The sequence below is a fragment of the Amycolatopsis sp. NPDC034160 genome (genome assembly GCF_055575355.1).
This window is the reverse complement of the sequence record NZ_JBVISU010000001.1, coordinates 834602-892272: the sequence shown is the minus strand read 5'-3', so window position 1 is coordinate 892272 and position 57671 is coordinate 834602. Positions and strand designations below refer to the sequence as shown.

At 68.7% G+C, this 57671-nt stretch carries 54 protein-coding genes and 1 pseudogene (1 of these 55 cut by a window edge); 24 read left to right on the top strand and 31 right to left on the bottom strand.

Translation table 11 applies throughout. From position 1 onward, the window contains the following. From ACZ54P_RS04395 to topA, 3 genes are all read right to left on the bottom strand, one after another. Positions 1-359: the beginning of an ESX secretion-associated protein EspG gene (locus ACZ54P_RS04395; protein WP_465460106.1), read on the bottom strand. Its footprint begins 415 nt before the window's first position; only the first 359 of its 774 coding nucleotides appear in the window; it begins with the start codon at positions 357-359; its stop codon lies beyond the left edge, outside the window. Continuing rightward, positions 352-1158, bottom strand: coding sequence for an ESX secretion-associated protein EspG (locus ACZ54P_RS04390; protein WP_465460105.1), 807 nt, complete (start codon positions 1156-1158; stop codon positions 352-354). The genes ACZ54P_RS04395 and ACZ54P_RS04390 overlap by 8 nt, the downstream gene beginning before the upstream one ends. A 201-nt stretch (positions 1159-1359) precedes the next feature. Continuing rightward, positions 1360-4272 carry a type I DNA topoisomerase gene (gene topA / locus ACZ54P_RS04385; protein WP_465460104.1) on the bottom strand — a complete coding sequence of 971 codons (2913 nt, stop codon included), beginning with the start codon at positions 4270-4272 and terminating at the stop codon, positions 1360-1362. Between the two features lie 269 nt (positions 4273-4541). Between topA and ACZ54P_RS04380 the strand changes: the two genes are divergently transcribed. Beyond that, positions 4542-5354: a S1 family peptidase gene (locus ACZ54P_RS04380; protein ID WP_465460103.1), complete on the top strand. Its 813-nt coding sequence runs from the start codon at positions 4542-4544 to the stop codon at positions 5352-5354. Between the two features lie 82 nt (positions 5355-5436). Here the strand turns inward: ACZ54P_RS04380 and ACZ54P_RS04375 are convergent, their stop codons facing one another. The 4 genes from ACZ54P_RS04375 to ACZ54P_RS04360 all read right to left on the bottom strand — a co-directional run bounded on the left by ACZ54P_RS04375 (position 5437) and on the right by ACZ54P_RS04360 (position 9682). After that, positions 5437-6048, bottom strand: coding sequence for a hypothetical protein (locus ACZ54P_RS04375; protein ID WP_465460102.1), 612 nt, complete (start codon positions 6046-6048; stop codon positions 5437-5439). Positions 6049-6082: 34 nt separating this feature from the next. Next, the gene (locus ACZ54P_RS04370; protein ID WP_465460101.1) at positions 6083-6667 is read right to left on the bottom strand and encodes a hypothetical protein; all 585 of its coding nucleotides are present in this window, start codon (positions 6665-6667) and stop codon (positions 6083-6085) included. A gap of 91 nt (positions 6668-6758) precedes the next feature. Then, the gene (locus ACZ54P_RS04365) at positions 6759-7307 is read right to left on the bottom strand and encodes a lipoprotein (protein ID WP_465460100.1); all 549 of its coding nucleotides are present in this window, start codon (positions 7305-7307) and stop codon (positions 6759-6761) included. A 113-nt stretch (positions 7308-7420) separates the two neighbouring features. Then, entirely contained in the window at positions 7421-9682 is a 2262-nt protein-coding gene (locus ACZ54P_RS04360; protein WP_465460099.1) for a sodium-translocating pyrophosphatase, read from the bottom strand. A gap of 318 nt (positions 9683-10000) precedes the next feature. Here ACZ54P_RS04360 and ACZ54P_RS04355 point away from each other — a divergent pair, with 318 nt between their 5' ends. After that, entirely contained in the window at positions 10001-12472 is a 2472-nt protein-coding gene (locus tag ACZ54P_RS04355) for a DEAD/DEAH box helicase (protein ID WP_465460098.1), read from the top strand. Between the two features lie 22 nt (positions 12473-12494). Here the strand turns inward: ACZ54P_RS04355 and ACZ54P_RS04350 are convergent, their stop codons facing one another. The 8 genes from ACZ54P_RS04350 to ssd form a co-directional block, all read right to left on the bottom strand. Further along, on the bottom strand, positions 12495-13121 hold the full coding sequence (locus tag ACZ54P_RS04350) for a bifunctional DNA primase/polymerase (RefSeq protein ID WP_465460097.1): 627 nt from the start codon (positions 13119-13121) through the stop codon (positions 12495-12497). 409 nt (positions 13122-13530) lie between these two features. Continuing rightward, entirely contained in the window at positions 13531-13887 is a 357-nt protein-coding gene (locus ACZ54P_RS04345; protein WP_465460096.1) for an Rv3654c family TadE-like protein, read from the bottom strand. Then, entirely contained in the window at positions 13884-14240 is a 357-nt protein-coding gene (locus ACZ54P_RS04340; RefSeq protein ID WP_465460095.1) for a TadE family type IV pilus minor pilin, read from the bottom strand. Before ACZ54P_RS04340 ends, ACZ54P_RS04345 begins: the two co-directional genes overlap by 4 nt. Further along, positions 14240-14413 carry a DUF4244 domain-containing protein gene (locus tag ACZ54P_RS04335; RefSeq protein ID WP_465460094.1) on the bottom strand — a complete coding sequence of 58 codons (174 nt, stop codon included), beginning with the start codon at positions 14411-14413 and terminating at the stop codon, positions 14240-14242. The genes ACZ54P_RS04340 and ACZ54P_RS04335 overlap by 1 nt, the downstream gene beginning before the upstream one ends. 17 nt (positions 14414-14430) lie before the next feature. Continuing rightward, positions 14431-15009: a type II secretion system F family protein gene (locus tag ACZ54P_RS04330; RefSeq protein WP_465460093.1), complete on the bottom strand. Its 579-nt coding sequence runs from the start codon at positions 15007-15009 to the stop codon at positions 14431-14433. After that, positions 15003-15743, bottom strand: coding sequence for a type II secretion system F family protein (locus tag ACZ54P_RS04325; RefSeq protein ID WP_465460092.1), 741 nt, complete (start codon positions 15741-15743; stop codon positions 15003-15005). The genes ACZ54P_RS04330 and ACZ54P_RS04325 overlap by 7 nt, the downstream gene beginning before the upstream one ends. Further along, entirely contained in the window at positions 15740-16882 is a 1143-nt protein-coding gene (locus ACZ54P_RS04320) for a TadA family conjugal transfer-associated ATPase (protein WP_465460091.1), read from the bottom strand. Before ACZ54P_RS04320 ends, ACZ54P_RS04325 begins: the two co-directional genes overlap by 4 nt. Then, positions 16879-17952 (bottom strand): septum site-determining protein Ssd, encoded by a 1074-nt coding sequence (ssd, locus tag ACZ54P_RS04315; protein ID WP_465460090.1) that lies wholly within the window; start codon positions 17950-17952, stop codon positions 16879-16881. The genes ACZ54P_RS04320 and ssd overlap by 4 nt, the downstream gene beginning before the upstream one ends. A 598-nt stretch (positions 17953-18550) precedes the next feature. On the opposite strand from ssd, the gene ACZ54P_RS04310 reads away from it, so the two are divergent. The 7 genes and pseudogenes from ACZ54P_RS04310 (at position 18551) to nicT (ending at position 28127) form a co-directional block, all read left to right on the top strand. Continuing rightward, a complete protein-coding gene (locus ACZ54P_RS04310; protein ID WP_465460089.1) occupies positions 18551-19348 on the top strand; it encodes an HAD family hydrolase in 798 nt (265 codons plus the stop codon). Between the two features lie 577 nt (positions 19349-19925). After that, complete coding sequence (locus ACZ54P_RS04305; protein WP_465460088.1) at positions 19926-21731, top strand: glycoside hydrolase family 3 protein; 1806 nt, start codon at positions 19926-19928, stop codon at positions 21729-21731. Next, the gene (locus ACZ54P_RS04300) at positions 21728-23008 is read left to right on the top strand and encodes an exo-beta-N-acetylmuramidase NamZ family protein (RefSeq protein WP_465460087.1); all 1281 of its coding nucleotides are present in this window, start codon (positions 21728-21730) and stop codon (positions 23006-23008) included. Before ACZ54P_RS04305 ends, ACZ54P_RS04300 begins: the two co-directional genes overlap by 4 nt. An 11-nt stretch (positions 23009-23019) precedes the next feature. Further along, positions 23020-24795: a serine hydrolase domain-containing protein gene (locus tag ACZ54P_RS04295; RefSeq protein WP_465460086.1), complete on the top strand. Its 1776-nt coding sequence runs from the start codon at positions 23020-23022 to the stop codon at positions 24793-24795. 209 nt (positions 24796-25004) lie between these two features. After that, on the top strand, positions 25005-26003 hold the full coding sequence (locus tag ACZ54P_RS04290; RefSeq protein WP_465460085.1) for a MurR/RpiR family transcriptional regulator: 999 nt from the start codon (positions 25005-25007) through the stop codon (positions 26001-26003). 17 nt (positions 26004-26020) lie between these two features. Then, entirely contained in the window at positions 26021-26950 is a 930-nt protein-coding gene (locus tag ACZ54P_RS04285; RefSeq protein WP_465460084.1) for an N-acetylmuramic acid 6-phosphate etherase, read from the top strand. Positions 26951-27099: 149 nt separating this feature from the next. Next, positions 27100-28127, top strand: a pseudogene (nicT, locus tag ACZ54P_RS04280) (Nickel transporter NicT). 96 nt (positions 28128-28223) lie between these two features. Here the strand turns inward: nicT and ACZ54P_RS04275 are convergent. Then, the gene (locus ACZ54P_RS04275) at positions 28224-29393 is read right to left on the bottom strand and encodes an MFS transporter (RefSeq protein WP_465460083.1); all 1170 of its coding nucleotides are present in this window, start codon (positions 29391-29393) and stop codon (positions 28224-28226) included. Positions 29394-29444: 51 nt separating this feature from the next. Between ACZ54P_RS04275 and ACZ54P_RS04270 the strand changes: the two genes are divergently transcribed. After that, positions 29445-29750 carry an ArsR/SmtB family transcription factor gene (locus ACZ54P_RS04270; RefSeq protein WP_465460082.1) on the top strand — a complete coding sequence of 102 codons (306 nt, stop codon included), beginning with the start codon at positions 29445-29447 and terminating at the stop codon, positions 29748-29750. Here the strand turns inward: ACZ54P_RS04270 and ACZ54P_RS04265 are convergent. Next, on the bottom strand, positions 29727-30581 hold the full coding sequence (locus ACZ54P_RS04265; protein WP_465460081.1) for an extracellular catalytic domain type 1 short-chain-length polyhydroxyalkanoate depolymerase: 855 nt from the start codon (positions 30579-30581) through the stop codon (positions 29727-29729). The genes ACZ54P_RS04270 and ACZ54P_RS04265 overlap by 24 nt on opposite strands. Before the next feature lie 119 nt (positions 30582-30700). Here ACZ54P_RS04265 and ACZ54P_RS04260 point away from each other — a divergent pair, with 119 nt between their 5' ends. Next, on the top strand, positions 30701-31972 hold the full coding sequence (locus ACZ54P_RS04260; protein WP_465460080.1) for a 3-hydroxybutyrate oligomer hydrolase family protein: 1272 nt from the start codon (positions 30701-30703) through the stop codon (positions 31970-31972). 22 nt (positions 31973-31994) lie between these two features. On the opposite strand, the gene ACZ54P_RS04255 is transcribed toward ACZ54P_RS04260, so the two are convergent. The 5 genes from ACZ54P_RS04255 to ACZ54P_RS04235 form a co-directional block, all read right to left on the bottom strand. Further along, positions 31995-33830 (bottom strand): helix-turn-helix domain-containing protein, encoded by a 1836-nt coding sequence (locus tag ACZ54P_RS04255; RefSeq protein ID WP_465460079.1) that lies wholly within the window; start codon positions 33828-33830, stop codon positions 31995-31997. Next, on the bottom strand, positions 33827-35143 hold the full coding sequence (locus tag ACZ54P_RS04250) for an MFS transporter (RefSeq protein WP_465460078.1): 1317 nt from the start codon (positions 35141-35143) through the stop codon (positions 33827-33829). The genes ACZ54P_RS04255 and ACZ54P_RS04250 overlap by 4 nt, the downstream gene beginning before the upstream one ends. Positions 35144-35166: 23 nt before the next feature. Continuing rightward, positions 35167-35925, bottom strand: coding sequence for a 3-hydroxybutyrate dehydrogenase (locus tag ACZ54P_RS04245; protein WP_465460077.1), 759 nt, complete (start codon positions 35923-35925; stop codon positions 35167-35169). Positions 35926-36080: 155 nt separating this feature from the next. Continuing rightward, complete coding sequence (locus ACZ54P_RS04240; RefSeq protein WP_465460076.1) at positions 36081-36812, bottom strand: Fic family protein; 732 nt, start codon at positions 36810-36812, stop codon at positions 36081-36083. After that, positions 36809-37306, bottom strand: a complete 498-nt coding sequence (locus tag ACZ54P_RS04235; protein WP_465460075.1) for a phosphoribosyltransferase — start codon at positions 37304-37306, stop codon at positions 36809-36811. Before ACZ54P_RS04235 ends, ACZ54P_RS04240 begins: the two co-directional genes overlap by 4 nt. A gap of 115 nt (positions 37307-37421) precedes the next feature. On the opposite strand from ACZ54P_RS04235, the gene ACZ54P_RS04230 reads away from it, so the two are divergent. The 3 genes from ACZ54P_RS04230 (at position 37422) to ACZ54P_RS04220 (ending at position 40744) form a co-directional block, all read left to right on the top strand. Next, positions 37422-38000 carry a GNAT family N-acetyltransferase gene (locus ACZ54P_RS04230; protein WP_465460074.1) on the top strand — a complete coding sequence of 193 codons (579 nt, stop codon included), beginning with the start codon at positions 37422-37424 and terminating at the stop codon, positions 37998-38000. A 100-nt stretch (positions 38001-38100) separates the two neighbouring features. Beyond that, complete coding sequence (gene acs / locus ACZ54P_RS04225) at positions 38101-40071, top strand: acetate--CoA ligase (protein ID WP_465460073.1); 1971 nt, start codon at positions 38101-38103, stop codon at positions 40069-40071. Positions 40072-40237: 166 nt separating this feature from the next. Then, a complete protein-coding gene (locus ACZ54P_RS04220) occupies positions 40238-40744 on the top strand; it encodes a DUF6319 family protein (protein WP_465460072.1) in 507 nt (168 codons plus the stop codon). 54 nt (positions 40745-40798) lie between these two features. On the opposite strand, the gene ACZ54P_RS04215 is transcribed toward ACZ54P_RS04220, so the two are convergent. Continuing rightward, entirely contained in the window at positions 40799-41134 is a 336-nt protein-coding gene (locus tag ACZ54P_RS04215; RefSeq protein WP_465460071.1) for a cupin domain-containing protein, read from the bottom strand. Then, positions 41131-42435, bottom strand: coding sequence for an MFS transporter (locus ACZ54P_RS04210; RefSeq protein ID WP_465460070.1), 1305 nt, complete (start codon positions 42433-42435; stop codon positions 41131-41133). Before ACZ54P_RS04210 ends, ACZ54P_RS04215 begins: the two co-directional genes overlap by 4 nt. Positions 42436-42543: 108 nt before the next feature. On the opposite strand from ACZ54P_RS04210, the gene ACZ54P_RS04205 reads away from it, so the two are divergent. Next, on the top strand, positions 42544-43224 hold the full coding sequence (locus ACZ54P_RS04205; protein ID WP_465460069.1) for a DUF2848 domain-containing protein: 681 nt from the start codon (positions 42544-42546) through the stop codon (positions 43222-43224). On the opposite strand, the gene ACZ54P_RS04200 is transcribed toward ACZ54P_RS04205, so the two are convergent. Next, a complete protein-coding gene (locus ACZ54P_RS04200) occupies positions 43188-43970 on the bottom strand; it encodes a tRNA(His) guanylyltransferase Thg1 family protein (RefSeq protein ID WP_465460068.1) in 783 nt (260 codons plus the stop codon). The two genes, ACZ54P_RS04205 and ACZ54P_RS04200, sit on opposite strands and share 37 nt — an antisense overlap. Next, positions 43967-44419: an AAA family ATPase gene (locus ACZ54P_RS04195; RefSeq protein ID WP_465460067.1), complete on the bottom strand. Its 453-nt coding sequence runs from the start codon at positions 44417-44419 to the stop codon at positions 43967-43969. Before ACZ54P_RS04195 ends, ACZ54P_RS04200 begins: the two co-directional genes overlap by 4 nt. A 111-nt stretch (positions 44420-44530) precedes the next feature. Between ACZ54P_RS04195 and ACZ54P_RS04190 the strand changes: the two genes are divergently transcribed. Then, positions 44531-45250, top strand: a complete 720-nt coding sequence (locus tag ACZ54P_RS04190; RefSeq protein WP_465460066.1) for a VIT1/CCC1 transporter family protein — start codon at positions 44531-44533, stop codon at positions 45248-45250. 184 nt (positions 45251-45434) lie between these two features. On the opposite strand, the gene ACZ54P_RS04185 is transcribed toward ACZ54P_RS04190, so the two are convergent. Next, positions 45435-46895, bottom strand: coding sequence for a peptide MFS transporter (locus ACZ54P_RS04185; protein WP_465460065.1), 1461 nt, complete (start codon positions 46893-46895; stop codon positions 45435-45437). Positions 46896-47101: 206 nt separating this feature from the next. Here ACZ54P_RS04185 and nhaA point away from each other — a divergent pair, with 206 nt between their 5' ends. Genes nhaA through ACZ54P_RS04165 form a run of 4 tightly spaced genes read left to right on the top strand, consistent with a single transcriptional unit; the run spans position 47102 to position 50202 of the window. Further along, positions 47102-48304, top strand: coding sequence for a Na+/H+ antiporter NhaA (gene nhaA / locus ACZ54P_RS04180; RefSeq protein ID WP_465460064.1), 1203 nt, complete (start codon positions 47102-47104; stop codon positions 48302-48304). A gap of 51 nt (positions 48305-48355) precedes the next feature. Continuing rightward, positions 48356-48850 (top strand): phage holin family protein, encoded by a 495-nt coding sequence (locus ACZ54P_RS04175; protein WP_465460063.1) that lies wholly within the window; start codon positions 48356-48358, stop codon positions 48848-48850. A gap of 15 nt (positions 48851-48865) precedes the next feature. Beyond that, complete coding sequence (locus tag ACZ54P_RS04170) at positions 48866-49789, top strand: alpha/beta fold hydrolase (protein ID WP_465460062.1); 924 nt, start codon at positions 48866-48868, stop codon at positions 49787-49789. After that, a complete protein-coding gene (locus ACZ54P_RS04165; RefSeq protein ID WP_465460061.1) occupies positions 49786-50202 on the top strand; it encodes a DnaJ family domain-containing protein in 417 nt (138 codons plus the stop codon). Before ACZ54P_RS04170 ends, ACZ54P_RS04165 begins: the two co-directional genes overlap by 4 nt. 30 nt (positions 50203-50232) lie before the next feature. Here ACZ54P_RS04165 and ACZ54P_RS04160 read toward each other — a convergent pair whose 3' ends face one another. The 4 genes from ACZ54P_RS04160 to nth are packed head-to-tail and all read right to left on the bottom strand — an operon-like array spanning position 50233 to position 53404. Further along, positions 50233-51417 (bottom strand): MarP family serine protease, encoded by a 1185-nt coding sequence (locus tag ACZ54P_RS04160; RefSeq protein WP_465460060.1) that lies wholly within the window; start codon positions 51415-51417, stop codon positions 50233-50235. 6 nt (positions 51418-51423) lie between these two features. Beyond that, complete coding sequence (locus ACZ54P_RS04155) at positions 51424-52131, bottom strand: NUDIX hydrolase (protein ID WP_465460059.1); 708 nt, start codon at positions 52129-52131, stop codon at positions 51424-51426. Further along, on the bottom strand, positions 52128-52724 hold the full coding sequence (locus ACZ54P_RS04150; protein WP_465460058.1) for a TlpA family protein disulfide reductase: 597 nt from the start codon (positions 52722-52724) through the stop codon (positions 52128-52130). The genes ACZ54P_RS04155 and ACZ54P_RS04150 overlap by 4 nt, the downstream gene beginning before the upstream one ends. Then, a complete protein-coding gene (nth, locus tag ACZ54P_RS04145; RefSeq protein ID WP_465460239.1) occupies positions 52721-53404 on the bottom strand; it encodes an endonuclease III in 684 nt (227 codons plus the stop codon). The genes ACZ54P_RS04150 and nth overlap by 4 nt, the downstream gene beginning before the upstream one ends. 237 nt (positions 53405-53641) lie before the next feature. Here nth and ACZ54P_RS04140 point away from each other — a divergent pair, with 237 nt between their 5' ends. The 4 genes from ACZ54P_RS04140 to dnaN all read left to right on the top strand — a co-directional run bounded on the left by ACZ54P_RS04140 (position 53642) and on the right by dnaN (position 57536). Next, positions 53642-53893, top strand: a complete 252-nt coding sequence (locus tag ACZ54P_RS04140) for a hypothetical protein (protein ID WP_005166943.1) — start codon at positions 53642-53644, stop codon at positions 53891-53893. A 160-nt stretch (positions 53894-54053) separates the two neighbouring features. Next, positions 54054-54728, top strand: coding sequence for a Crp/Fnr family transcriptional regulator (locus ACZ54P_RS04135; protein ID WP_003081747.1), 675 nt, complete (start codon positions 54054-54056; stop codon positions 54726-54728). 459 nt (positions 54729-55187) lie between these two features. Further along, positions 55188-56462: an MFS transporter gene (locus ACZ54P_RS04130; RefSeq protein ID WP_465460057.1), complete on the top strand. Its 1275-nt coding sequence runs from the start codon at positions 55188-55190 to the stop codon at positions 56460-56462. Between the two features lie 9 nt (positions 56463-56471). After that, on the top strand, positions 56472-57536 hold the full coding sequence (dnaN, locus tag ACZ54P_RS04125; RefSeq protein ID WP_465460056.1) for a DNA polymerase III subunit beta: 1065 nt from the start codon (positions 56472-56474) through the stop codon (positions 57534-57536). Positions 57537-57671 lie beyond the last annotated feature (135 nt).

The window sequence follows — 57671 nt, the reverse complement described above, 5'->3', positions numbered from 1 at the left end:
TGGTGCCCGTCGCCGTAGCAATCGACCCGCACCGCGCGAGGAGCGGACGCGAAGACGCCGGTGAGGACGCCTCGCACCGAACCCCGCAGCATCACGCCGTGCATCTGGACCGCGGCGGGATGGAGCTCGCCGTTCTCCATCAGCCCGGCCTCTTCGAGCATCGCCGCCTTGGCCGCGTAGCGCTCCGCCTGCGTGACCAGATCCGCCGGCTCGTCGTAGGACGGGCACAGGCGGCGGATCTCGTCGTCGGTGATCTCCGGGTCGTAGCCCAGGTACACGCTCCGGCGCTCCGGCACCGCGCGCAGCACCGGCTCGGCGGCGCGCTTCATCAGTTCCCGCACCGTCGTCGGCTCACGCATGGTTCTGCACCGCCTTCACGATCCACTGTTCGGCCATCGACCGGGTGGCCGGACCCCAGGTGAGCGTCCACCCACCGGCGCCGTTCATCGCCGCGCTGAACTGATAGCGGCCGAGGTCGTTGTCGACCAGGCCGAAGGCGCCGTGCGGGTATTCGGCGAGGATGGCGTTCCGCACCGCGAGGTCGACCAGGACCGTGCCTTGACGCGGCCGCGAAGCACCTTCACGGATCGCCTCGAGCGCCTCACGGGCCTGTGTCGGGATCAGTCCGCCGGCGTCCGTCTCGATGCGCACCGTCTCGCCCGCGCCCGGCGGATGGTCGGGCAGCCCGTCGAACACCCAGCCCGGCAGCGCGCTGAGGAAACCGGACCGCAGCCGCGCTCGCCTGCCGAGCTTGTTCAGCACCGTGGTGAAGTCCTCGTCGCCGAAGAACCGGACCTCCCACGGCTCGCGGCGCGACGGGAAGACGCCGGTCACCACACCGCGGATGAACCCGCCGCGCAGCGCGCGATACAGCCCGACGGCCTCGGGAGTGACCTCGCCGCCGGGGGCCAGCCCGATCGCCGTCATCCCGCTGACGAACCGGGTGTACTGCTCCACCTCCTCGGCGAGAGTGAGCCCCGGAGTCGGCTCCTCGCCGGCCAGCACCGGTGGCACGGAAAGGTCCGGATCGTAGAACTCCATCACCGAGGGACGCTCCGGAACCTCGGCGGCCAGCGGGGCGACGACCTCGTCGATGACGTCGAAGACGGAAGTCGTTGAAGAACCGGTCGTTGAAGTGCTCACCTGACCATTGAACACCCTGGTACCGACAATTTTTAGAACTTTTGTTCGAACGGGTGAGGTCGGTCGGCGAGCGGTCGGTGAGCGGTATCAAGGGACCTTTGCTATCGCTCCCCGGCTCCGCGCTCTCCGCCTCCGCCGAACGTCATGAGGGGTCCCCATCGGACGAAATTCGTCCGATGGGGACCCCTCATGACACTTGGGCCGAGCTTGAGCGCGCTACTTCGTCTTCGTGGCCGTAGAGCGCGAAGCGGGCTTCTTCGCAGCCGCCGTCTTGGTCGTCCCAGTCTTGGTCGCCGCCGTCTTGGTCGCGGTGGTCTTCTTCGCCGCGGCCGTCTTGGTGGCCGTCGTCTTCGACGCCGCGGGCTTGCGCGCCGGAGCCTTGCGCTTCGGCGCCGGACCCTTCGCGCGCTTCTCCGCCAGCAGCTCGGCACCGCGCTCGGCGGTCAGCTCCTCGATGCTGTCCGACTTCCGCAGCGTCGCGTTGTACTCGCCATCGGTCACGTACGGACCGAAGCGGCCGTCCTTGACCACCATCGGCTTACCGGACACCGGGTCGTCGCCCAGCTCCTTCAGCGGCGGCTTCGCGGTCGCTGAGCGGCCACGCTGCTTCGGCTCCGAGTAAATCTTCAGCGCCTCTTCGAGCGTGATCGAGAACAGCTGGTCCTCGGTCGTGAGCGAACGCGAGTCCGTACCCTTCTTCAGGTACGGCCCGTAGCGCCCGTTCTGCGCGGTGATCTCGTCGCCGGACTCCGGGTCCTTGCCGACCACGCGCGGCAGCGAGAGCAGCTTCAGCGCGTCTTCGAGGGTCATCGCCTCGATCGACATCGACTTGAACAGCGAACCCGTACGCGGCTTCGGCTGCTTCGCCTTCGCGGCCTTCTTCTGCGCGGCCGTCGCGTTCTCGGGCAGCGGCTCCGGCTCCGGCAGGAGCTCGGTGACGTACGGGCCGAAGCGGCCTTCCTTCGCCACGATCTCGTGCCCGCTGACCGGGTCGGTGCCGAGCACGCGCCCTTCCTGCGGCGTCGCGAACAGCTTCTCCGCGACCTCCGGGGTCAGCTCGTCCGGCGGCAGCTCCTCGGGCAGGTTCGCCCGCTGCGACGTCCCGTCGACCTCACGCTCGAGGTACGGGCCGTAGCGGCCGACACGCACGACGACGGTGTGGCCGTCGGCGTCGCTGAACAGCGGGATCGAGTTGATCTCGCGGGCGTCGATGTCCTCGACACCGGAGCCGACGAGCTTCTTCAGCCCGCCGAGCCGGCCCACGGAGCCGTCGACCCCCATGTCGCCGCCGAAGTAGAACTTCGACAGCCACTGCGTCCGATGCTCGTCACCGGCGGCGATGCGGTCGAGTTCGTCCTCCATGCCGGCGGTGAAGTCGTAGTCGACCAGCCGCTCGAAATGCCGCTCCATCAGCCCGATCACGGCGAACGCGACCCAGGAGGGCACCAGCGCGGAACCCTTCTTCCACACGTAGCCGCGGTCCTGGATGGTCTTGATGATCGACGCGTACGTCGACGGGCGGCCGATGCCCAGCTCTTCGAGCTTGCTGACCAGGCTCGGCTCCGAGTAGCGCGCCGGGGGCGAGGTGGTGTGCCCGTCCGGGCTCAGGTCGGTGGCGGTCAGCGCCTGATCCTTGACCAGCCGCGGGAGGCGGCTCTGCTTGTCGTCCGCTTCGCCACCGCTTTCGGTGTCGACGGCCTCGACGTACGCCTTGAGGAACCCGGCGAAAGTGATCGTGCGACCCGAGGAGGCGAACGTGACCTCTTCACCGCTGGTGGCGGTGCCGACGATGCGCACCGACATCGTGGTGCCCTTCGCGTCCGCCATCTGCGACGCGATCGTGCGCTGCCAGATCATCTCGTAAAGGCGGTACTCATCGGTGTCCAGATCCTTCGCGACCTGGCCCGGCGTGCGGAAGACCTCCCCCGAGGGACGGATCGCCTCGTGGGCTTCCTGCGCGTTCTTCACCTTGCGGGTGTACTGGCGCGGCGACGGCGAGACATATTCTTTGCCGTACAACTGCGTCGCCTGGCTGCGCGCCGCCGAGATCGCCGACTCCGACAGCGTCGTGGAGTCGGTACGCATATAAGTGATGTACCCGTTCTCGTACAGCTTCTGCGCGATCCGCATGGTGCGCTCGGAGGTGAACCGCAGCTTGCGGCCCGCCTCCTGCTGCAGGGTCGAGGTCATGAAGGGCGCGTACGGCTTCCGCGTGTACGGCTTCTCTTCGACGCTCGCGACCTTGAAGTCGCGGTTCTTCAGCGCCTCGGCCAGCCGGACGGCGTCGGCCTCGGCCAGCACGCGGATCTCGTTGTTCGAGGCCTTCAGCTGGCCGTCGGAGCCGAAGTCACGGCCCGTGGCCAGACGCGCGCCGTCGACGGCGATCATCCTGGCCGGGAAGTTCCGGGGCGCCGCCTCGGCACCGGCGTCCATCGTCGCGGAGATGTCCCAGTACGACGCCGAGGTGAAGCGCATGCGCTCGCGCTCCCGCTCGACCACGATGCGGGTCGCCACGGACTGCACGCGGCCCGCCGAAAGCTTCGGCATGACCTTCTTCCACAGCACGGGCGAGACCTCGTAGCCGTAGAGGCGGTCCAGGATGCGGCGGGTCTCCTGCGCGTCGACCAGGTCGGCGTCGAGTTCACGGGTGCTGTCGGCCGCGGCGCGGATCGCCTGCTCGGTGACCTCGTGGAAGACCATCCGGCGGACCGGGACCTTCGGCTTGAGGGTCTCCAGCAGATGCCACGCGATGGCCTCGCCCTCGCGGTCGGGGTCCGTGGCGAGGTAGAGCTCGTCGACGTCCTTCAACAGGCTCTTCAGCTCGGTGACCTTGGACTTCTTGTCCGGTGTGACGACGTAGAGCGCCTTGAAGTCGTTGTCGACGTCGACACCCAGCCGCGCCCACGACTCGCCCTTGTACTGGGCGGGCACGTCGGCCGCGCCGCGGGGAAGGTCACGGATGTGCCCGACGGAGGACTCCACGACGTAGTTCGCGCCGAGGTACGGGGCGATCTTGCGGGCCTTGGTCGGCGACTCGACGATCACCAGCCGGCGACGCCCCGCGCCGTCGTCCGACGACGCGGTCTTCTTCGTCCGTGCTCCTGCCACGCTGTCCTGCTCTCCGCTCATCTTCGGCGCCTTCGCGCCGCCTCTCGACCCGTCAGTGTGCACGCTCGCACCACCCGGACCACGTCTAGGTGGGGCAACACGCCGCCGATCGTGTGTCCAGCGCATCGCCGCTGACCTCGCCGATGTTTCCTTTCAACACCTAGCACGTGATGTCGGACACGTCCGCCGGGGGTACCGCGTGACGGGGTGAACACCCTCCGTTCGACGGTGGTGACACCGTGGCCGCCAACGCTTCACTTGATATCCACGCCGACCCGAAAGGACTCCACGTGACCCGACGACTCCTCGGCACGCTGTTCGCCATGCTGACCGCATCCGCCCTGGTCGGCGCCGTTCCCGCGGAAGCGGCGACGACCACCTTCGCCGGAACGGTGGCGTTGTCGAACTGCTCCGGGTCGGTGGTCAAGCCGCCCGAGGCGAGCCTCGACGACCCCGCCCTCGTCCTCTCCAACGGGCATTGCCTCCAAGAAGGTTTCCCCGACCCTGGAGAAGTAATCGTCAACCAGCCCTCGTCACGGACCTTCAGCCTGCTGTCCAAGGACGGCCGTTCGTCACTGGGCACCCTCAAAGCGAAGAAGCTGCTCTACGCGACGATGACCGACACCGACGTCTCGCTGTACCAGCTCGACACCAGCTATTCCAAGATCCGAGCGACCTACGGTATCGCCCCGCTGACGCTCTCGCCGACCCGTCCTTCGGCCGGTGTCGCGATGGACGTGGTCTCGGGATACTGGAAGAAGATCTACTCCTGCCACATCGACGGCTTCGTCCACGAGCTGCACGAGGCGGACTGGGTCTGGAAGGACTCGATCAGGTACACCTCGGCGTGCAAGACGATCGGCGGGACCTCGGGGTCGCCGATCATCGAGACCTCGACCGGGAAGGTCGTCGGCGTCAACAACACCGGCAACGAAAGCGGTCAGCGCTGCACGATGAACAACCCGTGCGAGGTCGACGCCGCCGGGAAGGTGACCGTGCGGAAGGGCATCAACTACGGGGAGCAGACCTATCAGCTAACCTCCTGTCTTTCGCGTAGTGAGCTGGACCTGGCGAACCCGGACTGCAAGGCGCCGAAGCCCTGACTTCCCTCGCCGCGAGTGCTATGAAAGGTCCTTTCCTTGCAAAATTTGCAAGGAAAGGACCTTTCATAGCGTTTGGCGAGGTTCACCCGGCGCGGACCACGGGCACCAAACTCGGCCAAGCGGGCTCCGCACCCACGGGCGCGTCCCCGATCAGCTCCAGTAGGTGTGCCAAGCGCCGACGACCCGTGATCCGCAGCAACGCCTCTTCCCCCCTGAAGCTCTTCGCCGGGACGCCCAGCTGGGCAAGCGTCTTGATCAGCCGTTCATGCGTCTCCGGCGCTTCCGGATCGAGCGCGAGCAGGTAGCCGTTGCCCTGCGGACTGCCCGCTGCCAGCGCCCACATCCTCAGCATCGCGCCGTCGAGCCGGAACCCGTCCGGCAGCACCTTTTCTTCACCCCGCGTCCAGTGCCGTTCCAGCGGCAGCAGATCGACCCGGAACGGCGTCCTCACCAGCGGCCGTCCGCATTCGGCGGCCGAGACCTGCGCGTCCGCGCCACGACGACGGCACTCCCTGGCCAGTGCGCGCGCTCTCCACGGCTCGTCGACCACGGCGGACAGCCGCGCGGCCGTCCGGCCGAAGCCCGCCATCCGCCCCGGCCCGCACAGCACACCGGCGAGGTCGGCGAGCCCAGGCCCGCTCGCCTCCGCCGAGAAGAGCGAGATCGTCCCGTCCACCCGCACACAATAGAACACAAGTTCGACTCATGGCCAGTAACAGCTCGATGACTCAGCGCGGTTGCTTGACCAAATCCTGGCAAGCGGGGATCCGGCTGGCCGCCGCGGCGAGCTGAGGCACGTCGTTAAGGCCCCTGAGAAGGTCGAGGCGATCGAGTTCGTCGAGGGACGTCCTCGCATCGTGAAGCGCCGTCTTCGTCGCCTCGGGATCACTTGAGGAGTCGAGGCGTTGACGTACGTCGTCGGCGCGAACGCGAATGCCGTTGAGCTGGGCTACGGCGGCGTTTCGCGAATCGTCGCCACCGGCGACCGGGGACGGCCCGAGTTTCCCGAGGGCGGCGGACGTCCGGTTCAGCCCTTCGGCCACCGAGGCCATCAGCTCACCGGAGGTCCGGGTCGCCTGCTGTGGTGTGCTCGGATCGACGCTGGGCAACGTCGCCAACGTCCGCACGAGACCGCCGGATGCGGCGCAGTATCCCTCCGCCCAAGCGGAGGCGGGGTCGGCCTGCGACGCGCTGACCGTCGCGAGACCTTCTTGTCTGGCGTGGGAAGTCACCGCGGGCTGCTGCCCGCACCCGGCGAGGCCGAGTCCGATACCTGTTGCTAGCGCGGCAAAGACGGTGAACCGCGGCCGCACGAAAACACCTCCCGACCTGACGACTTCCCAGTTGGCCCCCGACGGTACCGATACCGGGGGGCATTGCAAATCAACGTGACGTCAAGAACGTTCAGGAGGGCAGCTTCTTGCAGTTCGGGGCCTGTTCTGCCAGCGCTTTCAGCACGGTGTTCGTTTCCAGCCGCTGGAACGGGTCGGGCATGTCGTTGATGTCCTTGCCTATCCGCTGGAACGCGAGCCCCGCCTCGGCTGTGGCCCGCCGGTCGTCCTTCGGCGCGGCGTCCAGTTTGGTCTTCGCGGCGACGATCTGATCCCGGATCGGCGTCAGCGTGGCGACGATGTCCTTGCGCGCGGTCTCGGCTTCCGAGTTCGGCGCCTGCCCGAGTGCGCTCATGCCTTTCACGGCGTTGTCGAAACCGGGCGCGAAGACGGCGAAGGCTTCGTCCATCGCGTTCCGGGCCTTCGCGACGTCGCCCTGTTCGACGTCGGGCATCTTGAAGTCGCCGATCTTGGCGAAGTCGATCAGGGAACCGCAGAAGCCGTCCATCCACTCGGTTCCCGCCACGGGAGTGGAAGAAGGAGGCGCGACGGCCGGCGTCTCGGCTGCGGCGCAACCCGCCAACAGGAGAGCGGCGACGAACAGGGTGATCGAACGCCTCATGACAGGGACTCCCCGGTTCGGGATCGGTATACGCGCAGACCTTAACGTGCCCAGGACAGCCGCCGGGCCCGCCACGGAAAACGTGACGGGCCCGGCGGTGGAACTTTTCGGCGCTACGCCTTCGCTTCCGCGGGCGTGTCGGAAAGGACCGACTCGCGACGCTTGGAGACGACGATCGCGGCGACGATGATCGCGACGGCGACCAGCGAGATTCCGATCCGGATGCCGACGTTGGCGTCCGGGCCGATCGAGAACTGCACGACCGCCGGGGCGATGAGCACCGACACCAGGTTCATCACCTTGATCAGCGGGTTGATCGCCGGACCGGCGGTGTCCTTGAACGGGTCACCCACGGTGTCACCGATGATGGTGGCCTCGTGCGCGTCCGAACCCTTGCCGCCGTGGCTTCCGTCCTCCACGAGCTTCTTCGCGTTGTCCCAGGCACCACCGGAGTTGGCGAGGAAGATCGCCATCAGGGTGCCGGTCGCGATCGCACCGCCCAGGTAACCGGCGAGCGCGCCGGTGCCGAGACCGAAACCGACCGCGATCGGGGCGAACACCGCGAGCAGACCGGGAGTGGTCAGCTCGCGCAGGGAGTCACGCGTGACGATGTCGACGACACGGCCGTACTCGGGCCGTGTCGTGCCCTCCATGATCCCCGGGATGTCGCGGAACTGGCGGCGCACTTCGTAGACGACCGCGCCGGCGGCACGGGACACCGCGTTGACCGCGAGACCGGAGAACAGGAACACGACCGCCGCGCCGATGATCACACCGACGAGCGTCTCCGGGCCGACGATGTTCGCGACGAATTCCTTGCCATCGCCGATCGCCTTGGTGATCGCGTCCTGATAGGACCCGAACAGCGCCGTCGCCGCGAGGACCGCCGTGGCGATCGCGATGCCCTTGGTGATGGCCTTGGTGGTGTTGCCGACCGCGTCGAGCTCGGTGAGGATCTGCGCGGCGTCCTCGTCGACGTCACCCGACATTTCGGCGATGCCCTGCGCGTTGTCCGAAATCGGGCCGAAGGTGTCCATCGCGACGATGACACCGACGGTGGTGAGCAGACCGGTACCGGCCAGCGCCACGGCGAACAGCGCGACGCCGCCGCCGACCAGGAAGGCTCCGAAAACGGCCGCGCCGATGACCAGCGCGGTGTACACGGCGGATTCGAAACCGACCGAGATACCGGCCAGGATCACCGTCGCCGCACCGGTTTCCGACGACTTGCCGACCTCCTTGACCGGCTTGTACTCGGTGCCGGTGTAGTAGCCGGTGAGCTTGAGGATGATCGCGGCGAGCACGATGCCGATGATCACCGAGAGGGTCGCGATCAGCGCCGGGTTGCCGGACTTGCCGGCGAAGGCCTGGCCGAACTCGGAGAACGAACCGGGCAGGTAGACGAACGCCGCGATCGTCGAGAGCACCGCGGAAATCCCCGCGGAGATGTAGAACGAGCGGTTGATCGTGACCAGACCGCCTTCGCCCGCCTTGGCTTTGGTGATGTAGACACCGATGACCGCGGTGATCACGCCGATGGCGGGAACGATGAGCGGGAAGATCAAGCCGTGCACGCCGAAGGCGGTGCTACCCAGGATCAGCGCCGCCACGAGCATGACCGCGTACGACTCGAAGAGGTCCGCCGCCATCCCGGCGCAGTCGCCCACGTTGTCACCGACGTTGTCGGCGATGGTGGCCGCGTTGCGCGGGTCGTCCTCGGGGATGCCCTGCTCGACCTTGCCGACCAGGTCCGCGCCGACATCGGCGGCCTTGGTGAAGATACCGCCGCCGACACGCATGAACATCGCGATCAACGCGGCACCGAAACCGAAGCCCTCCAACACCTTCGGGGCCTGTCCGGTGTAGACCAGGACGACCACCGCGGCGCCGAAAAGGCCGAGACCGACGGTGATCATGCCGACGACGCCACCGGTGCGGAAGGCCAGGCGCATCGCCTTCTCGCGACCGCCGGCCTCACGCGAAGCGGCCGCGACACGCAGGTTCGCCTGCGTCGCGAGCCACATGCCGAGATAGCCGATCGCGAAGGAGAATCCAGCACCGACCAGGAAGAAGATCGACCTGCCGATCTTCTCGTTCCAGTCTTCGGCCGGCAAAGCGAAGAGCAGCAAGAACACGATCACGCCGAAAATCGCGAGGGTGTTGCGCTGCCGTTTCAGATAGGCAGCCGCACCTTCCTGCACTGCCTTCGCGATGTCCTGCATCTTGGAGGTCCCCTGGCCCGCGGCCAGTACCTCCTTGAGCAGAACGTAGCCGATGACCAGTGCGGCAAGGGCGACCACGGCGATTACACCGACGATGGTGTAACCACCTCCGGAGAGCGTGAGTTCGCCCTCCGCGAGGAACTGCCGGGACATTCGTCCTCCTGGAGACGTCGCCGTTGGCCAACGACGATCCGCCGGTGGCACCGGCGGCTCGGGCGTTGGCATGGGGATCTGAGCCGAACGTCACGCTAGTCGTACTGCAAGGCACGTCTCACATGACGCTCGCCACAGACGGTGTGGATTGCGGGAGTGTATTGGTAGTGGGATGGCGGGCGGCAAGGCGTCCCCGCCACCGTACGTTCCGTTACCTTGTGAGGCTGATCACTGTATCGATCATCCGCGTCCCGGTCCGCCGCTCGATCCGTTCGGCGGCGGCCGTTTTCTGTCGGTGCGCTGTGCGAAGCTCTGAAGGTGGACGGCAAGGCGGAATCCGGTAAGGGCCGGCGGCTTCTCGACCGCGCGACGGCGGGAATCCCGGCTTCGCTGTACCCGGTCACCCATGTGGCCGAGCTCCCCGCTCGCCCGGCGGATCCGGTGGACTGGCCGGAGTGGGCGGCGGCTCCGGTCGTCGAAGCGCTTGCGGCGAGCGGGGTCAAGGCGCCGTGGCGGCATCAGGCCGAAGCCGCGTCACTGGTCCGCGATGGCAGGCACGTCGTGATCTCCACCGGCACGGCATCGGGGAAGTCGCTCGCGTACCAGTTGCCCGTGCTCTCGGCACTCGTCGAGGACGAGCGGGCCACGGCGCTGTACCTGTCCCCGACCAAGGCGCTCGGCGCCGATCAGCTGCGCGCCGTTTCCTCGTTGGAAATCAAGAAGGTGCGCGCGGCGTCGTTCGACGGCGACACTCCGCTGGAGGAGCGGGACTGGGTACGCGCGCACGCGAACTGGGTGTTCACCAACCCGGACATGCTGCATCGCGGGATCCTCTCGTCGCACGCGCGCTGGTCCCGCTTCTTCCGGCGGCTCTCGTTCGTCGTCATCGACGAATGCCACAGCTATCGCGGCGTCTTCGGTTCCCATGTGGCGCTGCTGATGCGCAGGCTGCGACGGGTCGCCGCGCATTACGGCGCTTCACCGGTCTTCGTGCTCGCATCGGCGACGACGGCGGACCCGGCCGCGTTCGCCTCGAAGCTGTCCGGGCACGAGTGTGTCCCGGTCACCGAGGACGGCTCGCCGCGTGGTTCCCGCACGGTCGCGTTGTGGGAACCCCCACTGTTGTCGGAACTTTCCGGTGAGAACGGGGCGCCGGTGCGGCGTTCGGCCGGTGCCGAGGCTTCGCGGATCCTCGCCGAACTGGTCATCGAGGGCGCCCGCTCCCTGGCGTTCGTCCGGTCGCGGCGAGGCGCGGAGCTGACCGCGCTCGGCGCCCGCCGGATTCTGTCCGAAGTGGACGGTTCCTTGGCGGAATCCGTCGCCGCGTATCGATCCGGATATCTGCCTGAGGAGCGCCGGGCCCTCGAAGCGGCGTTGTTGTCCGGCCGGTTGCTCGGTGTGGCGACGACGAACGCGCTCGAACTCGGCGTCGACATCGCGGGCCTCGACGCGGTGGTGCTGGCCGGTTATCCCGGCACACTCGCGTCGTTCTGGCAGCAGGCCGGGCGAGCCGGGCGCGCGGGTGACGCGGCACTGGTGGTGTTCGTGGCCCGCGACGATCCGCTGGACACCTATCTCGTGCACCATCCGGCGGCGATCCTGGACCGGCCGGTGGAAGCAGCCGTCCTCGACCCGTCGAATCCGTATGTGCTGGCACCGCAACTGGCCTGCGCCATCGCCGAACTCCCGCTGACCGAACCGGAGGTCGCGGCCTTCGGCGGTGACGCGGCGCGGGCCGTGCTCGCCGATCTGGTCAAGGAGAAGATCATCCGGCGCCGGCCGAGCGGCTGGTACTGGACTTCACGCGACCGGCCGCACGCCGAGGTCGGCATCCGCGGTACCGGCGGCGAGCAGATCGCCGTGGTGGAGACCGATTCCGGGCGGATGCTCGGCACGGTCGATCCGGGTTCCGCCTGCTACGCGGTACATCCCGGCGCGGTGTACCTGCACCAGGGTTCGTCCTACGTGGTCGACGAGCTGGATCTGGATACCGGCCTGGCCATGGTGCACGCGGAGGATCCGGACTGGACCACGTCACCGCGCGAGATCGTCGACATCAGTGTGCTGCGCACCGAAGAGACCCGGGTGTACGGCGGGGTCACGGTGAATCTCGGTGAGGTGTCGGTGAGTTCGCAAGTGGTCGGCTACCTGCGGAGGCGACCTTCGGGTGAGGTGCTGGACCAGACGCCGCTGGACCTGCCGGAGCAGAGCCTGCACACCCGCGCCGTCTGGTACACGATCTCGGCGGACCTGCTCGGCCCTTCCGATGGCATGGCGGGGACCGGGGGCCATCGGTCGGGGACCGAAGTTCTGGAGCCGGTGGGGACCGGAGGCTCCAGGGTGGGGACCAAGGAACTTGGCGGGACACCGGGGACGGGCGCCCAGTTGGATCCGGCGCGCGTCCCCGGTGCCCTGCATGCCGCCGAGCACGCGGCGATCGGCCTGCTACCGCTGTTCGCTACGTGCGACCGCTGGGACATCGGCGGGGTGTCGACCGCGTGGCACGAGAACACCGGGGAGGCGACGGTGTTCGTGCACGATGGCCATCCCGGGGGTGCGGGATTCGCCGATCGCGGGTTTGCCGCAATTGTCCCTTGGCTGGCCGCAACGCGGGAGGCGATCGTTTCCTGCGAGTGCCCGGCCGGCTGCCCGTCCTGCGTCCAGTCGCCGAAGTGCGGGAACGGCAACGATCCGCTGGACAAGGCGGGGGCAGTGGCCGTTCTGGACACCGTGCTCGGGGCTTTGCGTCAGCACGGGCCGCAGTCAGGCCACTTGGTGGTTCAGCAGTGAGTGGCTTGAAATTGTGGGTTGATCAGGCGGCGGTGGTCAGGGTCGCCACGGGGGTGGCGGCCTTGTCACCGGCCAGCGCACGGACGAGCACGTCGTGCACGTCGGCGGCCGCGGGCAGCTGCCAGCCCCACACCTCGGGCTTGACCCGCCAGTGCACGACACCGTGCTGGAACGGCGACGGGGGCAGCGGGATGTAGTCGTTCGCGCCGTGCCACTGGATCGAGGCCTGCGCGGCCAGTTCCTGTGGGATGCTCGCGGCGACGGTGGTGAGGAACAGCCAGCGGCCGTTCGGCATCGCGACGATCGGGGCCGGGTGACCGGTGGCGCGCAGCAGGCGGGCGGCCCGCTTGCCGAGCTGGTCGTCGACCTCGATGGCGTCCAGCACGGTGCCGGTGGCCACGAGCAGGCTGTGCGTGTCGTCACCGAACCAGGTGGCGACCTCGTGCGGGTGGGTATCGATCAGTTCACGCCAGTTGTCCTGTGCCGGGACGGGACGCCGCCAGGTGAGGTCGTCACCTTCCGGGGTGAGCGCGGCGGGCTCCGCACCCGGGAGCACCGGCCAGCCACGCCACGCGAGGCCGATCGCCTCCGCCCGCATCTCGATGCGGAAGGCGCCCCGCCAGCTGTCCGGCCAATTCGCGTCCAACATTACTGCCCCTGCCTCAGGTCAACTCTGTCCTGTGTCCGTGCCACCCGGCGACCTTCTCGAAGTGGCGCACATCTCAATAAACGGCAAGTTGCACATCGGGAGAAGCCCTCACGCGACAACCGGCGGTTACTTAGCGATGAACGCGCGGTAGTGCGACAGGACGGACCGAACGTCGCACGTCCGATGAACGGGCGTGCACGACCGATGCCGCACCGTTCGTCGCAGTCGAGCAGGGCATCTCGCCCAGGTGGCCGCGGTCGCGACGAGCGGCGCTCGACCGTTCGGCGGGGCGCTGATCATGGCTTCGACCGCTCGCCGCGCACCAACGACCGCTGCTCGCGCCCGGCGGTTACTCGCCCGTACTACCGGCCGGGCACCACCGGGACGACCGTTCATCGTGCGACGTACGTCACGGTGGCCGGTCGACCGGACCCGCCCTGGCCCTCGCCTCCGCCTGCCCCAGGGTCGCCAGGTGTCCCCGCACCGCCGACCGCACCTCGACCAGCGCGTCGCCTCGCTCCCAGCGGCAGGTCAGCAGGGTGACCGACATCCGGACTGCGACCTGCCGCGCCCGGTCACAGGCCGCGCCGGGACCTTCCGTCGCATGCGAGGCCGCGGCGAGCGCCGCCAGGTCGGCGGCGGCCTCGGTGTGATGCCGGGCGGTGACGGCGGCGCCGATCCAGAAGGTGAACACGGCGACGGAGGTCAGGACGGCGACGATCGAGGCCGTCCAGACGGTCGCGACTCCGCGGTCGTCCCCGTTCACGGCCCGCTACCCGGCTCGGCGACCGGCTCGGCGATCGCGAAGGCGTGAGAGCGCACCCGGATACCCGGCAGCAGTCCGGCCGCCGGTTCGGCCTCGACGCCGGCGGTGATGGCGTCACCGTCGCGGACGACGTCCAGGCGGGCACCGGACGGCGCTATCTCCCGCACCGCCTGTTCGGCTCGGGCGGGGTCACCGCGGGCGAGGAGCCGGGCCGCCTCGCGAGCCGCGTCGGTGCAGCGCACTTGATCGGCGGCGACCCCGATCCCGGCCAGTAGCAGGGCCGAGACGAACGTCAGCGCGCCGATACCGAGCGCGGCCTCCACCTTGACGGACCCGCGGTCACCGCCGGACATCAGGACTTCACCGACAAGGCACGCTCGATGAGCGCGGTGAGCCCGGCGACGACGGCGTCGCTGTTGACGATCAGGTAGAGCACACCGGCCAGCGCGGCGGCGGCCAAGGTGGCGATGGCGTATTCGACCGTCGCCATGCCGTCGTCCTCGCGGAAGGTGGGGAACTTGTTCATGGGGGATCGCCTTTCGGTCAGAAGATGCCGTCGAGACGCCCGGCAAGGCCGAGCACGACGGGCAGGACACCGAGACAGAGGAACGCGGGAAGGAAGCACAGGCCGATTGGCGCGGCCAGCAGAACCCCGGCCCGTTCGGCGCGTTCCTCGACTTCGGCGGCAAGTGACTCGCGCAGTCGTCGCGCGAGGTCCTTCGCGTGAGTCGCCAGCGCGGTGCCCGCCCTCGCCGTGCGCACCGCGGCGACGGACAGTTCGGCCAGCCCGGGCCGGTCACGGACAGGCGCCCAGGCCTCGGCGGGTCCGACACCCACGGCGAGGTGGGCCGCCACCGAACGCAGAGCCGCGGCGGTCGCCGGTGAGGCGGCCGGTCCGACGGCCTCCAGCGCGACGGGCACCGGCAACCCACCTGCCAGACAGGCGGCAAGCAGATCGAGGGTGGCCGCCGACCTGAGAAGTTCGGAGACGCCTTTGTCCCTGGACGCCCGTTCCCGCAACCACGTGAGGAGCCGTCCCGGGCGCGCGGCGACGCCGGGACCGACACGCGGCCAGCAGCAGACGGCTCCGCCCAACAGGATCAGCGCCACTGGAGTCAGCACGGCGCCACCCGCCCGGTGAGGGCCCGGCACCAGGCCGTGCCCGCCCAGATCAGGCCGCACCCCACGACGAGCAACAGCTGACCGGCGCCCGTCCCGGTGAGGACGCTGACCGGGCTCGCCCCCATCGCCTCGCCGAGCGGTAGGCACACCAGCGGCAGGACGGCGAGCACGGCGGCACTCGCCCGGGGACCGGCCATCTTGGCCTTGAGACGACGGCGGAAGCCGACCTCCGCCTCAGCGTCTCGCCGCGCGGCATCGAGGACGTCGGCCATCGGCAGCCCGTACCGGCCGGCGAGGGCCCACGCGTGCACCAGTGCCGGTGGCGCGTCCGGATCGGCCGTTCCGCCGCCGAGCCGGGCGGCCGCGATCAGCCCGCGCAATCGTCCGGACGCCGCGGGCAGCGCCTCCGCCGTGGCTTCGGCCGCCGCCACCGGATGGGCGCCCGCCCGGAGTTCCCCGACCATCGTCCGCAGCACGGAAGCGGTGAGTTCGGCTTCGGCCAGCGCCGCCTTCGCGTGTGCCCGATGTCGATGCTCCTGGCGAACGGCCAAGGTGAGCACCAGCGTCGCCGATGCCCAGCCGATCCCGAGAACCGGCAGAACGAGCAACGCGGGCAGCGGCCACCATCTGGCGCGAACGGCCGCGGGAAGGCGCCAAGCGAACGGAGTGCGAGCCACCGGCCTCGGCCAACAAGCCAGCCCCGCGCCGCAGGCGAGGAAGAGCCAAGGGTTCATGCCGCCATCTCCTCGAACGGTGTCGCGTCGCCGATCCAGTGGCCTTGGCTCCACACCGGGACGACTTTGGCCTCGCCTCGCAGTGACCGCAGTACGCCGACCTCGTCCAGCCGCCGGATGCCGCTCGGCAGGCGGCGCATGTGCAGGACGACCCGCACCGCCGCGGTCAGCTGGCTGTGCAGCGCGTCCCGTTTCAGGCCGCCGAGTGCGGCCAGCGCCTCCATCCGGGCCGGGACCTCCGACGGCGAATTGGCATGCAGGGTGCACGCTCCGCCCTCGTGGCCGGTGTTCAGCGCGTTGAGCAACGCGCAGACCTCCTCGCCTCGGACCTCACCGACGACCAGACGGTCCGGACGCATGCGCAACGCCTGTCGCACCAGTTCGCCGAGGCCGATCTCGCCGGCGCCCTCGACGTTGGGCGGGCGGGCGATCAGGCTGACGAACTGCGGATGGTCCGGTTGCAGCTCACCGGCGTCCTCGACGCAGACGATGCGTTCTGCCGGGGGCACCGCGCCGAGCAGCGCGGAAAGCAAGGTCGTCTTGCCCGCCCCGGTCCCACCGGACACCAGGAACGCGAGCCGTCGCCGGATGACCGAATCGAGCAGGGCGGCGCCACTGCCGCCGAACATCCCGCGCAACCGCAACGCGGCGAGGTCATGGGTGGCGGGACGCAGTACGCGCAGCGAAAGGGAGGTTCCAGCCGGCGCGATCGGCGGGAGCACCGCGTGCATCCGGATCCGGCCGTGCGGCCCGACTCCCGGCAGCCAGCAGTCCGTGAACGGTTGCGCGTCGTCCAGCCGCCGCCCGCCGGCGAGGGCCAGCCGCTGGGCCAGCCTGCGGACGGCCTCCTCGTCCGCGAAACGGACGTCCGTCCTTTCGAGACCGTCACCGGTGTCGGACCAGACTTCGTCCGGCGCGGTGACGAGAACGTCGGTGGTACCGGGGTTTTCGAGCAGCCGGGCCAGTGGTCCGGCACCGACGAACTCGTCGCGGGCCAGCCGGACCGCTCCGAGGACGGCGTCCTGACCGAGCGCGCCACCCGCTTCGGCGCGGACAGCCCGCGCCACGCTCACGGAGTCCGCCGGCCCGGCCGATCCGGCCAGCCGCCGCCGGACCCGCTCGACGAAATCGTCGGTCATCGCAAGGCACCGGCCAGATCTCCGCGCGCGGCCGCGAGGACCTCGGCGGCGGCCGTGGCCAGATGTCCGCGATGTCTCGGGACGAACTCGCCGCGGTCGAGCGCTGTCGAGAGGGACCGCTCGCGGCCCATCGACGTGATGAGCGGGGCGCCGACGGCGTCGGCGATCTCCTGCGGGACCAGCCCGGCGGGAGACGGCCCTCGGACGGCGACGCCGATCCGTGTCGCGTGGGGTTCGACCCTGGCGAGGACCTGTCTCGCCGCCGCGCAGGCGCGCAGTTCCGCGGGGACGACGACCACGACCAGATCGGCCAGCCCGAGCACGGTGGCCGTCTCGGCGCCGAAATACCTCGGCAGATCGCAGACGACCGTCCGCCCCGCCCGCCGTCCGGCGCACAACACACCCTCGATCGCGTCCGGACCGGGGCCGCGCCCTTCCCGTCCGTAGGACACAAAGGACAGTGCTCCGGTGGCGTACCGTTTTCGTGGCAGGGCTTCGCTCAACGCCGTCATGGACACCCGGCCGCCGAGGTCGAGTTCCGGCCAGCGTGGTCCGCGATCGCGTTCGGCGGCGAGGAGGACGTCGATACCGCCGCCGAGCGGATCGCAGTCGACGAGCAGTCCGCCGCTTCCCGATTTCTCCGCCTGATACGCGACGGCGGCCGCCAGCACGGAGGCCCCGGCTCCACCTCGCCCGCCGACGACCCCGACGACGACGCCATCGTCCCGCGCCGGCCCGTCGACGACGTCCGCGAACTCGCCGATGAGGTCGCCTTCCTCGTCCGGCAGTGAAAGAACCTTCTCCGAACCGGTGTTGAAGGCACGCTCCCACGTCACCGGCGTCGGTGCGCCCTTGCAGACGAGCAGGACCTTGTTCCGCCGCAGCAGACGGTTCGGCGTGCTCGCGGCTTCTTCGTCGAGTACGACGAGTGGCGCGCGAGCCCACCTCCCGCGAGCGGCGTCCAGATCGGGCGCGCGTTCGACCTCGCAGCCCGCGGCCGCGGCCACGCGCAGAATCTCGTCGAGCAGGACGTCGTCTCCGGCGACGACGAGCGGATGTTCCTCGGCCATGACTCCCCCGGGGGTTCGGTCGGATTCGGTCTGTGACTCCACGGTCGCCCCGGGCCCCGGCAACGCACAACGCCATTCCGCCGCACCTGTGGACAACCGGGGTGTTGTGGACAACTCCGGCACGGGAAACCGATTTCCGATCCGTTTCCGTCGGACCCTTCTGGCACACTTTCCGGATTTTCGCAGCACTCGAATCCGTTCCGTTTTTCGATCTGAACGGAAACGAAAAGGGTTGACAGCAAAAGGAAATGCACGAGCGAGAGCCGATTCGGCCTTGCCTCAGCGAGGATTCCGCGCGCCGACGAGGTCTGAACCATTGGCGCGGCGGGAAGTCGGAGGGCGGCCCCCGCCAGGGGGGAGGGACGGGGGCCGCCTGGGGTTCAGCCCCGGGGGGTCGGACTGAACCTGGGCCCGGTGCAATACCGGACAATCTCACTGTAACTCCGGTACCGGCCCGATGCGGTGTGCGCCGGTACCCACAATTCGGTAACGGCACGACGCGCCGGATCCGGTGTCCGGTCGTGAATTTTCCACCGTCGCGTCCCGATCGTGGTCGACCAACCGGCGAGCCGCCGTCCGGCTCTCCTATCCTTGGCGAGTGGCCCAATCCAGCACGACACCGAGCCCGGTCGCGGCGTTCTTCGATCTCGACAAGACGATCATCGCGTCCTCGAGCGCTCTGGCCTTCAGCAAGCCCCTTCTGCGCGAAGGCCTGATCAATCGCCGAGCCGCGCTTCGCAGCGCGTACGCCCAACTCGTCTTCTCGCTCGCGGGTGCGGACGCGGCGAAAACGGAACGGATGCGAGCCGAGGTTTCCGCGCTGTGTACCGGATGGGACGTCGCACAGGTGTCCGCGATCGTCCGCGAAACGCTGCACGACGTCGTCGACCCGCTCGTCTACGTGGAGGCCGCCGAACTGATCTCCTCGCACCGCGCGGAGGGTCACGACGTCGTGGTGCTGTCGGCGACCGGCGAAGAGGTGGTCGCCCCGGTCGCCGAAATGCTCGGCGCGACGCGCAGCGTGGCCACGCGGATGCAGATCGTGGACGGCCGTTACTCCGGCGAAGTCGATTTCTATTGCTACGGCGAGAACAAGGCCGTCGCCGCGAAGCAACTCGCGGCGACCTACGGCTACGACCTCGCGCAGTGCCACGCGTACACGGATTCGAGCACGGACATCCCGCTCCTCGAGGTCGTCGGGAGGCCGCACGCGGTCAACCCCGACCGCGTCCTGCGCAAGCACGCGACCGAACAGGGCTGGGAGATCCTCGCGTTCGAGCGCCCGATGTCGCTGCGGACGCGGATCCCGGCTAGGTCGGCGGGCCTGGTCGCGCTCGGCGCCTTCGCCGCGGGCGCCACCTGGTACGGCTACAACCGGCGCAAACGCACCCACTGAACGCATACCCCACACGGCGGTACCGAACCGCTTTTCGCAGTCAGGGCCGCGAATTGTCCATCGCGGAGGGTGCCCGTGTCACTAGATCGAGCCTCTGTACCGGTGCACCCGTCTGCGCACTTGAAGTGCCCCGGCTCACGGCGTAGAAAGTAGGTGCGGACGTTCGGTCGGCCAGGGAACAGGTAGAAGAGAAGCCTGTTCCACCCCGGCGAATCTCCGTGTGCGGACACCGGGTACCCACGCGCAGCGCGCCGCGGGAGGCTCGTCGTCTAGGGACTGCGTACCGGGACGCCGGACGCCGAGTCCATGAAGGTACGACCAGAGTTGCACGCTTGGTCGCCCGAGTTGCCCGCACTGACTGGCGGCGCCCGCCGGCTTCGGCCGACGGGCGCCGCCAGTGTTTTGCCCGTCTTTTTCCGGCGTGACCGGCCACTTCGCGTCCCTTTGTGTATGAACGGTCCGTTCGCGGGGGTGGCTGATGGACAAGCAAAGTGCTCGTGGGTAGCTTCCGGATATCAGTGCTTCCAGGTGGACTTCTTTCCACCTGAGAGTCAGGCACGAATCTGGGAGGCTTGAGGTGACGACCCGAACCGCGCACGCCCGTCATCGGAGGATCCATGCGCTCGCCGTGCCCCTCGCGGGTCTGCTCACCCTCGCCGTCGCGGGCGTTCCGGCGACCGCGCAGCCGGTGACCGCGGACGTGGAGGCGCAGCGGACGCTGCGCGGGCTGACACTGGAGCAAAAGGTCGGACAGCTGTTCGTCACGTGGGTGAACGGGAAGTCCGCCGACGAGGTCAACGCCAAGAACAAGGCCGACTTCGGAGTGGACACCGCGGCGCAGGTGATCGAGAAGTACCACCTCGGCGGCGTCATCTACTTCAACAACGACAGCCGCGACAACTTCGATGACCCGGTACAGGTCGCCAAGCTGTCGAACGGGCTCCAGCGGGCGGCCATCCGCAGCGGCGCCCACATCCCGCTGCAGATCGCGACCGACCAGGAGGGCGGCACGGTCACCCGGATGGGTGCCCCCGCCACCGAACTGCCGAACGCGATGGCGATCTCGGCCGGCCGCGACACCGCTGCCGCGCGGGAGGCCGCCCGGATCCTCGGGCACGAACTCCGCGCCGTCGGCATCAACCAGGACTTCGCCCCCGACGCCGACGTGAACTCCAACCCGGCGAACCCGGTGATCGGCGTCCGCTCCTTCTCCGGCCGCCCTGATCTGGCGAGCCAGTTCGTCGGAGCGCAGGTGAAGGGCTTCCAGGACTCCGGCCGCCGCACCGAAACCGTGTCCGCGGCCGCGAAGCACTTCCCCGGTCACGGCGACGCGGCCACTGACAGTCACCTCGAACTGCCCCGGATCGACCGGAGCGAGGCCAGCTGGCGCGAGACCGACGTGCCGCCGTTCAAGGCCGCCATCGCGGCGGGCATCGACTCGATCATGAGCGCGCACATCCAGTTCCCGAGCCTCGACCCGTCCGGTGAACCCGCCACGCTGTCGAAGCCGATCCTCACCGGCAAGCTGCGCGGGGAACTCGGCTACCGCGGCGTCGTCGTCACCGACTCGCTCTCGATGGACGCCGTGCGCGAGATGCACACCGACGCGGAGATCCCGGTGCTGGCGCTCAAGGCGGGCATCGACCAGCTGCTGATGCCGGTGAACCTCGACCTCGCGATCAACTCGGTGCTCGACGCGGTCCGCAAGGGTGAGCTGACCGAGCGCCGCATCGACGAGAGCGTCCTGCGCATTCTCAAGCTCAAGCTGAACCGCGGCATCCTGACCTCACCGTTCGTCGACCCGGCCAAGGTGATGTCGAAGGTCGGTATCCCGGCCAACCTCGCCACCGCGCAGGGCATCGCGGACCGGTCGATCACCGCGATCCGCAACGACGGCGGCGTCCTGCCGCTCAAGCAGCAGCCCGCGAAGACGCTCGTGACCGGCTGGGGCGTGAGCACGACGACCTCGCTGGCCGCGAAACTCACCGCGCACGGCACGCAGGCGACAGCGTTGCAGACCGGCCAGACCCCGACAGACGCACAGATCGGGCAGGCCGTCGCGGCGGCCAAGAACGTCGACCTCGTCGTCGTGCTGACCAACAACGTCGGCACGTATCCGTTGCAGGGCAAGCTGTTGCAGGCACTGGCCGGCACCGGGAAGCCGGTCGTCGCGGTCGCCGCCCAGATCCCCTACGACGCCGGATACGAGAACCCGATCAAGACGTGGCTCGCCACGTACGGCTACATCTCGCCTTCACTCGAAGCGCTGGCGAAGGTGATCCTCGGGAAGGTGAAGCCGCAGGGCAAGCTGCCCGTGGACATCCCCGCGGGCAAAGACGTGGGCACGGTGAAGTACCCCTTTGGCCATGGACTGACGTGGTGAGCCTCAACCGCCGCCACTTCCTCGTCACCGGGGCGCTGGCCGTCCCGGCGTTGACGGCCGCGTCCTCGGTCGCGCAGGCCCAGCCCCAGGTCGAGGGGCATGGCGAGAGCAAAGGTCCCCCGCTCACCCGCACCGGCGCGGACGTCCTCGCCGCCAAGGGCTGGGCGCCCCTTTCCGGCCGCAAGCTCGGCGTGCTGTCGAACCCGACAGGAGTCCTCGCGAGCGGCGATCACATCGTCGATTCGATGGTGGCCGCCGGAGTCCGGCCGCTCGCCGCGTTCGGCCCCGAACACGGTTTCCGCGGCAGCGCGCAGGCGGGCGGTTCCGAGGGCGACTACACCGATCCCCGCACCGGTGTCCCCGTGTACGACGCGTACGGCGCCGACGCGACGAAGCTGGCCGGGATGTTCACGAAGGCGGGCGTCGACACCGTCGTCTTCGACATCGCCGACGTCGGCGCACGGTTCTACACCTACATCTGGTCGCTGTACACCGCGATGGTCGCGGCGGCCAGGGTCGGCGCGGCGGTGGTCGTGCTGGACCGGCCGAACCCGTTGGGCGGCAAGGCGGCCGGGCCGATGCTGAACCCGGCGTACGCCTCGGGTGTCGGCCGGAAGCCGATCGTGCAGCAGCACGGCATGACCGTCGGCGAACTCGCGCGGTTCTTCGCCGCCGAGTTCCTCCCCGCCGAAGGAGTCACTCCGGGCAGGCTCGAGATCGTCGAGGTGCGCGACTGGCGGCGTGACCAGCTCTTCGACCGCACCGGGCTGACCTGGGTGCCGCCGAGTCCGAACATGCCGACGCCGGACACCGCGCTCGTCTATCCCGGCACCGGGATGTTCGAAGGCACCGTGTTCTCCGAGGGCCGCGGCACCACCCGGCCGTTCGAGATCATCGGCGCACCCGGCCTCGATTGGCGCTGGCGCGAGAAGCTCGGCGAACTGCGGCTTCCCGGCGTGAAGTTCCGTGAGGCCTACTTCGTGCCGACGTTCGGCAAGTTCGTGAACGAGCCGTGCGGCGGCGTGCAGGTGACCATTACGGACCCGCGGGCGTTCGACGCCATCCTTACCGCGGTCACCATGTTCGTCACCGCGAAGCAGGTGCATCCGGACAAGTTCAAGTGGCGGCCCGACAACTTCCTCGACAAGCTCTCGGGCTCCGACAGGCTGCGCACCATGATCGACAAGGGCGCCGGGGTGGCCGAGATCGTCGGGTCCTGGCAGGCCGAACTGGCCGAGTTCGACCGGAAACGCCGTCGCCATCTCATCTATCGCTGAGGGGAACGACCTTGCGTGTTAGGAAGATCCTGATCGCGGCCGTTTCCGTACTGGTCGCGGCGACCACGCTGTCGACGGCGGGAGCACAGGCGATTCCGGGGAACGGACAACAGCGAGACCGCGCGGCCGGCCGGTTCGACAAGCCGCGCGAAGGCTTCGCGCCCGCGTCCACCGTCCTGCGTGACGGCGCGCCCGCGGACGTCGGGCTCGACCCGGCGCCGATCAAGGCGGCCGAACGGTTCATCGACAGCTGGACCCAGCCGGACGCGACGGGGCACCCGCACTTCTCCGGCGCGGTCGGGCTGCTGGCGCACGACGGCGTGATCGTCGAACGCCGGGCCGTCGGCGGCGCGGTCCGCTACGCCGACGCTAAGGGCACCGAACTGCCGCCCGAGCAGCAGGTCCCGATGCGCGCGGACACGATCTTCGACATGGCCTCGATCTCGAAGCTGTTCACCTCCATCGTGGTGATGCAGCTGGCCGAGACGGGGAAGCTGGACATCTCGGCACCGGTGGTGCGGTATCTGCCGGAGTTCGCGGTGAACGGCAAGGAAGCCGTCACCGTCCAGCAGCTGCTGACCCACGTGTCAGGGTTCGCCGCGACGCCGCTCCCCTCGCTGTGGGAGGGGTATCCGGACATCCCGTCACGCCGGAAGGCCGTCCTCGACAGTCCGCTGAAGAACCCGCCGGGCAGCACGTACCTCTACTCCGACATCAACCTGCTGACGCTCGGTTTCCTGGTCGAGAAAGTGGCCGGTGCGCCGTTGGACAAGGTGGTCCAGGAGCGCATCGCGGCTCCGCTGGGCCTGGCCGACACCGGGTACAACCCGCCCGCGTCGAAACTCGCCAGGGTCGCGGCGACCGAGTACGCCGCGAAGCCGCCGCGGGGGCTCGTACGCGGTGAGGTCCACGACGAGAACGCGTGGTCGCTGGGCGGCGTCGCCGGGCACGCCGGCGTGTTCTCCACGGCCGGCGACATGGCCGTGCTGGCGCAGACGATCCTGAACGGCGGCGCGTACCGCGGTCACCGGATCCTGCGCGAGGAGACCGTGCGGGCGATGCTGACGAACTACAACCACAAATTCCCCGACAACTCCCACGGTCTCGGCTTCGAACTCGACCAGCCCTGGTACATGGGCGCGCTGTCGGCGCCCTCGACCGCCGGGCACACCGGATTCACCGGGACGTCGCTGGTGATCGACCCGCTGTCGCGTTCGTTCGCGATCCTGCTCACCAACCGCGTGCACCCGACGCGGAGCTGGGGCTCGATCAACCTCGCCAGGGAGACGTGGGCGAGTTCGCTCGCGAAGGCGATGGCGGTCCGCCCGGTACGCGGCCGGGACGCCTGGTTCAGCGGCGCGGGAGACGTCTCCACGGCCACGCTCACGACCCCGCCGCTGCGGACCCGCGGCGGGCCACTCAAGGTCTCCTTCGACACCTTCGTGGACACGGAGGGACCGGCTGATTCGCTCTTTCTGGAAAAAAGTACCGACGACGGACTGACCTGGAAAACGATTACTCTGCGTGCAAGTGGACCTGGTGCTCCCGCCGGAGAGCAGACCGGCCTCGGCGGGCATGGACATCGGGCTTGGTGGCGGGTCGCCGCCGAGGTGTCACAAAGCTCACAAATCGCCCTTCGCTGGCGTTACACGACCGACGCTCGTTACACGGGCCGCGGAATTTCTTTGGATGGTGTGAAAGTCACTGAACGCGGCCATGCACTGCTGGACGGTGAGCAACAACCCTCCGCTTTTAGTGCGTCCGGGTGGCAGTTGAGCGCTAGGTAGCCAGGCCGCTCCGCTGCGCTGCCCGACTGCCCCGTTGACCGGGACACAGCCCTTTGCATCGCGACACTAAGTTGCCAAGTCGTTAGCTCCACCTCGTTAACGGCCTCGACCTGGTTAGCGACTTTCTGGTCAACGATTAATCGCAAATCGAATCCGCAGACACGGATAGGTTGCGATCTTCCTGAAGGGTGTGGGTAGCCTTGTCGCAGATGCCAACGGTTAGTAACTTTCCCACGGTGGGCGATACCGATTCCGTAATCGCGGCCGCACCGTCCGAGGCCGTGCCGGCGCAGCCGACACGGGACGCTGACGCGAGCCCGCTTGTCCGGATCCGCTCACTTCTGCCGGGGCTCGCCCGGGCGGAGCAGCGCGTCGCGAAGGTGGTCCTCGAGGACCCGGCGACGGTCGCGCGGCGCAGCATCACCGAGGTCGCGCTCGCGGCCAATACCAGCGAAACCACCGTCACGCGGTTCTGCAAGGCCGTCGGCGTCGGCGGATACCCGCAGCTCAGGATCGCCTTGGCGGCCGACACCGCCCGCACGGAGGCACGGTCGAGCCGGAACCTCGGCGGCGAGATCGGCCCGGAGGACGACCTGGCCGCGGTCATCGGCAAGGTCAGCTTCGCGGACGCGCGTGCCGTGGAGGAGACCGCCGACCAGCTCGACATCCCGTCGCTACAGCGTGTGATCGACGTCTTGGCCGGCGCGGGCCGTGTCGACGTCTACGGCGTCGGCGCGAGCGCCTTCGTGGCCGCGGATCTGCAGCAGAAGCTGCACCGCATCGGCAGGGTCAGTTTCGCCTGGTCCGACACCCACATCATGCTGACCTCGGCCGCCGTGCTGAGCCCCGGAGACGTCGCGATCGGCATCTCGCACACGGGCGCGACCACGGACACCGTCGAGGCCCTGCGTGTGGCGCGCGAGCACGGCGCGATCACCGTCGCCGTGACGAACTTCCCCCGGTCGCCGATCACCGAGGTCTCCGACCACATCCTGACGACGGCGGCGCGTGAGACGACGTTCCGCTCCGGTGCGACCGCCAGTCGCATCGCGCAGCTGACCGTCATCGACTGTCTGTTCATCGGTGTCGCGCAGCGGCACATGGACGCGTCGGTCAACGCTCTCGACGCGACCAGGGACGCGGTTGGCTCGCACCGGCTGGGCGTACGGCCCGACGGCAGGCGGCGGCCGCGGGAAACCGGCAAATGAGCGAAAAAGTGAGGCGCATGATGACCGTCCCACGCCAGGTGGTGCACGTCGATTCGCCAACCGAACAGCGCAATCCACGGACGACCGACATCGACCTGATGTCGACCATGGGCATTCTCGGCGCGATCAACGCCGAGGACCGCCGGGTCCCCGAAGCCGTCGCGGCGGTTCTGCCGCAGGTGGCGCGGGCGGTCGACTTCGCCGTGGAGGCGCTGCGGTCGGGGCATCGCGTGCACTACTTCGGGGCAGGTACCTCCGGCAGGCTGGCGACGTTGGACGCGGCGGAGCTCGTGCCGACGTTCAACGTGCCCTCCGACTGGTTCATCGCGCATCACGCGGGCGGCGCGCGCGCTCTGCGCCAAGCCGTCGAAGACGCCGAGGACAACGCGAAGGCCGGAGCCGCCGAAGTGGCCGAGGACGTCGCGCCCGGCGACTTCGTACTCGGGCTGACGGCTTCCGGCCGGACGCCCTACGTACTCGGCGCACTGGCCGCGGCCAGCCGTCGCGGCGCCCGGACCGCCCTGGTTTCGGGCAACCCCGCCGCGGTGATGCCGCCCGGTGTCGACGTCCTCATCGCGGTGGACACCGGCCCGGAAGCGATCGCCGGGTCGACGCGGATGAAGGCGGGCACGGCACAGAAGATCATTCTCACCGCGTTCTCCACCGCGACGATGATCAAACTCGGCCGGACGTACTCGAACCTGATGGTCAGCATGCGCGCGACCAACGCGAAGCTGCGCGGACGGACCATCCGGATCCTGCGCGAGGCCACCGGCATGAGCATGGCGGACTGCTCCGACGCGCTCACCGAGGCCGACGGCGACCTCAAGGTCGCACTGGTCCATCTGCTGTCCGGTGAGGACGTCGCGAACGCGGCGAAGGCGCTGACGGCCAACGATGGCCACGTACGCAAGGCTCTCGACTCCCTGCGGGTGCACGCGAGCTGAATCACCACCGATTGCCCATCATCTGCTCGGCTGCTTAGGCTCTCAGGTATTCGTGACTGAGAGGTCGGGTGGTCGTGAGCACCGGCGGACGAACCCGTTCATCCCGACGCCTCGCACTCACGCGACGCGAACGGGCGTCCGTGGCCGGAATGGCCGGATTCATCCTGTTGCTCAACGTCGTGGGCTGGGGGTCCTGACGCTTTTCGTGGCGCCGCGCAACTATGAGCTCGGCGCCACGGGCGTTTTCGGGATCGGCCTCGGCGTGACCGCTTTCGTGCTCGGGACGCGGCACGCGTTCGACGCGGACCACATCGCGGCCATCGACAACACCACCCGCAAACTGATGGCCGAGGGCCAGCGGCCGCTTTCGGTGGGTTTTTGGTTCTCTCTAGGGCATTCGACGATCGTCTTCCTTTTGTGTCTGCTGCTGTCGCTCGGCGTCCGCGCGCTCGCCGGCGCCGTCGAGGACGACTCGTCGGCGTTGCACGAGGCGACCGGGCTGATCGGTACGTCCGTTTCGGCGGTGTTCCTGTACGTCATCGGGATCATGAATTTGGTGGTACTGGTCGGCATCGTGAAGGTGTTCCGGCGGATGCGGCGGGGCGAGTTCGACGAGGCAGCTCTGGAGCGGCAACTCGACAACCGCGGCTTCATGAACCGATTGCTCCGTGGCGCGACGAAGGCCGTGCGCAAGCCTTGGCACATCTACCCCATCGGCGTGTTGTTCGGCCTCGGCTTCGACACCGCGACCGAGATCAGCCTGCTGGTGCTCGCCGGCGGCGCGGCCGCGTTTTCCCTGCCCTGGTACGCGATTCTGGTGCTGCCGATCCTGTTCGCCGCGGGAATGACGCTGTTCGACACCGCTGATGGCTGCTTCATGAACTACGCGTACGGCTGGGCCTTCGCGAAGCCGGTGCGGAAGATCTACTACAACCTCACGGTGACGGCGCTTTCGGTCGCGGTCGCGCTGCTCATCGGGACGATCGAGGTCATCTCGATCATCACCGAACGATTCGGCATCACGACCGGACCACTCGCGGTGATCGGGGCGCTGAGTCTGGACTACGTCGGCTACGCGGTCGTAGCGCTCTTCGTGCTTACGTGGCTCTTCGCGCTCTTCGTATGGCGCTTCGCGCGGATCGAGGAGCGCTGGTCGGCCCGGGTTCCCGTCAAGTAGGCCCCTGACCTGCGACAAGAGAGCAAGGGACCTTTGCTATCGCTTACTTAGCGTACCAATGCTAACGATAGCAAAGGTCCCTTGCTATCACTTTGGTCAGGCGGGCTGGACCGCTCGCGTGCGCGAAGGGACCGAAAGCGCGAAGGCGAGTAGAGCGACGAAGGCGGCAACGGGACCAACCCACCAGACGCCTGCCGTCGACAGGACGACCCCGCCCAGCGCGGCACCGAGGGCACCGCCGCCGTAGATCGCGGAACCGTTGAGCCCCAAGGCGACCGTCGGCGCGTCCGGTGCCAGCGAGAACAGCCGATGCTGCTGCGGCACCATCAGCATTCCGCCGAAGACCCCCGAAGCCAGCGCGAGGACCAGCGAGCCGGGCAGGCTCAGCACCGCGACGTCCAGCAGTGCGAGCGTCACGACCGTGCCGATGAGCGAGATCGAGCGGACGCGTGCGGGGCCGAGTGAGTCGGTGGCCCGGCCCGCGAAGGCGTTGCCCACGATCTGCCCGATCCCGAAACCGACGAGCAGCCACGAGATCATCGCGCCCGCCGCCACCGGCGCGACCAGCACCGGCAGGTACACGAAGGCCGCGAAGCCCGCGGCGGTGCCGAGAAAGCTCACGCCGAGCACGCGCGCGATCGGCGGCCGTCCGACGACGGCGAGCCTGTCGCGCAACGACACCGTCGGCATCCGGACGCCCGGCAGAAGCGGCACGAGCAGCATCACGATCAGCGCCACCGCGCCGATCCCCCACATCACCGCGCGCCAGCCGAACCAGGTCCCGGCCAGCACCCCGATCGGCACACCGAGCACCATCGAAACGCTCATCCCGTTGGAGACCGTGGCCAGCGCGCGGCCGCGGCGTTCGTCCGACGCCAGCGCGCCGGCGAGAACGTAGGCGTTGGACTGGAACGCGGCGGCCCCGAGGGCGGCCAGCACACGTGCGACGGCGACCACGGCGAACGAGTCGCCGAGCGCCTGGCCGGCCATGCCGATCGTGAACAGCACCATCCCCGCGCCGAGCACCCAGCGCCGGTCGAACCGTCCGGTGAAGGCCGCGATGAGCGGCGAGGAGATCGCGTAGGTCACCGCGAAAACAGTGGTCAGCTGGCCCGCGACGGCTTCGGAAACGCGCAGGTCGGCGGCGATGGTGGGCAGCAGCCCGTTCATGACGAACCCATCCGTGCCGACGGTGAAGGTACCGACGGCGAGTATCAGAAGAGCCCCCAGAGCGAGCCGATCATTTGATGATCGTCGAATCGTCATGAGAGGTATAGTGGCCGCATTATTCGATGGCTGTCAAACAGTTGGAGCGAAGTGAGCAGCACGCTGCCGCAACCGGCGACCGACGAGATCCAGATCGTGCCGGTGCTCCAGGCGCTCGCGGATCCCGTGCGCCTGGAGCTGATCCGTGCCCTGCGAAGCAATCCTTCGCCGCGAAGCTGCGCCATCACCGAGTACGACGTCGAGATCAGCGCGCCGACGCTCTCCCACCATTGGAAGGTTTTGCGCGAGGCCGGTCTGACGACGACGTTCGTCGAAGGCCGGACCCGCTGGGTCGAACTACGGATCGCAGACATCCACAAGCGGTTTCCAGGGCTACTGGACGCCGTCCTCGCCTAGCCGCCACTTCGCCGCGAGTTCTCCCGCCGCGCACACGCCGACGTCGAGCAGGTACGGCCCCGCCTGACCGCAACCGGACCGTGGCGCGATCGGCTGACCGTGCCCCATCCCGGTGATCGCGTGCGTGTCGACGGCGGCACCGACGTCGGTCCACTGCTCGGAAAGCTCGCGCATGTTCATCGGGGCGACCGTGTAGTCCGCGGTCCCGTGCCAGACGCTGACGGGTGAACGCGAACCCGTGCCCGCGGCCCGCACCTTGTCGCCCCACTGCTTCGGCGTCAGGTCCTTGCCGGGACTCATGCACGAGTACGCGTCGATCATCGAAGTCGCGCAGCCGTAAGGCAAACCTGCCACGACACCGCCGCCCGAGAACAGTTCCGGATACGCGGCGAGCAGCACCGAGGTCATCGCCCCGCCCGCCGACAGGCCGGTCACGTAGGTCCGGCTCCCGGCCGCGAAGCGCGCCATCTGCGCGATCGATTCGGCTTCCCCGTACCCGCGCTTGATGTCGCCTGCCTGGAACCAGTTGAAGCACTTGTTGAAGTTGTTCGCCGAAACCTGTTCCGGCATGACGAGCTTGAATCGCAGGCGGTCCGCGAGCCCGATCCAGCCGGAGCCCCGTGCGTACCCGGCCGCGTCCTGAGTGCAGCCGTGCAGCACGACGACCACCGGGCGTCCGGACGGCAGCCCGTCGGGGACGTATTCGAACATCCGCAACGCACCGGGATTGCTCCCGAACCCGGTCACCGGGCGGATCGTCGCCGCCTGCGCCGGAGCCGGGAAGAGAAGGGCCAATGTCGAAACCACCGCGCCGATGAGGAGTTTTCGCATCACCCGAGACTAAAATCGCCACCCGCGGGATTTCCACGTGGCGGACCACCACAACGGCGGCCCGTTTTGTGTGGTCGCGCCGGGTACCGGCCCTCGAGAGCCCCGCTTATCGTCGGCCGATGCGGCTCATTCTGGTCCTCGCGATGATGCTGGCCCTGGCCAGCCCCGCCCAGGCGGCGAGCGGTTGCGGGAACGTGCGCGTTCCCGGCGCCGCGAAACAACAACTGTCCTGTTTGGACGATCTGACCACCACCGGCACCCTGGCCACCGGGCACACCGTCCAAGCCGATTGGGCGGGCCTGACGTCGGCCGGATTCCCCGTCCCCAAGGGCGTTTCCGGCATCCAGATCGACGGCTATTTCCCGGACACGTCGACGGGCAACACCACGCACGGCTGGAACCACGACGCGCAGTTCGTGCTGCGCCTGCCCGACCGGTGGAACGGCGGCCTCGTGGTCTCCGGTTCGCCCGGTGTACGACGGCAGTACGCGAACGACCGCGCGATCGGCGACCAGGTTCTCGCCGCGGGCTACGCGTTCGCCGCGACCGACAAGGGCAACACCGGAGCCGAATTCCACACCGACGGACGCCGCCCCGGCGACGCGCTCGCGGAGTGGAACTCACGGGTCACGCAGCTGACCGTCGCCGCGAAGGCGGCCGTGGCCCATCGTTACGGACGCCTGCCGAGCCGCACCCTCGCGGCAGGGATGTCGAACGGCGGTTACCTCGTCCGCTGGCAACTCGAGAACCGGCCGTGGCTCTACGACGGCGGGATCGACTGGGAAGGCACACTCTGGCACGAGGACGGCCCGAACCTGTTCACCTTCCTCCCGCCCGCGATCAAGGCTTACCCCGCCTACGCCGCCGGTTCCGAGGCAGCGCACCAAAAGATCCTCGACGCCGGGTTCGCGCCAGGCTCGGAGTTCTTGTGGCAGTACCACAACGACGTCTATTGGGGCTTGACGCAACGCATCTACCAGGCCGAATTCGATCCGGCGTTCACCGAGACCGACTACGACTACGCCGCCCGCCCGCCGTCGGTCCACCGCGCGGTCGAACGGATCTCGCTGACCGGCCGGATCGGCAAACCGCTGATCACCCTGCACGGCACCCTCGACACCCTGCTGCCGATCACCCGCGATTCCGACGTCTACCAGCGGATGATCGCCGACCAGGGCCGCGCCGGGCTGCAGCGGTACTTCCGGATCGTGGACGGGAACCACGTCGACGGCCTGTACGACGCGTACCCGGACAGGCTGCGTCCCATCGGTCCGTGTTTCCGGACGGCGTTCACCGCACTCGAAGGCTGGCTCGACGGCGTTGCGCCACCCGCCTCGGCGACGATCCCGCGCGCGAGCGGTGACCTCGCGACCACCTGCGCCCTTGGCTGATCCCACCGCGACCTCGACGAGGTCATCCGTTTCGGTCACTGGTGAGGCGGTGCAGCCTGAGCGCGAGCTGGAGTTCCAGCGCGCGCTCGGGCGCCTGCCACTCCTCGCCCAGCAGCGACGCGATGCGGTCCAGCCGCTGCACGACGGTGTTGACGTGCACGTGAAGCAGGTTTTTGGCGCGCGTCAGGTTGCCGCCGCAGGCGAAATACGCCCGGAGGGTGCCGATCAGATCCGTGCCACGGCGTGCGTCGTAGTCGAGCACCGGGCCGATCGTCGCCGTCACGTACGCGCCGAGATCGGCGTGTTCCCCCAAGAGCAGACCGACGAATCCGAGGTCGGCCATGCTCGCGCCCTCGCCGGCTCGACCGAGGGCCAGCAGCGACCCGACACACCGCGCGGCTTCGGCGTGCGCCTCGGCCAGCGCCCGCGGCGAGTCGGCAGGGCCCGCCGCGCCCACCGTCACCGGGCAGTCCATTGTGGACGCGAGTTCGGCGGCGACCGATCGGGCGAGCGCGCCGGGATCCGCACCCCGGACCAGCAGGACGACCTCGTCGGCGTGGACACCGACCAGCTCGGCGTGCCGGGCGGCGGCCATGGCCAGCCGGCGACGGGAGACGTCGTCGGAATGCGCGACCAGCACCGCATGAGATGTCGACAAATCGACCCCGAGTCGACGTCCTCGCGCCAGCAACGCCGCGGGATTGCGGCCGGGCGCGGTGAGTAGATCCGACAGCAGCTCCCCGCGCACCTCGTCCTCGGCGCGAGCCACGGAACGCCGTTGCATCAGCAGCACCGCGGTGACCACGCCCGCTCGCTCGAACAGCCGTCGATCCGCCTCACCCAGCGACGGTCCACCGCCCAGCACCAGGCTGCCGAGGAATTCCTGTCCCGCCTGGACCGCGCACAGCCAACCGTCCTCAGTGGACACCGCACGTCCGCTCGCCCTGGACGCCGAGACGGCGGCTCGCGAAAGGGTCGAGTCCCCACCGGTCCGGGCAAGGACGGCGCCATCGGCGTCGTAAACGGCGATGGCCCCGCCGAGCACGTCCGCGACCGCGGCGGCGACCTCGGCCAGATCGCCGCCGCGCAGCACGAGATCCATCAGCCGGTCGTGCGCGTCCTCGGCGCGGCGCATCGCGTCGTTGTGCGCGCTGATGGTCGCGTTGGCGGCGTTCAGTTCGGCGACCGCGCGACGCGTCTCGTCGAGCAGATGCGCGTTGTCCAGCGCGATCGCCGCGTGGTCGGCCAGTGACGACAGCAGCGCGACCTCTTCCGGGCTGAACTCCCGCGTGGTCCGGTCCGAGGCGAACAGGACGCCGATGACCTTGCTCCCGATCGCCAGCGGCACCCCGAGGATCGCCGTCAGTCCCTCGTCGCGCACGCCGGTGTCGATCGACGATGTGTGGTGGAACCGCTTGTCGTCGAAGTAATCCGCCGTCGCGTACGGCCGCGCGGTCTGCGCGACCAGCCCGCCGAGCCCCTCGCCCATGCCCAGCACGATGTCCTGGAACAGCGCGGAAACCGACCCGTCGGTCACGCGGACGTAGGTGTTGCCCTCGGTCTCGTCGTTGAGGCTGAGATACGAGACGTCCACGCCGAGCAACGCCCGCGCCCGCCGGACGATCGACCGCAGGACGGCGTCCGGATCGTCCAGCCGCGCGAGGTCGCTCGCCGTGTCGAACAGTGCGGCCAGCTCCGCCTCACGCCGCCGATGCTCGGCGACGGTGTCCCGGATCCGCAACGCCAGCTCGATGGCCTTCGGATCGACCGGGACGTGCGCCAGCTGCTCGCTGCCCGCCCCGGAGGCGAGCAGTTCGAGCAGCCGGCGCAACTGCGAGGAACCGTCCACAGCGGTCATGCTGGCACGTGACCGCGCTCCGGGAGAACTTCGGAGTGCAGGGACTGACCCTTGGTCTCACGAGCCGCGAGCAGCGCGATGACGGTCAGCACGCACATCGAGACGACGTAGAGCGAGACCGGGATCGTGCTGCCGAACTCGCGGAACAAGGCGACCGCGATGAGCGGCGCCACCGCACCCGCCGCGATCGACGACAGTTGCCCGCCGACCGAGAGGCCGGTGTAGCGGACATGCGTCGGGAACTGTTCGGAGAAGAACGCGGCCTGCGGCCCGTACATCGCGCCGTGCAATACCAGCCCGACGGTCGTCGCGAGAATGATGACGCCGGAATTCTTCGTGTCGAGCATCGCGAAGAACGCGAAACTCCACACCGCCATGCCGATCGCGCCGAACAGATAGACCGGACGCCGTCCGATCCGGTCGGAAAGAATGCCCCACAAGGGAATGGACACGAAATGCACGGCCGAGCCGATGAGTACCGCGTTGAGCCCCGCCGATTTCGGCAGATTCAACCCGGTGGTGACGTAAACCAGGATGAACGCGGTGATCACGTAGTACGAAACGTTCTCCGCCATCCGCGAGCCGATCGTGATCAGCACCGCGCGCCAGCTCTTCCGGAACACCTCGACGACCGGGGCGTGCGTGGTCTTGTGATTCTTCTGCGCGGCAAGGAACACCGGGGATTCGCTGACCGCGAGCCGGATCCACAGCCCGATCACCACGAGTACGCCGGAAAGCAGGAACGGGATCCGCCAGCCCCAGCTGAGGAAGGCCTCATCCGACTGCGTCGCGGCGAGCACCGCGAGGACCGCCGTCGCGAGCAGGTTTCCGCCCGGGGCACCGCACTGCGGCCACGACGCCCAGAACCCGCGGCGTTTGTCGTCGCCGTGTTCGGAGACGATCAGGACCGCGCCACCCCATTCGCCGCCGAGCGCGAAACCCTGCACCAACCGCAACAGCGTCAGCAGGATCGGCGCCAGGACACCGACGGCGGCGTACGTCGGGAGGATGCCCATCGCGCAGGTCGAACCGCCCATCAGCAGCAGGCTCAGCACCAGCAGCTTCTTGCGGCCGACGCGGTCACCGAAGTGGCCGAACACCAGCCCGCCGACCGGCCTGGCGAGGAATCCGACGGCGTAGGTGAGGAACGCGAGCAGCGTGCCGATCAACGGATCGTTGGAGGGAAAGAACAATTCGCCGAACACCAGCGCCGCGGCGGAGGTGTAGAGGAAGAAGTCGTACCACTCGATCGTCGTGCCGATCAGGCTGGCGCTGACGACCTTCGCGATCGAGCCGCGGTTCTGCGTGGTCACCGGGGGCTTCCTTTCTTGGGGGTTCACGCGGCGGTCCAGCCGCCGTCGAGGGGGATCGAGGTACCGGTGACATGGGCGGCGTGGTCGCCGGACAGCCAGAGCACGCACGCGGCGACGTCGGCCGGTTCGATCAGCCGCTTGATCGCCGAACGGCGCAACAGGACCTGTTCGATGACGGCGTCGCGTTCGAGACCGTGTTCTTCGGCCTGCGCCTGGAGCTGTCCGGTGACCAGCGGCGTCCGGACGTAACCGGGGCTGACGCAGTTGCTGGTCACGCCGTGTTCCGCGCCTTCGAGCGCGGTGACCTTGGAGAGGCCTTCGAGGGCGTGCTTCGCGGTGACGTACGCGGATTTGAACGGGCTCGCGCGGAGGCCGTGGACGCTGGACATGTTGACGACGCGCCCCCAGCCGCGTTCGTACATGCTCGGCAGCACGCGGCGGATGAGCAGGAAGGGCGCGGTGACCATGAGCGTCTGGAGCCGGACGAACATCTCCGGCGGGAACTCGTGGATGGGCGCGATGTGCTGGAAACCGGCGTTGTTGACGAGGATGTCGATCTCGGCCGGGAGGGTCTCGATGGCTTGGTCGTCGGTGAGGTCGATGACGTGCGCGATGCCGTTGACGTCGGCCGCGGCCTTCTCGACGGCGTCGTCGATGTCGACGAGATGGACCTTGGCCCCGGCTTCGGCGAGCGCCTCGGCGCAGGCCAGGCCGATGCCGCTCGCCGCCCCCGTGACCAGCGCCGACTTCCCGGCCAGCTCGCTGTGATACGCACCACTCATGCCCGACGACATTAGGTCGCCGGGGGCACTCAAGCCATGTGGCTACGCACTACACCTGCACGAGGTCTCGTGTGCGCTCCCCACACCCATGCATTTCGTCCTCTCAATGCGGTAGTTGCCCACGCAAGTACCGCGTTTAGAGGACGAAATGCGGGTCAGCCGGCGGCGTCCGAGATCGACTTCGCCTCGCGGGCACCGGCTTCGAACGCTTCGCAGGAGAAGAGCAGCCAAGCCCGGACGCCCTCCGGAGTTCCTTCAGCGAAGGCCGAAGCGGCTTCGAGGTACTTCGGCACGCGTCGGAAGTACGCGACCTCGGGAACAGTCAGCGCCTTCGGATCCAGCCCCGTCGCCACCGCCGAAAGCCGGGCCGCCGCCCGCGCGACGACCCCGTCCGCGGAGCCGAAAGGCCGCAGTGCCAACAGTTCCCCGTGTACGACCGCGGTCAGCACCGGTCCTGGCACCGACGTCGCGCCGGTGACCAGTTGCGCCAGCATCTCCAGCCGCGGCCCGACGTCGGCGGACGAGCGCGGCCGTCCCAGCGCGTCGAGGTCCGACACCAGATCCGACGCGGCGAGCACGTGCAGCCTCGCCAACGCCTGCAACGGCGCGCGCCGCCATGCCGGGAGCAGTCCCTCCAACGCTTCCGCGACCCGCAACGCGCCCGTCAGTACCGGATCGGTCACCTCGCCGGATTCCGGCAGTTCGGGCGTGGCGCCTTCGATACCGGCCGATGCCCGCGCCGCCCGCACGGACGCTTCGGAGGCCGTCGCCGCGCCGCCGCGAAGGTTGGCGGGCAGCCGGTGGACGGCGAACACCGCGTCCTGAGCCGATTTCGAGGCCGCCGCGACGCCTTCGAGGTCCAGCAGCGGCTTCAAGGGATCCGTCATGCGTCCAGCACCTGTCCGGCGCGCCGCACCACGGGCGCCTGCACCGACCACGGGAAGTTGATCCACAGATCCGTGTGCTTCCAGACGTACTCGCATTTGACCTCGGAGCGCGGCTTCTCGTAGACGACCGCGCAGCGCACCTCGGCGACGTGGTCGGCGCAGAAGTCGCGGACCAGCTTCAACGTCGCACCGGTGTCCGCGACGTCGTCGGCGACGAGCACCTTCTTCTTCGTCAGGTCGACGACGTTCGGCACCGGCGGCAGCATCACCGGCAGGTCGAGACGCTGATCGACGCCGGTGTAGAACTCGACGTTCATCACGTGCAGGTTCTTCACGTCCAGCGCGTAGCCGAGCGCGCCGGCGACGAACAGCCCGCCGCGCGCGATCGACAGGATCAGGTCCGGTTCGAAGCCGTCGTCGGCCACGGCCTGCGCCAGATCCCTGCTGGCCGACCCGAACAACTCCCAGGTGAGCTCTTCCCGCTCCTCGGCCATGCCGCCTCGCCTTCTCGATCGTTCCCGCGAGCATAGGCAACGACCTAGTGGCCTTCTCGAATGCTTCGAAACTGGCTATCCAGTAAGGCCATTAGCTGGTCGTACCGTCAAGCTCGTGAACGACTGGAACGACCACGCGACCCTGGTCGGCGAACGCGTCCGTCTCGAACCGCTCACCCGTGACCACGCGAAGGGCCTGTTCGAAGCCGGGGCCGACCCGGCGATCTGGACCTGGCTCAGTCTCCGGCGCCCGGAGGACCTCCCCGCGGCCGAAGCGATGGTCGAGGACATCCTCGCCGACCCGGATCGCCGCACCTGGGCACAGATCGACGCGCGCACGGGCGAGGTCGCGGGCACGACGTCGTTCTACGCGCTGAACGCGCGCCACCGGATCCTGTCCATCGGCCACACCTGGATCGGTTCCGCTTGGCAGCGGACCGGATTCAACCGAGAAGCGAAACTCCTGTTGCTGCGCCACGCTTTCGACGGCCTCGGCGCCAACCGCGTCGCGTGGGAGACCGACATCCGCAACCTGAAGTCGCAACGCGCGATCGAACGCCTCGGCGCGCAACGGGAAGGCATCCTGCGCGCGCACCGCGTCCGGCCGGACGGAACCATCCGCGACACCGTCGTCTACTCCCTCACCGGACCAGAATGGCCTGCGGTCCGTACCGCTTTGTCCTCAAGCGTGTGAACACCGCGCGCAGCCGCGATGCAACCTTTTACTTCGCGTCGTAACGTCGATAGCGTGCCAACGGGCGTGAAGACACGCGAATCACAGGAGGCATCGCACCATGACCGAGCAGTCGCCGGCGCTGGACAATTTGCTCACGGAGAGCAGGACCTTCCCCCCGAGTGAGACCTTCAGCGCGCAAGCGAATGCCACCGCCGACTTCTACGCCGAAGCCGACGCCGACCGGGAAGCGTTTTGGGCCAAGCAGGCGGAGCGCCTCCACTGGGACACGAAGTGGTCACAGGTACTGGACTGGACCAATGCGCCGTTCGCGAAGTGGTTCGTGGGCGGCAAGCTGAACGTCGCCTACAACTGCGTCGACCGCCACGTCGCGGACGGTCACGGTGAGCAGGTCGCGATCCACTGGGTCGGCGAGCCCGGTGACAGCCGCGACATCACCTACGCGCAACTGAAGGACGAGGTTTCCAAGGCCGCGAACGCTTTCGAGTCCCTCGGGATCACTTCGGGCGAGAGGGTCGCCATCCAGATGCCGATGGTCCCCGAAGCGATCTTCGCGATGCTCGCGTGTGCCCGTATCGGCGCTCTGCACAGTGTCGTCTTCGGTGGTTTTTCCCCGACAGCACTGCGTTCCCGTGTGGACGACCAGGCGGCGAAGGTCGTCATCACCACCGACGGCCAGTACCGCCGCGGCAAAGCCGCCCCGATGAAGGTGAACGTCGACGAAGCGCTCGAAGGCGCCGAATCGGTCGAGAAGGTCATCGTCGTCCGCCGCACCGGCGACGAGGTGCCCATCACCGAAGGCCGCGACCTCTGGTGGCACGAGCTGGTCGACGGCCAGTCCGCGGAGCACGCGCCGCAGGCGTTCGACTCCGAGCACCCGCTCTTCATCCTCTACACCTCCGGTACCACCGGGAAGCCGAAGGGCATCCTGCACACCTCCGGCGGGTACCTGACCCAGGCGGCGTACACGCACCACAACGTCTTCGACCACAAGGCGGGCGAGGACGTCTACTGGTGCACCGCCGACATCGGCTGGATCACCGGGCACACCTACATCGTGTACGGGCCGCTGGCGAACCGGACGACCCAGGTCGTCTACGAAGGCACGCCGAACACCCCGCACGAGGGCCGCCACTGGGAGATCGTGCAGCAGCACAAGGTCTCCATCTACTACACGGCGCCCACGCTGATCCGCACGTTCATGAAGTGGGGCAACGAGATCCCGCAGAAGTACGACCTCTCATCGCTGCGCGTGCTCGGCAGCGTCGGCGAGCCGATCAACCCCGAAGCGTGGATCTGGTACCGCGAGAACGTCGGCGCGAACTCCGCGCCGATCGTCGACACCTGGTGGCAGACCGAGACCGGTGGGATCATGATCTCGCCGCTGCCGGGCGTCACCGCCACGAAGCCGGGTTCGGCGCAGAAGGCGCTGCCGGGCATCTCGGCGAAGGTCGTCGACGACCAGGGCGTCGAGGTCGGCAAGGGTGGCGGCGGCTACCTGGTGCTCGACAAGCCGTGGCCGGGGATGTTGCGCGGCATCTGGGGCGACGAGGATCGTTTCCGCGAGACGTACTGGTCGCGCTTCGCTGACCAGGGCTACTACTTCGCCGGTGACGGCGCGAAGTACGACGCCGACGGCGACATCTGGCTGCTGGGCCGCGTCGACGACGTGATGAACGTGTCCGGGCACCGCATCTCGACCACCGAGGTCGAGTCCGCGCTGGTCTCGCACCCGACGGTCGCCGAGGCCGCCGTCGTCGGCGCGACCGACCCCACCACCGGACAGGGCATCGTCGCGTTCGTCATCCTGCGCGGCAACGCGGTGGACGGCGGCGACAAGGCCGTGCAGGAGCTGCGCGACCACGTCGCCAAGGAGATCGGACCGATCGCGAAGCCGCGGCAGATCCTGGTCGTGCAGGAGCTGCCGAAGACGCGGTCCGGCAAGATCATGCGCCGCCTGCTGCGCGATGTCGCCGAGAACCGCCAGGTCGGCGACGTCACCACGCTGGCCGACTCGTCGGTGATGGACCTGATCTCTTCAGGTCTGAAGTCGGGCAAGACCGAGGAGTAGCCCTCCGCGCGCGCCATGAAAGGTCCTTTCCTTGCAAATTTTGCAAGGAAAGGACCTTTCATGGCGTCCGACACGCCTTAGCACACCCCAGCGCGCCTCACTCGAACGCCTGTTCTAGGATGTGCCGGGTACCACCCCATACCCGGGCAAGGAGACGACACCGACGATGACCGTGGATGCCTTGACGCGCACTGACGCCGCGTCCGAAGAAGCGGCTACCGAAGCGCCCGTCGACTCGACGCCGCAGGCGGAGGCCACCGAGACCCCGGCCGAATCCCAGGCCGAGACTCCCGAAACGGCCGACGCCCCGAAGTCCGACGAGGCCCCGGCTTCCGACGATCAGGTGGCGGAGTCCCCCAAGCCCAAGCGTGGCCGCCCGAAGGTCGCCACGACGGCGAAGAAGACCCGTACCGTCGAGCTGACCCTCACGGTCACCGGCACCGCCGACGGCGAGTGGCAGGCCGAGCTCAAGAACGGCGCCAAGTGGGTCGCGAAGGGCCTAGAGATCCCGGCCGCGGCCGTGTCCCGCGCCGCCAAGGAACTGCACGCCGACCTGTCGGGCCCGATCGACGAGGTCATCAACGCCGCCCGCGAGCTGCAGGCCGCGAAGGTCGCTCAGCTCGAAGCCGAGCTGGAGAAGGCGAAGCTGGCGCTGGCCGAGCTGGACGCGTAAGACTTTCCTCCCGACCGGGGCGGACGCTGGATATCAGTGTCCGCCCCGGTTTCTTTACCCGCCGATCGGCGGCCGCGAAGGCAGCGGAGTCTTGAACTCGATCCACTTACTGTCCACAATGGCCTCGACGCTGTGCGGGACACCACGCGGGTGGGCGATCGTCCCGCCCGCTTCGAGCGCGACCTCCCGGCCGCCGAGCGTTCCCCGCAGCGAACCCGACAGCAGGTACACGATGCTGTCGTGATCGTGACTGTGCACCGGGGAAGCGACGCCCGCCGGGTAGCGGATCTCGTACGCCAAACCCCCTTCCGCCCGCGCGAGCGTCCGGAACCGGCCCTGCCCGCCGATCAGCGGCAGACCCTCCACTGTGGACATCGGCGTCCAGGTCATCGCGCGGGCTCCGGCTCCAGCGTCTCCTCGCGGTCCGGGTCGCGGGCGAGCAGCACGCCGATGATGCTGACGACGGCCGTCGCGAGCAGGTAGACGCCGATCGCGACCCAGGTGTCGTAGCCGGCGAGCAACGCGGTGAACAGCAGCGGCGCGGGCGCCCCGCCGATGACCCCGGCGAGGGTGTAGGCCAGCGAACTGCCGGTGTAGCGCAGGCGCGGCGAGAACTGCTCGGTGACGAGCGCGGCCTGCGGGCCGTAGAGCGCCGCGTGAATGACGAGCGCGAGCACGATGCCGGTCGCCAGCATGAAGAACGAACCGCCGCTGACCATCGGGAAGAACACGAACGGCCAGATCCCGGCCGCGATGGTCGCGAACAGGTACATCTTGCGCCGTGAGATCCGGTCCGACAGCGCGCCGAACAGCGGCATCAGCACCAGCTGGAAGGCCGAGCCGATCATCACCGCGGCCAGCCCGGCGCCGCGCGAGAGGCCGGTGTGCGTGGTGACGTAGGTGAGGACGAAAACGGTGAACAGCGCGTACAGCACGTCCGGGCAGACGCGGATCAGCACGGCCGCGACCAGCGCGCGGCGTTCGGTGCGGAAGACCTCGGAGATCGGCGCCGACGAACGCTCACCGCGTTCCTGGATCTGCTTGAAGACCGGCGTTTCCTCCAGTTTGAGCCGGATCCACAGGCCGAAGCCGACCAGCGCGCCCGACAGCAGGAACGCGATCCGCCAGCCCCAGCTGTTGAACTGGTCCTCGGTGAGCAGCGCGGCGAGGACGGCCAGCACGCCGTTCGCGAGCAGGTTGCCCGCGGGCGGGCCGATCTGCGCGGCCGACGCCCAGAACCCGCGTTTGTTCGGATCCCCGAACTCACTCGACAGCAGAACCGCGCCACCCCACTCGCCGCCGATGCCGACCCCCTGCGCGAACCGCAGCGCGACGAGCAGCACGGCCGCGAAGCCGCCGATGGTCTCGTACGTGGGCAGGACACCGATGAGGAACGTCGCGACGCCGGTGAGCACGAGCGTCATGACCAGGATGCGCTTGCGGCCCAGCACGTCGCCGAGGCGGCCGAACAAGAACCCGCCGAGCGGCCGGGCGAGGTAACCGACCGCGTAGGTGGAGAACGCCGCCATCGTGCTCGCGAGCTGGTCCTCCGAGGGGAAGAAGAGGTGCCCGAAGATCGTCGCGGCCGCCACCGAGTAGGCCGCGAAGTCGTACCACTCGAGCGCTGTTCCCGAGAGGCTGGCCGCGAAGGCCTTGTGCAGCGAGCGCCGGTCACCGGCTGGTGAAGTCATGTCCACATCCCGTCCGTTCGAGGTCCTCAACCCCGCCGGGAGGGGTTGAATTGCGGATATACTCCTTGTATACAAGGCGTATGCGCAACCCCCAATCGCGGAGGACAGATGCCTGAGCTGCGTTTCACCCTTCCCGACGGCCAGGAGCGGCGGACCGAGGTCCACACGCTGCTGAACGCCGGATATGCCGGTCGCAGCCAGGAGGACGTCGCCGCCCACGTGGCCGAACTGGCCGAACTCGGCGTCCCCGCGCCCTCGGTGATCCCGGCGCTCTACCCGGTCGCGCCGTACCTGGCGAGCCAGACCGAAGAGGTCCCCGTGCAGCACGAGCGGACCTCCGGCGAGGCCGAATGGGCCATCGTCATCACCGGCCCCGCGCCCGAGGACGTGCTCCTGACCGCGGCCTGCGACCACACCGACCGCGCGCTCGAAGCGCACGGCGTCGCGTGGAGCAAGAACGCCGGCCCCGACGTGCTCGCCGCCAAGGCCTGGCGCCTTGTCGACGTCCAGGATCGGCTCGACGACCTCACGCTGTCCGCCTGGGCCGGGGAAACCCTGATCCAGCAAGGAAAACTCGCGGAACTGCTGCCGCCGTCGTACTGGCTGGACGTGCTGCGCGAACGCGGCCTGCACGCCCCGGGCACCGTGCTGATCTCCGGGACGATCCCGATGGTGCCTGGCGTCGATCAGTTCGCCGACTCCTGGCGCGTGGAACTGGGCGACCCGGCGACCGGCGAGACCATCGACCTCGCCTACCGGGTGCGGCGGCTGCCCGAACCGATCGGCTGAAGCAGTTCGCCGAGGAAGGCGCGGTACTCGTCCTTCATCGGCAACTCGCGCTCGACGCGGACGCGGCGGCGGGTCGCGGCGACCTCCCTTTCGCGCACCGGATCGAATCCCGTGCGCTCGTAGGTCTCCCAGAACAGCCCGACGCCGCGCCGCTGCCAGGCGGGCAGCTCGGTGAAGTTGATGCCGTGCGCGTAGAGCAGCTCGTTCTTTTCGGGGATGCCCGCGCCTTCCAGGACGTCACCCGCTTCCCGCGCCGATTTCCCGGCCTGGCGCAGGGTCCAGTAACACCAGCCGTTGAGCGCACAACGCGTCGCGTCCGACTGGCGCCACGAGAAATAGTCGACGACGTCGTCCGGCGTCGTGCCGAGCCAGATCCGTCCGTCGAAGTGCGCGGGCACCCCGGCCGCGTGCGTGAACGCCGCCGACGCGACCCCGGCGGAGATCGACACGAGCTTCTCGACGCCACGGCCGAACAGGTCGGCGGCGGGGTCGAGCAGGATCGAGATCTCGTCGCTCTCGGTGTAGACGTACGGCGCGGCGAATTCCGCCATCAACGCCTGAGCCGTCTCGACCATGAACGCGCTGAACCGCGGATCGAACGGCTTCTCGAACCGCGCTTCGGTGAACTGGGAGAAGCCGCGACCGTCCACCCGGAGCACCGTCCACGAACCCGGGGGCACGGTCAGGCCGTGGAACCACTCCCGTTCCCGTTGCCGTGCCTCGAAACCGACGGCCTCCACAGTCACCTCCGCTCCACGACGAAACCGCCATCGCCGTCGAAACCGACGGTGTACAGCTCGTCGAACCCGTCCTCGGCGCCAGGTGGCCGCAGGCGCTTGAGCGTGGCATACAGACCGACGTCCGGCACCCGGGTTTTTCCCACCCTGAGCGCGTTGCGCCGTTGCGACCCGGCGAGGTCGGGCGGGAACCAGTACCCGGCGACCCGCGCGCCGTACCGCCTCGCCACCTCGATCAGCGGCGCCCATTCCTCCGGTGAAGGGTTGGTGTTGTCGACCACCACCGAGCGTCCCTCGTCGAGCGCCTCGGCCAGCATCCTCAGTTGCCGCGCCTGCGGGCGGCGGGCGTTGGGGAAGGTGTCCTTGCTGACGTGGACGTGCGTGCCCGCCAACATGAGCTGGAAGAACGTCGTCTTCCCGGACGCCTGAAGTCCGATCAGGACCACCACCTCGGCCATCGGCACAACTTAGCCGAAGAGTTAGGCAAGGCAATAGTCAATAAGGATTGCCTCTATTTACCGAAAGTGTCTTCACTCGCCGGATACCGTTCTTTGTGTTTCACTGAAACGGTGACCGAGACCGTATCGACTTCGCATCCGCACGAACCGCACGCGGGCCTCGGAAGCAAGCTGAACTGGTTGCGTGCCGGGGTACTCGGGGCGAACGACGGGATCGTGTCGGTCGCCGGCATCGTGGTCGGCGTCGCGGGTGCGACCACCGACTCCACCACGATCGCGACGGCGGGAATCGCGGGTCTGGTCGCGGGCGCGCTTTCGATGGCGGGCGGCGAATACGTCTCGGTCAGCACTCAGCGCGATACCGAACGCGCGCAGTTGCAGCTGGAAAAGCGCGAACTGAAAGAGGCGCCCGAGGCCGAAGAACGCGAACTGGCGGAAATCTACGAGTCGAAGGGCCTTTCCCCGGAACTCGCCGCCGAGGTCGCCCGCGAGCTGACCGAAAAGGACGCTCTGCAGGCACACGCCGAAGCCGAACTCGGCATCGATCCGGACAATCTGACCAGTCCGTGGCAGGCGGCGTGGGCGTCGCTGGTGGCGTTCACGGTCGGCGCGCTGCTGCCACTGCTGTCGATCCTGTGGACGTCGACTTCGGCGCGGGTCTGGGCGTGCGCGGCGGCGGTGGTGGTCGGGCTGGCGCTGACCGGGTTCATCAGCGCGAAACTCGGCGACGCCCGGATCGGCCGGGCGATCGCGAGGAACGTCGGCGTCGGCGCGCTGACGATGCTCGTGACGTACTACGTCGGTGTGCTTTTCGGCGTCAGCGTGGGGTGAACCGGCGCAGGGAGGCGTCCGTGCCCAGTTCCGCCCGGGCGGCCGGGTTCTCCAATCCCTCGTCGTACGCAGGGCAGGTAGACGACCGGCGGGAAGTCCCGCGGAATCGGCTCCCGGTTCCAGATACATGAAGGCCCCCTTCATGGCGCTGGGCGCAATGAAGGGGGCCTTCATGTACTTCGGGTCAGTGAACGCCCTTCATGAGCTTGCGGATCATCGGCGTCGCCACCAGAAGCGCCACACCGACCACAATGGCCACTCCGCCCACGATGCTGAAGTACGGCGCTTCGTTGTCCACCGAGTAGTACTCGGCGAGCTTCCCGGACATCGCGGTGCCGAGCGAAATGGACAGAAAGTTCAGCGCCACCATCTGCGTCCGGAACGCCTCCGGCGCGAGTTTGGTCGAAAGCGAAAGACCGACCGGCGAGAGCATCAGTTCCGCCATGGTGAACACGAAAAGGATGCCGGCCAGCGCGAGCAGCGGGCTCGCGTTCTTGCCGCTGCCGACCATGGGGAGGAACAACAGGAACGCCAAACCCATGGCGACGGTGCCGAGCACGAACTTGATCGGCGAGGACGGCTGCTTGGGGCCGAGTTTCGTCCAGATCGCCGCGATCACCGGCGCGAACAGGATGATGAACACCGGGTTGATCGAGTTGACCCACGCCACCGGCATCTCCCATCCGAAGATGGTGCGGTTCAGCCGCTCGTCGGTGTAGGCCGCGACGACGGTGAACTGCTGCTGGTACAGCGAGAAGAACGCCGCGCTGGCGATGAACATCGGGATGAACGAGTACACCCGGCTGCGTTCGTCGGCGGTGATCTTCTTGCTGCTGATGATCACCACGAAGTAGATGACCGAGATGACCGCGACGGCCCCGACGACGATGTCGACCAGGTTCGCCGGGTTGATGACACCGAAGACCACCAGAAGCACGATCGCCGCGACACCCACCGCGGTGCCGCCGTAGACCAGTGGCCGCTGCGACGCGGGCAGCGGGTTCGGGATCTCGCTCGCCTTGTCGCCGAGGTTCTTGCGGCCGATCGTGTACTGGATCAGGCCGAGCGCCATCCCGATCGCGGCGAGCCCGAAGCCGACGTGGAAGCCGATCTCGCTTTGCGCGAGCCCGGTCAGCAGCGGCCCGACGAAGCCACCGATGTTCACGCCCATGTAGAAGATCGTGAAACCGCCGTCGCGGCGTTCGTCGCCTTTCGCGTACAGCGTGCCGACGATGGCGGTGGCGTTGGACTTCAGCCCGCCACTGCCGACGGCGACACAGACGAGACCGACACCGATACCGGCGAGACCCGGCAGCAGCGCGAGGCTGATGTGCCCGACCATGATCAGGATCGCGCTGTAGAACAGCGTCCGTTCGGAGCCGAGCACGCGGTCCGCGACCCAGGCGCCGATCACCGCCGACAGGTAGACCATGCCGCCGTACGCGCCGACGATGCCGAGCGCGGAGGCCTTCGGCAACGCGAGGCCGCCCTGGCTGACTTCGTAGTAGAGGTAGATGGGGAGGATGCCGAGCATCCCGTAGAACGAGAAGCGCTCCCACATCTCGACGCCGAAGAGGTTCGCCAGCCCTCGTGGGTGCCCGAAGAACCTCGTGTCTTGCTGGACCTCGGTAGAGGTACTCACCATGCCGTCCTTATCGAAGACATCGTTGTCGTTTTCAGTTGACATGCTAGAAGCCCAAGATGTGGACGGGACACCGACGTCCGTAGTGATCTTGTGGCAACAGTCATGAAGGCGAGATTTCCGCAGCTAGAAGCGTTAAAATCGCGTCAAGGTGCGCCGGGAAGTCTGGTCGGCAACAGTATTCGTGTTGCCCAAATCCGGAGGATGCCGTGACCAGCGGTCCCAACCGCCCCGCGAAAGCCGTCGTCGCCGACTTCGCCCGCTATCTCCGCACCGAAACCACCGGCGGGATGATCCTGCTCGGGGCCACCGCGATCGCCTTGCTCTGGGCGAATTCGCCCATCGACGACAGTTACCGCGCGATCCGCGATTTCCGGCTCGGGCCCGAATTCCTCCACCTGAACCTGACGATCGGTGACTGGGCCAAGGACGGTCTGCTCGCGCTGTTCTTCTTCGTCGCGGGCCTCGAACTCAAACGCGAACTGGTGGTCGGCGAACTTTCCCGGTTCAAGCAGGCGATCCTGCCGGTGGTGGCCGCGATCGGCGGCATGATCGTCCCGGCGCTGGTCGCGCTCGCCGTCGGCTGGGGGACGCCGGGCATCGAACGCGCGTGGGCCATCCCGGTCGCCACCGACATCGCCTTCGCGCTGGGCGTGCTCGCGCTGACCGCGTCGAACCTGCCGAGCAGCGCCCGGGTCTTCCTGCTGTCGCTGGCGGTGGTCGACGACCTCGGCGCGATCCTCGTCATCGCGATCCTCTTCACCGCGAAGTTCGACCTCGTCGCCGCCGGCGTCGCCGTCGTCGCGCTGGCGTTGTACGCCTACCTGCAGAAGCGCCGCGTCCGCAGTGCCTGGATCTACGTCCCGCTGGCGCTGATCACCTGGGTCGCGGTGCACTCGGCGGGCGTCCACGCCACCATCGCCGGCGTCGCGCTCGGTCTGCTCACCCGCGTCCGCGCCGACGAGGGCGAAGAGCACGCGCCCGCCATCCGGCTCGAACATCGGCTCCAGCCGTGGTCGGCCGCGGTCGCGGTGCCGTTGTTCGCGCTGTTCGCGGCGGGGATCAAGGTGGACGGTGAGTCGCTCGGCCAGGTGTTCACCACGGCGTTGCCGCTGGCCATCCTGGTCGGGCTGGTCGGCGGGAAGCTGCTCGGGATCTTCGGCGCCAGCCTGCTCGCGGTGAAGTTCAAGCTCGCGGAGAAACCCAGAGGTATGGGCTGGCGGGACATCGGCGCGCTGTCGATGCTCGGCGGCGTCGGGTTCACGGTGAGCCTGCTGATCGCCGATCTCGCGCTCGAGGGGGAAGCCGTCGAGCTCGCGAAGATGGCCGTCTTGATCTCCTCCGCCGTCGCCTCGCTGGCGGGTGCCGGTCTGCTGCTGCATCGGAGCCGTGTCCACGCTCAGGAGGATTGAGAGCGCGACACTCGCCGGTCCGCCGCGCCCAGGATGAGGGCACGTGGCACGATGACCGGTGTGAGCAGCCCCAAGCACGAACGCACCGGCCCCGACGGCGTGGGGGCCGTGCCCTACCTCCCCCTGTCGAGCGATGACGACGTGGTAGCGAGCGAGCAGTCCCTCGGGAAGCTCGTCGGCGACGCCACACAACACGTCTCGACGCTGATCCGCGCCGAAGTCGAGCTGGCCAAATCCGAGGTCGTCGCGGAGGCGAAGAAGGGCCTCAAAGGCGCCATCTTCTTCCTGGTCGCGCTGGTCATCGGGCTGTACAGCTCGTTCTTCTTCTTTTTCTTCCTCGGCGAACTGCTGTCGGAGTTCCTGCAGCGCTGGGCGGCGTTCCTGATCGTGTTCGGGCTGATGCTCGTCTCGACCGCGGTCGCGGGATTCCTCGGCTACCGCAAGGTGAAGAAGATCAAGGCGCCGGAGCGCACGATCAACAGCTTCAAGGACACCGCCGCCGCGTTCAAGCCGCACCGCGACGACTCCCCCGCCGACCACAGCTGACGGGTTTTCGAGGCGGTGCAGGCGACGCCGGATCCGTCGATCGTCCGGATCGACGGTCCGTGGACCCATCGTGACGTTTCGGCGAACGGCATCCGGCTGCACGTCGCCGAACTCGGCGACGGACCCATGGTCCTGCTGCTGCACGGATTCGCCGAGTTCTGGTGGACCTGGCATCACCAGCTGAGATCACTCGCCGATGCCGGTTTCCGCGCGGTCGCGGTGGATCTGCGCGGCTACGGCGACTCCGACAAACCTCCGCGCGGCTATGACGCCTGGACACTCGCGGGCGATGTCGGCGGGCTGATCAAATCGCTGGGCGCGCGCAAGGCCCACCTTGTCGGACATGCCTGGGGCGGGATGCTGGCGTGGACGGTGGGCGCGCTGCATCCCCGGCTGGTCTCCTCCGTGAGCGTGCTGGGCGGCGCGCATCCGCTGGCGTTGCGCCGGGCCGTGCGAAGGCCGGCACAGCTGCGCGCGTCAGGACATCTCTTGCGCTTCCAGTTACCGATGGCGCCGGAAAAATGGCTGGTCAAGGATGACGCGCTCGCCGTCGAGGAGCTGTTCCGCGCCTGGTCCGGTCCACAGTGGACGGAGACCGCGGACTTCGCCGACACCGTCGAGACGTTCCGGCAGGCGATGCTCGTGCCGGGCGTGCCGCACAGCGCGCTCGAGTACTACCGATGGGCGTTCCGTGCTCAGTTCCGCGGCGAAGGCCGCCGGTTCAGCGACGCACTGCGAGGCCGCTTCGCCGCCCGAGTGCTGCAGCTGCACGGCGAGGACGACCGATGCGTCCTGCCCGAGACCGCGGCGGCGTCGCGGCGCTGGGCGCCCGAAGCGCGGCTCGAGCGCTGGCCCGGAATCGGGCACTTCCCGCATCTGGAGGCGCCGGAGCGCACTTCGGGCGCTCTAGCGGACTTTCTCCGTATCCTGGAGGCATGACCGAACGCAAACCGACGGGCGTGTCGTTCGAGTCCTGGGTCGACCGGCAGATCAGCGCGGCCGAGGCGAAGGGCGAGTTCGACAACCTGCCCGGCGCGGGAAAACCGCTGCCGAAGACCGATGACGGGGACACCGCGCTCGCCTGGGTGGTGAACAAGGTCCGTAGTGAGGGCCACGACGTTTCGGCGCTGCTGCCGCCTTCGCTGGCGATCGCCAAGGAACTCGACGACCTGCCGGACACCTTGGCGAAGGTGCGTCGCGAGGCCCGGGTGCGGGAGATCGTCGAAGACCTGAACGAACGGATCCGCGCCGAGCATCGGCGTCCGGCGGGCGGTCCGGTGCTGCGGGCGCGTCCACTGGACGTGGAGGAGACGCTGGCCGAGTGGCGCAGCGGCCTCGCTTCGGACTCCTGACCGTCCGCCCCGCGCAAACCGAGAGCCGGGCTAGTTCGCGCAGGGGCCGGTCGACGTGTTCGCGCTCAGCGCCGCGGCCGTGTCCACCACCGGCTTGACCTGTTCCGACGTCAGCGTGAACCCGGTCTCGGGATCCTCGACGGCCGCACCGAAGACCACCCCGATGACCTGACCGTCCGGGTCGATCATCGGTCCGCCGGAGTTACCGCTGCGGATCTGCCCGCGCACGGTGAACACGTCGCGCTGCACGGTGTTGGCCTCGTAGATGTCCGGTCCGCGCAGGTTGATCCGGCCGCGCACTCTGGCGGGCGTCGCGGTGTACGGGCCGTCGAGCGGGTAGCCGAGCACGATCGCGTTGTCGCCCGCCCTCGCGACCCGGGGCGCCAGCGGGAGCACCGCCGCTTGCAGCCTCGGCACGGCGAGCACGGCCACGTCGGCTTCGGGGTCGAAGTAGACGACGCGGGCCGCGAACTTGCCCGAGGTGGACTCGATGGCGACCTCGTCGGTGCCCGCGACGACGTGCGCGTTGGTCATCACGCGCTGCGGCGCGATGACGAATCCGCTGCCCTCCAGCGCCCGGGAGCACGAAGTCGCGTTGCCCCGGATCTTCACGACGCTGCCGTGCACCTGCTTGACGATCTCGCTCGCCTGCAGCGCGGTGTCCGGCGGGCCGGTGTCCTCGACGTTCGGCTTCTGGAACGGGTCCACAATGGACGGGAAACCGGACGCGTCCAGCAGTTTGCGCAGTTCGCTCGGGAAGCCCTGTGCCGCCTCGGGCATGACGTTGTTCACTTCGCCGAGCACGACCGAACTGTTGATCGACTTCGCCAGGCCAGGCACCCCGGAAACCGCTGTGAGCGGCGTCGCGATCAGCCACGCGACCACGAACACCACCCCGGCCTGCACCACCGCGCCGAGGGTCTTGTCGACGCCGGAAAGCTTGTCCGGGTTGATCTTCTGGCGCAGTTTCCGTCCGGTCCAGACGCCGAGGGTCTCGCCGAGCGCGACCAGGAACACCACGGTCGCCACCGCGAAGGCGACCTTCGCCGCCGGATGCTGGAACAGTTCGACGACCAGCGGCGCGATCTTGATCCCCGCGAGCGCGCCCAGCACCACCCCGACCAGCGAGGGGAGGGCGATGATCACCCCTTGGAACGCACCGGACACACCGGCCAGGAGGGCGAGCAGGATCACCAGTATGTCAACCCAGTTCAACGGCGCCTACTCCTTCTCCGGCACTTGCCGCCCGTCGACCCGCGCCTGATGTTCGGCCAACGCTACGTCAAGGTCCCGGACGTCGCCGTGGTCCCATTCGCGTTCCCAGCCACCGAGCGACAACGTCATCGCGAGCAGCCCGCCCGTGAAGCCCCAGACGAACAGCTCGCCGACGTCGAACGCGGGCCCCTTCCAGCCGAAACCCTTGCGTTCGACCTGGAACCGGTTGGCCGGATCGGTGAGTTCGGCGACCGGCACCCTGGCCACCGCCGCCGTCTCGCCGGGGTCGACGGCGTGCACCGGGGACGACGTCCGCCAGTAGGCGAGCACCGGCGTCACGGCGAATCCGGACACCGGCACGAAAAGTTCGGGGAAGATCGCCACCGGCAGCACGCCGGAAGGCTCGACGCCGGTCTCTTCCTCCGCCTCGCGCAGGGCGGTGGCGACCGGACCGTCATCGCCCGGCTCAGCGCCTCCGCCGGGGAAGGAGACCTGACCGGCATGGGAGCCGAGGGTGTCGGCACGGCGCTGGAGCAGGACGTCCGGCCCCTGCGGGCCTTCGCCGAAGAGCATCAGCACGGACGCCGGGCGATAGCTCGCGTTCGGCGGCACGCTGAACCGGCTGAACGTTTCGGCGCCGACGTCCCGGCTGATCTTCACCAGCGGTTGCAACCAGGCCGGCACTGCTTCCGGGTCCACGAGAGGGCCGGTCATGGTGTCCCTTCCACTGCGGCGCGCACCTGCTCAGTGTTCATGAAGACGCGTGGGTTCTCGATGAGCCGGACCGCCCCGCCCGCCGTGACCAGGTACGTCGCGGGGAGGGAGGAAGGGACCTTCAGTGCCGTCCGCACGGGCCCTGACTGCCCGTCACCGTCGAACACGGAAGGCAGCCGGACACCCAGCTCGGCCAGCATCGCCAGCCCGTCGGCCCCGGAGCTCGCGACCTGGACGAGCAGCACGCGGGCGGCGCCGGGCTGAGCCGCGTACTCCTGGAGCAAGGGCAGCTCGCCGCGGCACGGCTGGCACCACGACGCCCACAGGTTGACCAGCACGGGACCGCCCGAAAGCGCCCTGGCGAGGTCGACGCGCGAGCCGTCGCCGAGGCATTCGACGTCGACCCCGCGCAGCTTCGCCACCTCGCCCGGCCCGGGCGGCGGGCAAGCGGCGAGCGCGGCTTGCGCACGGGCCGCCGTGAGGTCCCCCGACGTCTTGACCGGCCCCTGGTCGTCACGGGCCGTGAGCAGCGCGACGATCAGGGCCGCCACCAGCACGGCGGCGCCGAGGGCCAGCTTGGTGACCTTGGTCACCGGCGCGCCGCCAGATCCAGGATGTGCTCGCGTTCTTCACCCTTGACCAGCTTCGCGGCTTCTTCGAACTCGGTCGGGCCGGTTCCGTACGAGGGACACATCTTCGCCAGCGGACAGGCGCCACAGGCCGGTTTGCGGGCGTGACAGACGCGGCGGCCGTGGAAGATCGTCCGATGCGAGAGGAGCGTCCACTCCTTGCGCGGGATCAGCTCGCCGACGGCGTGCTCGACCTTGACCGGGTCCTCCTCCTCGGTCCAGCCCCAGCGGCGGACCAGGCGCCCGAAATGGGTGTCGACGGTGATCCCGGGGACACCGAAGGCGTCACCGAGCACGACGTTGGCCGTCTTGCGGCCGACACCGGGCAGCGTCACGAGTTCCTTCAACTTGCCGGGGACTTCGCCGTCGTAGCGCTCCACCAGCGCCGCGCCCAGCCCCATCACCGAGTTCGCCTTGGCCCGGAAGAACCCCGTCGGCCGGAGGTACTCCTCGAGTTCGGCGCGATCGGCGGCGGCGTAGTCGGCGGCGGTCCGGTAGCGCTCGAAGAGCGCGGGAGTGACCTGATTCACGCGGACGTCGGTGGTCTGCGCCGACAGCACGACCGCGACCAGCAGTTCCAGCGGAGTGGTGAAGTCAAGCTCGCAGTGGGCGTCCGGGAACTCGTCGTCGAGGCAACGCTTCATCCGCCTGGCGCGTCTCACCAACGCGAGCCGGCTTTCACCCTTGCCCCCCGCGCGGGGGGCATTGGCAGGGGCAGGAGGCACCCCGATAGCCTACGGGCGCCATCGGACGAGCCAGTGGGAGCACCCACCGGTCGACGCCCGACACGCCAGAGCACCACCTCGGCGCTTCGATCGAGGACGCCATGAGCGAGGATCTGGAGTAATGCACAGTTTTTCGGAATTCCCAGGGCAGGGCTCATGACAGTCTGGTTCGTCATCCTGGTCCCGCTGGTGATCATGTTCTTCGCGCTGTTCATGGAACGCGTCGAGACCAGGCTCAAGCACGTCGCGGTGCAGGAGAACGAAGTCGAGGAGTTCCTCGAGCAGGCACAGCCCAACGAGGTCAGGGCCCTTTACGGGCACGGCATCGGGCGCGCGCTCGAGCTGTTCCGGCTGCGCAGGCTGGGCGGGAAGGCGGCCAGGCTACGCGCGCGACGCGTGCGGAGTTAGGCTCCACGTTCGAGCGAGATCGTTCCCGGCCCGGACGCGCCTGCGGCGAGCCGACGGGCGATCTCGCCAGCACGCCCTAGACTGACGCGAAAAGTGATCGGCGACACGAGCCCCGGCAACGAGGGGGTCGGCGTCGTTTCTCGATGAGGAGGCACCCGAGGTGGACGAAACCCTGGCCCGAGCGGGCATTTTCCAGGGTGTTGAGCCGGCAGCCGCCGAGGCGCTGGCACAGACCTTGGAATCCGTGGAGTTTCCTCGCGGGCATGTCATCTTCAACGAGGGTGAACCCGGCGACAAGCTTTACATCATCCAATCCGGCAAGGTGAAGATCGGCCGCAAGTCACCCGACGGCCGCGAGAACCTGCTGGGCATCTTCGGCCCGTCCGACATGTTCGGCGAGCTGTCCATTTTCGACCCCGGCCCGCGGACGTCCAGCGCGACGACCGTGACCGAGGTCCGCGCGGTGACGATGGACCGCCCGGCGCTGCGGCAGTGGATCTCCACGCGCCCCGAGATCGCCGAGCAGTTACTGCGGGTCGTCGCCCGCAGGCTGCGCCGGACGAACAACATGGTCGCCGAGCTGATCTTCACCGACGTCCCCGGTCGCGTGGCGCGCGCGCTGCTGCAGCTCGCGCAGCGCTTCGGCAGCCAGGAAGCCGGTCTGCTGCGGGTCACCCACGACCTGACGCAGGAAGAGATCGCCCAGTACGTCGGCGCCTCGCGCGAGACCGTCAACAAGGCTCTCGCCGACTTCGCGCACCGTGGCTGGCTTCGGCTCGAAGGCAAGAGCGTCTTGATCCTGGACCCGGAGCGCTTGGCTCGCCGCGCCCGTTAGTCCCTTGCTCCGCGTGCAATGAAGGGGCCTTTCATCGCAAAATTCGCGATGAAAGGCCCCTTCATTGCATCCGGGTGACCAAGCGCGGGAGAGACAACGAAGAGCCGGGCGCCACCCCCGACGTGGCGCACCGGCTCTTCGCTGTGCGCGGACCATCCCCCGACGATCCGCGCTCCCCGCCCTCCGGAACAAGGCCCCGACCCGTACGCCGGAGGGAGCTGGAGACTGCGTGCTGTCGTACAACCATCCACGGCCGTCGGCCGTGAACTCAAGTTCTTTCACCCTCAAGGACGCCATCTGGGGCCATTTGTTGCCCCGAATGCCCCATAATCGGCCGACTGTTACCTGATCGAGATGAACCGGGGGCGCTCAAGACGCGTAATACCCAGAACGCGAGGGTGACAAACCTTACCGCCGGAGATCTGGTACTCGCGTACCAAAGTAGGCATACTGGTACGCGTGTCCCAGTCTGTGTCCGAACACTCCGAGAGCCACCGCACCTCCCTCGCCGACTACCGAGCCGCGCTGACCGCGCCCGGGTCCCGCGGGGCGGTCATCGCGTCCCTGCTCGCCCGCCTGCCGATCGCGATGATCGGCATTTCCGCGCTGCTCTACGTCCAGCGCGAGACGGGCTCCTTCGCCTCGGCCGGGCTGGTGTCGGCGGGGTCGCTGGTCGGCGTTTCGGTCGGCGCGGTCGTGCAGGGGCGGCTCATCGACCGTTTCGGGCCGACGCGGCCGCTGCTGATGACGACGGTGCTCTTCGCGCTGGCGATGACCGGCCTGGTGTTCGCGATCGAGGCGCACGCGCCGACGCTCGCGCTGGTCCCGCTCGCCTTCGGCACCGGGATCACCGAGCCGATGGTCGGTTCGGCCTCGCGGGCGCTGTGGACACGGCTCCTGCCCGCCGGGCCGACGCGGAACGCCGCGTTCTCGTATGAGGCCATCAGCATGGAGGTCTTCTTCATCCTCGGCCCGGGTTTCGCGGGTCTGCTGATCGCCGCGCCGTGGGCGGGCACCGGCATCGTGACCGGCGCGCTGACCATGATCGCGGGCGCGGTCCTGTTCGCGCTGAATCCGACCGTGCGGGCCTGGGGTCCGTCGCCGTCGACGGGCGGCAAACTGCTCGGCGCGCTGGCCAGCCCGGGCATGCGTACGCTCGCCCTCGCCGCGTTGGGCTTCGGTGCCGTCATCGGCTTCGTCGAGGTCGCCGTCCCGGCGGCCGCCACCGAGGCCGGGAACACCTCGATCGGCGGACTGCTGCTTTCGGCCTGGTCGGTCAGCTCGGTCGCGTTCGGCGTCGCGTACAGCCTGCGCCCGTGGCCGCGGCAGATGGGCCTGCGGCTGCCGGTCCTGCTGGCCACGTTCGGCGCGTTGGTGGCGCTGCTCGCGCTGCCGGGGTCACTGTGGGGCCTCGCGCTCGCCATGCTCGCGGCAGGCGCGCTCATCACGCCGCAGTCGACGACGCATTCGGCCGCGATCGAGATCGCCGCGCCGAAGGGCACCGCGGCCGAGGCGTTCGGCTGGGTGCTCACCGCGGTGACCCTCGGTCTCGCGTTCGGGCAGTCGATCAGCGGTTACCTCGTCGAGCACGCGGGCACCGAAGCGGCGTTCCTCGCCGCCGGCGGTGTCGGCTTCGCGCTCGCCGCCGTGGTCTGGCTGCTGCGCGGCACTTTCCGCCCGAAGCCGTCCGAGGCCGTCGCCGAGGCTCCCGAACTTGTCGGTGCCGCCCGCTAACTTGCGGGCATGGACCTGACCGCCGCCACCCGCTCCCTCTCCGCCGCCGTTTCCGCCGCCGCGAAATTGCTGCCCGCCCGGTCCGGCCTGCTCCTGCGCGCCCGGCGCGACGGGCTGACCGTCGGCGGCAGCGACAGCGAACGAGCGGTCCGCCTGACCTGTGACGCCACGGTCCACACGGACGGTGAAGTCCTCGTCCCTGCCGGGCCGCTCGCGGAGACGTTGCGCATGCTCGACGACGACCTGGTGCGCCTGGTCGTCGAGGGCTCGCGGCTGGCCGTGCGAGTCGAAGGCGGCCGCTTCGCGCTTCCGCTGCTGAGCCGCGAACTGCAACTCCCGGAGATGCCACCCAAGGTGTCCGAAGTGGACGGTCACGCGCTGGTGACCGCGTTGCGCACGGTCGCGGGCACGGCGGCCAAGGACGACGCGCTGCCGATGTTCACCGGCGTCCGCGTCCAGAGCTTCAGTCGCGAACTGCGGCTGACCGCGTCCGACCGGTACCGGATGGCCGTGGCCACCCTGCCGCTGCGCTCCGGCGGCGAGCCGATCGACGCACTCGTCCCGGCCGGTCTGCTGGCCGAGACGGCGAAGCAGGCGCGAGGCACCGTCGGCCTGCACGGCGACGGGACCCGCTTCGGGCTGAGCTGGGCGGGCGTCGCCGTCACCACCGCCGTACTCGACGCGGGATTCCTGTCGGAGAAACTGATCGAGTCGTCCACAGTGGACACGTCGGTCGAGGTCGCCGCCGACGCGCTGGCCGCCGCCGTTCGCCGGGTGGGCGTCTACGCGGACGAGCGCCGGGTGCTGACGCTGGAGGTCGGCGATGCGCACCTGCGGCTCGCCAGTGCGAAACAGGACACCGGTGAGGCCGAGGAGACGTTGAAGGCCGAGGTCTCCGGCGGCCGGACGTCACCCTCGTTCCAGGCGCGCTACCTGCTGGACGCGCTCCAGGGTTTCGCGGGCGATCGGGTCCGGCTCGACATCCAGCCCGGGATGCGGGCTTGCGTCATCCGGTCGGTCGAGCCGGGCGAGGTGGACCTCACGTACTACGTGATGCCGATGCTCCCCCGCTGAAACTCGGGCCTGGGCCGCGAAGACTAGCGGCCGGTCCAGGTGGTCGTGGGGGGGGGGTTGGGGGGGAGAAACAAAAAAAAACCCCAAACAAACCGAAACACCCCGGCACCGAAGGGGGGGAAGATGGAAGAGACC

Bases quoted from the DNA above. Each gene is read 5' to 3' on its own strand.
- topA (WP_465460104.1), bottom strand. From the start codon at position 4,272: ATGAGCGGAGAGCAGGACAGCGTGGCAGGAGCACGGACGAAGAAGACC.
- ACZ54P_RS04365 (WP_465460100.1), bottom strand. From the start codon at position 7,307: ATGAGGCGTTCGATCACCCTGTTCGTCGCCGCTCTCCTGTTGGCGGGT.
- ACZ54P_RS04360 (WP_465460099.1), bottom strand. From the start codon at position 9,682: ATGTCCCGGCAGTTCCTCGCGGAGGGCGAACTCACGCTCTCCGGAGGT.
- ACZ54P_RS04350 (WP_465460097.1), bottom strand. From the start codon at position 13,121: ATGTTGGACGCGAATTGGCCGGACAGCTGGCGGGGCGCCTTCCGCATC.
- ACZ54P_RS04340 (WP_465460095.1), bottom strand. From the start codon at position 14,240: ATGTCCGGCGGTGACCGCGGGTCCGTCAAGGTGGAGGCCGCGCTCGGT.
- ACZ54P_RS04335 (WP_465460094.1), bottom strand. From the start codon at position 14,413: ATGAACAAGTTCCCCACCTTCCGCGAGGACGACGGCATGGCGACGGTC.
- ACZ54P_RS04325 (WP_465460092.1), bottom strand. From the start codon at position 15,743: ATGAACCCTTGGCTCTTCCTCGCCTGCGGCGCGGGGCTGGCTTGTTGG.
- ACZ54P_RS04320 (WP_465460091.1), bottom strand. From the start codon at position 16,882: ATGACCGACGATTTCGTCGAGCGGGTCCGGCGGCGGCTGGCCGGATCG.
- ssd (WP_465460090.1), bottom strand. From the start codon at position 17,952: ATGGCCGAGGAACATCCGCTCGTCGTCGCCGGAGACGACGTCCTGCTC.
- ACZ54P_RS04290 (WP_465460085.1), top strand. From the start codon at position 25,005: ATGCCAACGGTTAGTAACTTTCCCACGGTGGGCGATACCGATTCCGTA.
- ACZ54P_RS04285 (WP_465460084.1), top strand. From the start codon at position 26,021: ATGATGACCGTCCCACGCCAGGTGGTGCACGTCGATTCGCCAACCGAA.
- ACZ54P_RS04275 (WP_465460083.1), bottom strand. From the start codon at position 29,393: ATGACGATTCGACGATCATCAAATGATCGGCTCGCTCTGGGGGCTCTT.
- ACZ54P_RS04265 (WP_465460081.1), bottom strand. From the start codon at position 30,581: ATGCGAAAACTCCTCATCGGCGCGGTGGTTTCGACATTGGCCCTTCTC.
- ACZ54P_RS04260 (WP_465460080.1), top strand. From the start codon at position 30,701: ATGCGGCTCATTCTGGTCCTCGCGATGATGCTGGCCCTGGCCAGCCCC.
- ACZ54P_RS04255 (WP_465460079.1), bottom strand. From the start codon at position 33,830: ATGACCGCTGTGGACGGTTCCTCGCAGTTGCGCCGGCTGCTCGAACTG.
- ACZ54P_RS04245 (WP_465460077.1), bottom strand. From the start codon at position 35,925: ATGAGTGGTGCGTATCACAGCGAGCTGGCCGGGAAGTCGGCGCTGGTC.
- ACZ54P_RS04240 (WP_465460076.1), bottom strand. From the start codon at position 36,812: ATGACGGATCCCTTGAAGCCGCTGCTGGACCTCGAAGGCGTCGCGGCG.
- ACZ54P_RS04235 (WP_465460075.1), bottom strand. From the start codon at position 37,306: ATGGCCGAGGAGCGGGAAGAGCTCACCTGGGAGTTGTTCGGGTCGGCC.
- acs (WP_465460073.1), top strand. From the start codon at position 38,101: ATGACCGAGCAGTCGCCGGCGCTGGACAATTTGCTCACGGAGAGCAGG.
- ACZ54P_RS04220 (WP_465460072.1), top strand. From the start codon at position 40,238: ATGACCGTGGATGCCTTGACGCGCACTGACGCCGCGTCCGAAGAAGCG.
- ACZ54P_RS04215 (WP_465460071.1), bottom strand. From the start codon at position 41,134: ATGACCTGGACGCCGATGTCCACAGTGGAGGGTCTGCCGCTGATCGGC.
- ACZ54P_RS04210 (WP_465460070.1), bottom strand. From the start codon at position 42,435: ATGACTTCACCAGCCGGTGACCGGCGCTCGCTGCACAAGGCCTTCGCG.
- ACZ54P_RS04205 (WP_465460069.1), top strand. From the start codon at position 42,544: ATGCCTGAGCTGCGTTTCACCCTTCCCGACGGCCAGGAGCGGCGGACC.
- ACZ54P_RS04195 (WP_465460067.1), bottom strand. From the start codon at position 44,419: ATGGCCGAGGTGGTGGTCCTGATCGGACTTCAGGCGTCCGGGAAGACG.
- ACZ54P_RS04185 (WP_465460065.1), bottom strand. From the start codon at position 46,895: ATGGTGAGTACCTCTACCGAGGTCCAGCAAGACACGAGGTTCTTCGGG.
- ACZ54P_RS04175 (WP_465460063.1), top strand. From the start codon at position 48,356: ATGACCGGTGTGAGCAGCCCCAAGCACGAACGCACCGGCCCCGACGGC.
- ACZ54P_RS04165 (WP_465460061.1), top strand. From the start codon at position 49,786: ATGACCGAACGCAAACCGACGGGCGTGTCGTTCGAGTCCTGGGTCGAC.
- ACZ54P_RS04155 (WP_465460059.1), bottom strand. From the start codon at position 52,131: ATGACCGGCCCTCTCGTGGACCCGGAAGCAGTGCCGGCCTGGTTGCAA.
- nth (WP_465460239.1), bottom strand. From the start codon at position 53,404: ATGAAGCGTTGCCTCGACGACGAGTTCCCGGACGCCCACTGCGAGCTT.
- ACZ54P_RS04140 (WP_005166943.1), top strand. From the start codon at position 53,642: ATGACAGTCTGGTTCGTCATCCTGGTCCCGCTGGTGATCATGTTCTTC.
- dnaN (WP_465460056.1), top strand. From the start codon at position 56,472: ATGGACCTGACCGCCGCCACCCGCTCCCTCTCCGCCGCCGTTTCCGCC.